The organism is Xanthomonas sp. DAR 34887 (assembly GCF_041245805.1).
Taxonomy (GTDB): domain Bacteria; phylum Pseudomonadota; class Gammaproteobacteria; order Xanthomonadales; family Xanthomonadaceae; genus Xanthomonas_A; species Xanthomonas_A tesorieronis.
Window position 1 is genome coordinate 1,398,425 of the sequence record NZ_CP162490.1, and the last position, 56,106, is coordinate 1,454,530.

The 56,106-nt window shown below is 67.1% G+C and carries 48 protein-coding genes, 1 tRNA gene and 2 pseudogenes (2 of these 51 only partly in view); 32 read left to right on the plus strand and 19 right to left on the minus strand.

The genetic code is table 11. The features are described 5' to 3' along the window. From AB3X08_RS05955 to ybaL, 3 genes are all read right to left on the minus strand, one after another. Positions 1–1,424, minus strand: partial view of a TonB-dependent receptor family protein gene (locus AB3X08_RS05955; RefSeq protein ID WP_369938449.1) — the 5' portion only. The gene continues 628 nt to the left of window position 1, outside the view; only the first 1,424 of its 2,052 coding nucleotides appear in the window; its start codon is at positions 1,422–1,424; its stop codon lies beyond the left edge, outside the window. A gap of 97 nt (positions 1,425–1,521) precedes the next feature. Then, positions 1,522–2,253, minus strand: coding sequence for an HpcH/HpaI aldolase family protein (locus AB3X08_RS05960; RefSeq protein WP_369936893.1), 732 nt, complete (start codon positions 2,251–2,253; stop codon positions 1,522–1,524). Positions 2,254–2,470: 217 nt separating this feature from the next. Further along, positions 2,471–4,165: a YbaL family putative K(+) efflux transporter gene (ybaL, locus tag AB3X08_RS05965; RefSeq protein WP_369936895.1), complete on the minus strand. Its 1,695-nt coding sequence runs from the start codon at positions 4,163–4,165 to the stop codon at positions 2,471–2,473. Positions 4,166–4,821: 656 nt separating this feature from the next. Here ybaL and AB3X08_RS05970 point away from each other — a divergent pair. After that, complete coding sequence (locus AB3X08_RS05970; RefSeq protein WP_369936896.1) at positions 4,822–6,339, plus strand: MASE1 domain-containing protein; 1,518 nt, start codon at positions 4,822–4,824, stop codon at positions 6,337–6,339. Here AB3X08_RS05970 and AB3X08_RS05975 read toward each other — a convergent pair. The 4 genes from AB3X08_RS05975 to AB3X08_RS05990 form a co-directional block, all read right to left on the minus strand. Then, positions 6,329–6,763, minus strand: coding sequence for a hypothetical protein (locus AB3X08_RS05975; RefSeq protein ID WP_369936898.1), 435 nt, complete (start codon positions 6,761–6,763; stop codon positions 6,329–6,331). The two genes, AB3X08_RS05970 and AB3X08_RS05975, sit on opposite strands and share 11 nt — an antisense overlap. A 329-nt stretch (positions 6,764–7,092) precedes the next feature. Further along, on the minus strand, positions 7,093–9,480 hold the full coding sequence (locus AB3X08_RS05980; protein ID WP_369936900.1) for a TonB-dependent receptor plug domain-containing protein: 2,388 nt from the start codon (positions 9,478–9,480) through the stop codon (positions 7,093–7,095). A 307-nt stretch (positions 9,481–9,787) separates the two neighbouring features. Next, positions 9,788–12,172 carry a TonB-dependent receptor plug domain-containing protein gene (locus tag AB3X08_RS05985; protein ID WP_369936901.1) on the minus strand — a complete coding sequence of 795 codons (2,385 nt, stop codon included), beginning with the start codon at positions 12,170–12,172 and terminating at the stop codon, positions 9,788–9,790. Between the two features lie 233 nt (positions 12,173–12,405). Next, positions 12,406–14,796 carry a TonB-dependent receptor plug domain-containing protein gene (locus tag AB3X08_RS05990; RefSeq protein ID WP_369936903.1) on the minus strand — a complete coding sequence of 797 codons (2,391 nt, stop codon included), beginning with the start codon at positions 14,794–14,796 and terminating at the stop codon, positions 12,406–12,408. A 276-nt stretch (positions 14,797–15,072) separates the two neighbouring features. Here AB3X08_RS05990 and AB3X08_RS05995 point away from each other — a divergent pair, with 276 nt between their 5' ends. Both AB3X08_RS05995 and AB3X08_RS06000 read left to right on the plus strand, forming a co-directional pair. Beyond that, positions 15,073–16,929 carry an ABC-F family ATP-binding cassette domain-containing protein gene (locus AB3X08_RS05995; protein ID WP_369936904.1) on the plus strand — a complete coding sequence of 619 codons (1,857 nt, stop codon included), beginning with the start codon at positions 15,073–15,075 and terminating at the stop codon, positions 16,927–16,929. An 80-nt stretch (positions 16,930–17,009) separates the two neighbouring features. After that, positions 17,010–17,513 (plus strand): YcxB family protein, encoded by a 504-nt coding sequence (locus AB3X08_RS06000; protein WP_369936905.1) that lies wholly within the window; start codon positions 17,010–17,012, stop codon positions 17,511–17,513. Positions 17,514–17,647: 134 nt separating this feature from the next. Here the strand turns inward: AB3X08_RS06000 and AB3X08_RS06005 are convergent, their stop codons facing one another. After that, positions 17,648–17,938, minus strand: a complete 291-nt coding sequence (locus AB3X08_RS06005; RefSeq protein WP_369936907.1) for a hypothetical protein — start codon at positions 17,936–17,938, stop codon at positions 17,648–17,650. Positions 17,939–18,240: 302 nt separating this feature from the next. Here AB3X08_RS06005 and AB3X08_RS06010 point away from each other — a divergent pair, with 302 nt between their 5' ends. Then, complete coding sequence (locus AB3X08_RS06010) at positions 18,241–19,485, plus strand: alpha/beta hydrolase (protein WP_369936908.1); 1,245 nt, start codon at positions 18,241–18,243, stop codon at positions 19,483–19,485. 81 nt (positions 19,486–19,566) lie between these two features. On the opposite strand, the gene ampR is transcribed toward AB3X08_RS06010, so the two are convergent. Further along, positions 19,567–20,442: a LysR family transcriptional regulator AmpR gene (gene ampR / locus AB3X08_RS06015; RefSeq protein WP_369936910.1), complete on the minus strand. Its 876-nt coding sequence runs from the start codon at positions 20,440–20,442 to the stop codon at positions 19,567–19,569. Between the two features lie 215 nt (positions 20,443–20,657). On the opposite strand from ampR, the pseudogene bla reads away from it, so the two are divergent. Then, positions 20,658–21,431 (plus strand): annotated as a pseudogene (gene bla, locus AB3X08_RS06020) (class A beta-lactamase); the annotation flags it as partial. A gap of 115 nt (positions 21,432–21,546) precedes the next feature. Here the strand turns inward: bla and AB3X08_RS06025 are convergent. Together AB3X08_RS06025 and AB3X08_RS06030 are read right to left on the minus strand one after the other, a co-directional pair. Beyond that, on the minus strand, positions 21,547–23,703 hold the full coding sequence (locus tag AB3X08_RS06025; protein ID WP_369936912.1) for a phosphocholine-specific phospholipase C: 2,157 nt from the start codon (positions 23,701–23,703) through the stop codon (positions 21,547–21,549). An 83-nt stretch (positions 23,704–23,786) separates the two neighbouring features. Beyond that, positions 23,787–26,072: pseudogene (locus AB3X08_RS06030) on the minus strand (TonB-dependent receptor domain-containing protein); the annotation flags it as partial. 413 nt (positions 26,073–26,485) lie between these two features. Between AB3X08_RS06030 and AB3X08_RS06035 the strand changes: the two are divergent. Together AB3X08_RS06035 and AB3X08_RS06040 are read left to right on the plus strand one after the other, a co-directional pair. Then, positions 26,486–27,736: a cation:proton antiporter gene (locus AB3X08_RS06035; protein WP_369936914.1), complete on the plus strand. Its 1,251-nt coding sequence runs from the start codon at positions 26,486–26,488 to the stop codon at positions 27,734–27,736. Positions 27,737–27,879: 143 nt separating this feature from the next. After that, complete coding sequence (locus AB3X08_RS06040; protein WP_369936915.1) at positions 27,880–28,209, plus strand: FmdB family zinc ribbon protein; 330 nt, start codon at positions 27,880–27,882, stop codon at positions 28,207–28,209. Positions 28,210–28,292: 83 nt separating this feature from the next. On the opposite strand, the gene AB3X08_RS06045 is transcribed toward AB3X08_RS06040, so the two are convergent. Then, complete coding sequence (locus AB3X08_RS06045; RefSeq protein ID WP_369936917.1) at positions 28,293–29,249, minus strand: DUF3011 domain-containing protein; 957 nt, start codon at positions 29,247–29,249, stop codon at positions 28,293–28,295. 158 nt (positions 29,250–29,407) lie between these two features. Here AB3X08_RS06045 and aspS point away from each other — a divergent pair, with 158 nt between their 5' ends. The 20 genes from aspS to AB3X08_RS06145 all read left to right on the plus strand — a co-directional run bounded on the left by aspS (position 29,408) and on the right by AB3X08_RS06145 (position 46,684). Then, complete coding sequence (gene aspS / locus AB3X08_RS06050; protein WP_369936919.1) at positions 29,408–31,165, plus strand: aspartate--tRNA ligase; 1,758 nt, start codon at positions 29,408–29,410, stop codon at positions 31,163–31,165. 3 nt (positions 31,166–31,168) lie between these two features. After that, positions 31,169–31,693, plus strand: coding sequence for a GNAT family N-acetyltransferase (locus AB3X08_RS06055; protein WP_369936920.1), 525 nt, complete (start codon positions 31,169–31,171; stop codon positions 31,691–31,693). Positions 31,694–31,787: 94 nt separating this feature from the next. Next, positions 31,788–32,099 (plus strand): I78 family peptidase inhibitor, encoded by a 312-nt coding sequence (locus tag AB3X08_RS06060; protein WP_369936921.1) that lies wholly within the window; start codon positions 31,788–31,790, stop codon positions 32,097–32,099. After that, positions 32,071–32,757 (plus strand): esterase/lipase family protein, encoded by a 687-nt coding sequence (locus tag AB3X08_RS06065; RefSeq protein WP_369936922.1) that lies wholly within the window; start codon positions 32,071–32,073, stop codon positions 32,755–32,757. The genes AB3X08_RS06060 and AB3X08_RS06065 overlap by 29 nt, the downstream gene beginning before the upstream one ends. A gap of 81 nt (positions 32,758–32,838) precedes the next feature. Further along, a complete protein-coding gene (locus AB3X08_RS06070; protein WP_369936925.1) occupies positions 32,839–33,570 on the plus strand; it encodes a YebC/PmpR family DNA-binding transcriptional regulator in 732 nt (243 codons plus the stop codon). Positions 33,571–33,751: 181 nt separating this feature from the next. Beyond that, positions 33,752–34,264 carry a crossover junction endodeoxyribonuclease RuvC gene (ruvC, locus tag AB3X08_RS06075; RefSeq protein WP_369938450.1) on the plus strand — a complete coding sequence of 171 codons (513 nt, stop codon included), beginning with the start codon at positions 33,752–33,754 and terminating at the stop codon, positions 34,262–34,264. A 124-nt stretch (positions 34,265–34,388) separates the two neighbouring features. Continuing rightward, the gene (gene ruvA / locus AB3X08_RS06080) at positions 34,389–34,973 is read left to right on the plus strand and encodes a Holliday junction branch migration protein RuvA (protein ID WP_369936927.1); all 585 of its coding nucleotides are present in this window, start codon (positions 34,389–34,391) and stop codon (positions 34,971–34,973) included. 52 nt (positions 34,974–35,025) lie between these two features. Next, positions 35,026–36,945 (plus strand): potassium transporter Kup, encoded by a 1,920-nt coding sequence (locus AB3X08_RS06085; protein ID WP_369936929.1) that lies wholly within the window; start codon positions 35,026–35,028, stop codon positions 36,943–36,945. Between the two features lie 131 nt (positions 36,946–37,076). Continuing rightward, the gene (gene ruvB, locus AB3X08_RS06090; RefSeq protein WP_369936931.1) at positions 37,077–38,111 is read left to right on the plus strand and encodes a Holliday junction branch migration DNA helicase RuvB; all 1,035 of its coding nucleotides are present in this window, start codon (positions 37,077–37,079) and stop codon (positions 38,109–38,111) included. Between the two features lie 23 nt (positions 38,112–38,134). After that, a complete protein-coding gene (gene ybgC, locus AB3X08_RS06095) occupies positions 38,135–38,608 on the plus strand; it encodes a tol-pal system-associated acyl-CoA thioesterase (RefSeq protein WP_369936932.1) in 474 nt (157 codons plus the stop codon). Then, a complete protein-coding gene (tolQ, locus tag AB3X08_RS06100; protein ID WP_184410839.1) occupies positions 38,605–39,381 on the plus strand; it encodes a protein TolQ in 777 nt (258 codons plus the stop codon). The genes ybgC and tolQ overlap by 4 nt, the downstream gene beginning before the upstream one ends. A gap of 40 nt (positions 39,382–39,421) precedes the next feature. Then, entirely contained in the window at positions 39,422–39,859 is a 438-nt protein-coding gene (gene tolR / locus AB3X08_RS06105) for a protein TolR (RefSeq protein ID WP_184410838.1), read from the plus strand. Then, positions 39,849–40,850: a cell envelope integrity protein TolA gene (gene tolA / locus AB3X08_RS06110; RefSeq protein WP_369936935.1), complete on the plus strand. Its 1,002-nt coding sequence runs from the start codon at positions 39,849–39,851 to the stop codon at positions 40,848–40,850. The genes tolR and tolA overlap by 11 nt, the downstream gene beginning before the upstream one ends. 260 nt (positions 40,851–41,110) lie before the next feature. Then, the gene (gene tolB / locus AB3X08_RS06115) at positions 41,111–42,430 is read left to right on the plus strand and encodes a Tol-Pal system beta propeller repeat protein TolB (RefSeq protein ID WP_369936936.1); all 1,320 of its coding nucleotides are present in this window, start codon (positions 41,111–41,113) and stop codon (positions 42,428–42,430) included. 70 nt (positions 42,431–42,500) lie between these two features. Beyond that, on the plus strand, positions 42,501–43,019 hold the full coding sequence (pal, locus tag AB3X08_RS06120; protein ID WP_145702226.1) for a peptidoglycan-associated lipoprotein Pal: 519 nt from the start codon (positions 42,501–42,503) through the stop codon (positions 43,017–43,019). A 3-nt stretch (positions 43,020–43,022) separates the two neighbouring features. After that, positions 43,023–43,835: a tol-pal system protein YbgF gene (ybgF, locus tag AB3X08_RS06125; RefSeq protein WP_369936938.1), complete on the plus strand. Its 813-nt coding sequence runs from the start codon at positions 43,023–43,025 to the stop codon at positions 43,833–43,835. 46 nt (positions 43,836–43,881) lie between these two features. Further along, entirely contained in the window at positions 43,882–44,559 is a 678-nt protein-coding gene (gene queE, locus AB3X08_RS06130) for a 7-carboxy-7-deazaguanine synthase QueE (RefSeq protein WP_369936939.1), read from the plus strand. A gap of 113 nt (positions 44,560–44,672) precedes the next feature. Continuing rightward, positions 44,673–45,338 carry a 7-cyano-7-deazaguanine synthase QueC gene (queC, locus tag AB3X08_RS06135; protein WP_369936940.1) on the plus strand — a complete coding sequence of 222 codons (666 nt, stop codon included), beginning with the start codon at positions 44,673–44,675 and terminating at the stop codon, positions 45,336–45,338. Positions 45,339–45,401: 63 nt separating this feature from the next. Continuing rightward, positions 45,402–45,477 (plus strand) — tRNA-Lys (locus tag AB3X08_RS06140). Positions 45,478–45,946: 469 nt separating this feature from the next. Then, positions 45,947–46,684 (plus strand): SDR family oxidoreductase, encoded by a 738-nt coding sequence (locus AB3X08_RS06145; RefSeq protein ID WP_369936942.1) that lies wholly within the window; start codon positions 45,947–45,949, stop codon positions 46,682–46,684. Positions 46,685–46,712: 28 nt separating this feature from the next. Here the strand turns inward: AB3X08_RS06145 and AB3X08_RS06150 are convergent, their stop codons facing one another. Then, positions 46,713–47,672, minus strand: coding sequence for a LysR family transcriptional regulator (locus tag AB3X08_RS06150; RefSeq protein WP_369936943.1), 960 nt, complete (start codon positions 47,670–47,672; stop codon positions 46,713–46,715). Positions 47,673–48,014: 342 nt separating this feature from the next. On the opposite strand from AB3X08_RS06150, the gene AB3X08_RS06155 reads away from it, so the two are divergent. The 3 genes from AB3X08_RS06155 to AB3X08_RS06165 all read left to right on the plus strand — a co-directional run bounded on the left by AB3X08_RS06155 (position 48,015) and on the right by AB3X08_RS06165 (position 50,303). Beyond that, entirely contained in the window at positions 48,015–48,947 is a 933-nt protein-coding gene (locus AB3X08_RS06155; protein ID WP_369936946.1) for an NAD(P)-dependent alcohol dehydrogenase, read from the plus strand. Positions 48,948–48,966: 19 nt separating this feature from the next. Further along, positions 48,967–49,644 (plus strand): helix-turn-helix transcriptional regulator, encoded by a 678-nt coding sequence (locus tag AB3X08_RS06160; protein ID WP_369936947.1) that lies wholly within the window; start codon positions 48,967–48,969, stop codon positions 49,642–49,644. A gap of 359 nt (positions 49,645–50,003) precedes the next feature. Then, positions 50,004–50,303: a superoxide dismutase gene (locus tag AB3X08_RS06165; protein WP_369936948.1), complete on the plus strand. Its 300-nt coding sequence runs from the start codon at positions 50,004–50,006 to the stop codon at positions 50,301–50,303. Positions 50,304–50,358: 55 nt separating this feature from the next. Here AB3X08_RS06165 and AB3X08_RS06170 read toward each other — a convergent pair whose 3' ends face one another. Further along, positions 50,359–50,760, minus strand: a complete 402-nt coding sequence (locus AB3X08_RS06170; protein WP_369936950.1) for a hypothetical protein — start codon at positions 50,758–50,760, stop codon at positions 50,359–50,361. On the opposite strand from AB3X08_RS06170, the gene AB3X08_RS06175 reads away from it, so the two are divergent. Together AB3X08_RS06175 and AB3X08_RS06180 are read left to right on the plus strand one after the other, a co-directional pair. Then, positions 50,759–51,454: a type 1 glutamine amidotransferase domain-containing protein gene (locus AB3X08_RS06175; protein ID WP_369936952.1), complete on the plus strand. Its 696-nt coding sequence runs from the start codon at positions 50,759–50,761 to the stop codon at positions 51,452–51,454. The two genes, AB3X08_RS06170 and AB3X08_RS06175, sit on opposite strands and share 2 nt — an antisense overlap. Positions 51,455–51,484: 30 nt before the next feature. Then, positions 51,485–52,516 (plus strand): amidohydrolase family protein, encoded by a 1,032-nt coding sequence (locus AB3X08_RS06180; RefSeq protein ID WP_369936953.1) that lies wholly within the window; start codon positions 51,485–51,487, stop codon positions 52,514–52,516. Positions 52,517–52,564: 48 nt separating this feature from the next. Here AB3X08_RS06180 and AB3X08_RS06185 read toward each other — a convergent pair whose 3' ends face one another. The 5 genes from AB3X08_RS06185 to AB3X08_RS06205 all read right to left on the minus strand — a co-directional run. Next, positions 52,565–53,581 carry a zinc-dependent alcohol dehydrogenase family protein gene (locus tag AB3X08_RS06185; protein ID WP_369936955.1) on the minus strand — a complete coding sequence of 339 codons (1,017 nt, stop codon included), beginning with the start codon at positions 53,579–53,581 and terminating at the stop codon, positions 52,565–52,567. 49 nt (positions 53,582–53,630) lie between these two features. Then, positions 53,631–54,035: a DUF1330 domain-containing protein gene (locus AB3X08_RS06190; protein WP_369936957.1), complete on the minus strand. Its 405-nt coding sequence runs from the start codon at positions 54,033–54,035 to the stop codon at positions 53,631–53,633. Next, the gene (locus AB3X08_RS06195; protein ID WP_369936958.1) at positions 54,032–54,463 is read right to left on the minus strand and encodes a DUF2255 family protein; all 432 of its coding nucleotides are present in this window, start codon (positions 54,461–54,463) and stop codon (positions 54,032–54,034) included. The genes AB3X08_RS06190 and AB3X08_RS06195 overlap by 4 nt, the downstream gene beginning before the upstream one ends. 99 nt (positions 54,464–54,562) lie before the next feature. Continuing rightward, positions 54,563–55,315, minus strand: a complete 753-nt coding sequence (locus tag AB3X08_RS06200) for a putative quinol monooxygenase (protein ID WP_369936960.1) — start codon at positions 55,313–55,315, stop codon at positions 54,563–54,565. A gap of 78 nt (positions 55,316–55,393) precedes the next feature. Then, positions 55,394–56,106 carry the 3' portion of a carboxymuconolactone decarboxylase family protein gene (locus tag AB3X08_RS06205; RefSeq protein WP_369936961.1) on the minus strand. The gene runs 28 nt beyond the window's last position, so the window shows 713 of its 741 coding nt (coding positions 29–741); its start codon lies off the right edge, out of view; the stop codon is at positions 55,394–55,396.

A 56,106-nucleotide genomic window follows, 5' to 3' on the forward strand; every position in this document is an offset into this window, starting at 1 on the left:
TCGCCGTAGATGATCTGGGTGACCTGCGGCGCGCGCAGCGAGCGTTGCCCGTCGGCGTACAGGTACCACTGCGGCGTGGCCTGGAAACCGATGGTCAGCCCGGGCAGGACGTCGCTGGTCTTGTTGCGCGTGCTGACGCCGCTGGCGAGGTTGTAATAGCGCGAATCCACCCGTTCGTAGCGCAGCCCGGGGGTGATGGTGATGCGGTCGTCGGCCAACCCGATCGCATCGCTGACGTAGGCGGCGGCGCCGCGGTCCTTGAAGCGCCAGTCGCGCACCAGGGTGTACAGCCCGTCGCTCAGCCGCGTGTTGCCGACCAGAAAATCGATGTCCTCGCTGATCGCGCGCGCGCCGACGGTCCACTGCTGGCTCACCGCGCCGGCGTCCATCTTCCAGCTCAGCCGCGGCTCGCTGCCATAGACCTTGAAATCGCGCGGCGCGCTCTGCCGCAATTGCGGCGGCAGATCCGCACGCCAGGTCTCGCTGGACGCCGAACGCATGCCGACGACGAAGTTGCGGCTGCTGCGCGCGCTGAAGTTGCTCCAGTCCAGGCGCAGGTCCTGGAACGGGCCCAGGTCGCCGAAGTCCTGCTGATAGACCAGCGAGGCGCGTGTGGTGCGGCCGGTGAATTCATCCAGCGGCCGTGTCGACTGGCGCGGATCGCGCAGATAGTCGGCGGTGGACAAGGCGCCGGCCATGTCCATGTCGGCCACGTAGCGCTGCACGCTGGCCTTGAGCAGCTTGTCCGGCGCCAGCCACCATTCGGCGCGCAGGCGCAGGTTCTTGATGTCGGTATCGCTGTGCTCGCGCCAGTACTCGCCCTTGGTCCAATTGGCATCCAGCTGCAGGCCGAACGTCTCGCTGGCGTAGCCGCCGGTGCTGATCGCGGTGTCGCTCAGGTAATGCCCGGCGCCGCCGGCGGTGACTTTCTGGCCGAGGGTGGTGGTCCAGGCCGTGGGAATGTCCGGACTGATCAGGTTGATCACGCCGCCGACGTTGTTGGGGCCGTACTGCACCGCCGCGCCGCCGCGCACGATGTCGATGCGGTCGACCTGGTTCAGGCCGACCGGAAACAGCGACAGGCTGGTCTGCCCGTATGGCGCCAGGGCCAGCGGAATGCCGTCCTCGAGCACCTGCACGCGGCCGCTGCGGCTTTCGTACAGGCCGCGCAGCATGATCTGCGGCAACGCGCCGGTGCCGGTTTCGTCGAACACCTTGATCCCCGGCACGCGCTGCAGCGCGTCGTCCAGCGAGCGGTTGGCGCCGTTGCGCAGCTGCGCGTTGTCGATCACCTGGCGGCTGCCGGCGTAGTGCTGCACGTCCTGCACGGTGGAGCGGCCGAGCAGGCTGCCCTGCACCTGCACGGTGTCCAGCTGGCGGATCCGCGCGGCCGCGTCCTGTGGATCCTGCGCCTCCTGGGCGATGGCCGCGGACGGGGCGAGCAGGGCGAGGCCAACGGCGGCGGCCAGCAACGAGGGGCAAAACGAAACGATCAAGGCGACGACTCCGGAGAACGAAAGATCAGGACGCGCGCAGTTCGGCGGCGTGCTGGCGCAGCGCGGACTGCAGCAACGCGCGGTCTTCGCCGGCGAACAGCCACTGCAGGTTCGCCTGCGCCAGCCAGTGCCGGCGTTGCGCCGCGTCGCGCGGGTTGGGGCAGAAGGGAATGCCGGCGTCGCGGCAGGCCGCGGCGATCGCCAGCAGCTGTGCCCACACCTGCGGATGGGTCGGCTGCGGGCCGACGCCCAGATCCAGCGCCAGGTCGAGCGCGCCTTCCATTACCAGCGACACCCCCGGCACCTGCAGGATCTGCGGCAGCGCGCGCACGCCGGCGGCGCTTTCGATCATCGGCACCACCCGCAGCGTGTGCCGGCTGCGTTCGATGTAGTCGGCCAGCGCGAGACTGCCGAAGCCGGTGACGCGGCCGCCGCAGATGCCGCGCCGGCCATGCGGCGGAAAGTGCGCGGCAGCGACCGCGCGCTCGGCCTGCTCGGCGCTGTCCAGCCCGGCCAGCACCACGCCGCGCGCGCCGGCATCGAGCACCCGGCCGATCAGTTTGGCGTCGACCTCGGGCACGCGCACCCAGGCCTCGCAGCCGCCCAGTTCGCAGGCGCGGATCGCGTGTTCCAGTTCCGCCGGCGAGCGCAGCACGTGCTCCAGGTCGAGCACCGCGAAGTCGTAGCCGAGGTGGCCGAACATCTCGCACAGCAACGGGCTGGGCACCGAATTGAGCAACCCGATCTTGCAAGCCATGGGGGGCGAGCGGGGCTGGGGAAGGGGCTGCAATCCTGGCCTAAACGATAATGATTATCAAGTAGGTTGAGGCCGCCGCCGCTGCATTCGTGTAGACGCTTTTTGTGCGCAGGTGCCGCTTCGCCGACAGCTCATCAGAATGAAATGTCGGCCGACTTCGCCGTCCTTCGAGCGTGGCCCATGCCCCGTTTCCGGATCCCGAGTCCCGGGTCACGGGTCACGGGTCACGCCCGTACGGCACCGCGCTGCGCAACTGCCGGTACGGCGGCGTCGCCATCACCATCTCGGCCAGCGAATAGGCCAACTCGCGCTCGGCCATCACCGTGCCGTCGGCGCCGTGCTCGAGCAGGTGCTTGACCTCGGCATCGCTGTGCGCGCGGGCCAGCAGGGTCAGTCCCGGATTCAGCGCACGCAGCTTGGCCAGGGCCTCGCCGGCCTCCAGCGGCTGCGGGATCGCCAGGATCGCGATCTTGGCCTTCTCCGGATGCGCCTCGGCCAAGACCCGGTCGGCGGCGGCGCTGCCGCGGATGCCGGGAATGCCGTCGGCATGCGCGCGTTCCACGTGCTCGCGGTTGTCGTCGATCACCAGCACCGGCACGCCGCGCTCGCGCAGCACCGCGGCCAGCGTGCTGCCGACCCGGCCGTAGCCGATCACGATGGCGTGGTCTGCCAAGTCCAGCGACGGGCCTGGCGGCAGTTCCGGCTCCACCGTCACCGGCGCCTCCACGGCTTGGCGCGCCTGCCAGCGGTCCAGCCAGGTGAACAGCAGCGGGTTGGCGATGATCGACAGCAGCGCGCCGGCCAGGATCAGGTCGCGCCCGGTTTCGGGCAGGATCGCCAGGCTGACCCCGAGCCCGGCCAGGATGAAGGAGAACTCGCCGATCTGCGCCAGGCTGGTGGAGATGGTCAGGGCGATGCCGGTGGGATGGCCGAACGCGCGCACGATGACGAACGCGGCCAGCGACTTGCCGACGGTGATGGTCAGGAACGTGGCCAGCACCTGCCACGGATGCTCGAGCAGGATGTGCGGGTCGAACAGCATGCCCACCGAGACGAAGAACAGCACCGCGAACGCATCGCGCAGCGGCAGCGAATCGTTGGCGGCCTTGTGGCTGAGTTCCGATTCCTTCAGCAGCATGCCGGCGAAGAACGCGCCGAGCGCGAACGACACCCCGAACAGGGTCGCCGAGCCGAATGCCACGCCCAGCGCGATCGCCAGCACCGACAGCGTGAACAGCTCGCGCGAGCCGGTCGCGGCGACCTTCTCCAACACCCACGGGATCGCGCGGCGGCCGACCACCAGCATCACCACCACGAACGCGGCCATCTTCAGCAGGGTGATGCCCAGCGCGCCGAGGATCGCGCCGGTGCCCGCGCCCTTGCCGCCGAGCGCGTCGGCCAGCGCCGGCAGCAGCACCAGCGCCAGCACCATCACCAGATCCTCGACGATCAGCCAGCCCACCGCGATGCGCCCGCGCAGGGTTTCCAGCAGGCGCCGTTCCTCCATCGCGCGCAGCAGCACCACGGTGCTGGCCACCGACAGCGCCAGGCCGAACACCAGCCCGTGCAGGGTCGGCCAGCCCATGCTCCAGGCCAGGCCCCAGCCGAGCAGGGTGGCGACCGCGATCTGCGCCAGTGCGCCGGGGATCGCGATCCATTTCACTTCCATCAGGTCTTCGAGCGAGAAATGCAGGCCGACGCCGAACATCAGCAGCATCACCCCCAGTTCCGACAACTGGTTGGCCAGCGCCTGGTCGGCGACGAAGCCGGGAGTGAACGGACCGACGCAGATGCCGGCCACCAGATAGCCGACCAGCGGCGAGAGCTTGATGCGGTGGGCGAGGGCGCCGAGCACGAAGGCGAGGGCGAGCCCGACCGCGATGATGTCGATGAGACTGGTGTCGTGATGCATGCAGATCCGCGGAACAAGATTGCTGGGAGTGTGGCCGATGCGGCTTTTATCGGCAAATCAGGGTGTTGGCCTCGCGCGGGGCATGCCGGTCGGGCGCTTCATGGCCCGATTACCGGATCCGCGCGCCGCGCCGTTTGCTTGCACACCCGGGGAGGGGCCGCGTCCGATCGCCTCGCGACGATGTCGCTGCTGGAGGCCGGTAGCCAGTACGATCTGCGCTGCACTCGGGCGATGCAGCGCGCGTCGGGGGCAGGTCGGGTCGGGCGCTTAGGCAGGACATGCGTCGCGTTCCCAGTTCCCTCGGCTCCGCCGCCTTTGCCGAGTGTCGGCGGCTCCGTCCGATTGTAGTCAAGCCGCGCCGCTCCGACAAAACACCGACATCGCCGCCGCCTTGCCGCTGCAAACGCTCGTGTGTCAGGCCGCAAGCCAATGCTGGCGGCACTCTCACGGATGCGTGATACGCGAAACCGGCAAAATTGCGCGCGTCTGGAACCACGCCGAATGAGATGCGGGTCCCAGCATCTCCGAAATCTCCTCAAACCCCCGCCGCGCAAGGCGTTGCCGCCGTATTGCGCTGCGCAAACTGTCTACTGTGCGCGCTTGCGCCGTACTGTATGTTTGCGCCAATCGGGCATCCTGCCAAGGATCAAGGTGGCATGGCTACACTGAAAAAATTCGCTGGCGGCATTCTCCTGAGCGCGGCCTATTGCGCGCTCTATGTGTTCGCCTGGCATTGGTCCATGGACCAATGGTTCTTGCCTGCCGGCGTGCGTGCGGCGGCATTGCTGTTCCTGCCTTACCGACTCTGGCCCTACGTCTTCCTGGGTGACGCTGCCGCATTGCTGACGATGCGTCTGCCGATGGCCGACCACGACGGCGTCAGCGAGTTGTGGGCATATCTGAGCCCATTCGTGGTCGTGCCGGTATTTGCACTGGCGCCGTGGGCGTTCCGCACCCGTTTCGGCGGTTCGTCGGCGGTGCAGCGCTGGCTGCCCTTGCTCGCCGTGGGTCTGGGGCTGTGGGGTTTGCTGGTCAACAAGGCAATCAATGCCATGTTGGATGGGCCCGCCGCCTTCATCACCCTGGAAACCAGCGTCAGGTATTGGATGGGTAGCTATCTGGGTATCCTGATGTTCTTCCTGCCGACGCTGCTTTGGCTGCACCGCAAGACCGACAAATCCCTGTCCAGGAAATTGTTGCGCGACTCGGCAATTGCAGTTCTCGCTGTGGCCGGCATCTTTGCTCTGGCGATGCGCACACCGGGCTTGCTGCACCAGTTCATCCTGCTGATGCTGTTGGTTCCAGGCGCCTGGCTCACGCTGACATATGGCTGGCGCGGCGCGGCGGTCGGCGTGGTACTGGCCAACCTGGCGGTCGCAATGTCGCTACCGCGCTCGAACCATGCGGGCGCTTTCGATCAGCAGACGTTCGATGTGCAGATGCTGGTGGCATTCGCCGCGACCTTGCTGTTCGTGCTTGGCGTGAAAATTTCCAGTGCCTTCCGCCAGGCGCGGCACTTCGGCTATGCCCAGCAGCAGGCGTTGCAGGTGGCGCAGGCCAGCTACATGTCGGCCGAGCGCACGCTGCGCAACCGGGTGATCGAGTACACCGATATCCATACCCATCTCAACAAGCTGCGCCGTGACATCGCCTCCTCGCTGAAGGAGCGTGGCCACTACGCTGCGGCCATGGAGATGAACCGCACCGGGGTGATCCAGGCGCAGCTGATGGACGACTACGTCGCCGCGCTGTACCCGCTGGACATTGAGACCCATGGACTCTATGGCGCACTGAGCTCCATCGCCTTCGCCAATGCCTGCGACACCGAGGTGGAGACGCGGCTGCGCGGCGAATCGCGGCAGTTGTCGATCGGTTTGCAACTGGCGGCGTACCGTTGCGTGCTCAATGCGATGGAAGTGCTGCCCAGCGGCAGCCGCCACCAGATCACCGCGCGGGTGTGGAAAGCGCGTGGCCGGCGTGGCCTGGTGGTGACGATCGCTGCCGATCCGGAGCTGCTGGTCGCCAGGAACGCAGCGGACAAGCGCGTGGACGAGATCGAGTGGGAGCTGGCGAGCCGACTGAAAGCCCATGACGGCACCTGCCGGCGCCGTCATGAGCTGAAGATCAGCTTCCTGGTCTCCGAGCCGTCGGAACGCCGCACCCTCACTTCTTGATGGTGACGGTCCAGGCGTCGCCGCTGTTGGTGCTGGCGCGCTGCACGGTGAAGTAGCGCGCATCGTAGACCACGGTGCCGCGGCTCTGGTCCAGCGTCTCGACGATGCTGACCCGGTCCACATCCTTGCCCATCGGCGTCACCCAGGCGGTGTTCTCGATGCGTCCGATCGCGCCCCGAACCTGTCCGTTCGCATCGTTGATCTGCAGGTAGGTCACCCCGCTGCGCTCGAACTGGTAGATGCTCACGGTCGCGTTGGCCGACAGATCGGTTGCGGCCGGTGCGCTTTCGCCCAGGCCCTGCCTGGCGATCTGGCTGCCGCCTCCGGTGGGGCAGCAGCTTTGCGCTTGAGCGGCGGTGGCAAACGCCGAGCACAGCAAGACGCCCGACGCCAGCGCCGCGATTTTCGCAATATTCCTTTCCATAGCAATTCCTTCCCCTGCTAAGGGTTTATCGCCTGCCGTTCAGGCGGTTCCACCTTACGCGAGTCGCAGAGGCCAGCTGTTGACAAATATGCGGTAGATATACGGCGTAGCGCGATATGCCGTTGATAATCTAAGGATTGCGGGATTGTCTACAGAAGTAACTTCCTGCAGTTCTTGATTTGTGCTAACCGCCAACGTTAATCGGTGGCCGTCGAGCGCCGATTAACTCGCGATCGCCGCCTGCGCGTGGCTTGCCTGTAAAAAAGCCCCGGCGAACCGGGGCTTTTCCTATTTGGCGGCTCGTGCCGCATCGATCTCGATCTGGCGCATTACCACTTGTAGTTGACGTTGGCGTAGGCGAGTGCGCCGTTGAACCCGAACGGCGAGGACGTGCTGTAAGGCAGGTAGGTACGGGTACCGGCACCGGCACGCGACTGGTCGGGATATTCGTTCAGCACGTTGTCGCCGCCGATGGTGAAGTCCCAGTTGCCCAGCTTGTAGCTGGCGGCCAGGTCCAGCGTCCACTTCGCCGCATAGGTCTGGTCGGCGGCCGCGGTGGTGCCGAAGTCGGTGAACTCGCCCCAGCGCGTGGCGGTGGCGGTGAACGACCAGTTGCCCGGCGCCCAGACGCTGCTCAGGAAGAACTTGTCGCGCGGCGCGCCCTTGGTGATGCGGCCGATCTCGGCGCGGCCGATACGCACCGCGGTCGGGTCGATCGCTTCCAGCACCGCCGGGTTCTCGGCGATCTTCTCGATCTCGGTCTTGTTGTAGTTGTAGCCGGCGGTGAGATCGAGGTTGCTGTTGGACAGCGCGATCTTGTAGGTGCCGACCGCGTCCACGCCCTGGGTCTTGGTGTCGATCGCATTGGTGAAGTAGCGTCCGCCGCCGATGCCGGCATAGCCGTTGGCCTGCAGGTAATTGCGCACCGCGGTGGAGGTCAGGTTTTCCGACAGCACGATGCGGTCGTCGATGTCGATGCGGTAGGCGTCGACGGTGACGTACAGCGCATCGACCGGCTGCAGCACCAGGCCCAGGCCGTAGTTCTTCGACTTCTCCGCCTTCAGCGGTTCGGCGCCGAGCGCGACGGCGGCCGGATTGTCGGTGCGGAAGGTGCCGATCTCGAACGGCGTGGCGGTGATGCTGCCGTCGGGCTGGGTGACGTTGATGAAGTTGGTGGCGATGGACTGGAAATACTGCTGTTGCAGCGACGGCGCGCGGAAGCCGGTGGAGGCGGTGGCGCGCAGCGCGACCTTGTCGGTGAACGCGTAGCGCAGCGACAGCTTGCCGGTGCCGGTGTCGCCAAAGTCGCTGTAGTTCTCGTAGCGCCCGGCCAGGCCGGCAGAGAACTTGTCGGTGATGTCGCCTTCCAGGTCCACGTAGGCCGAGTAACTGTTGCGGTCGTAGTGGCCCGAATCGCTGGGCTTGAAGCCGGCGAACACCTGCGCGCCCGGCAGCAGCGTGCCGTTGGCCGAGGGCACGCCGCCGTTGACGTAGGAGGCCACGTCGCCCGGCGATTCGTTGAATTTCTCGCCGCGCCACTCGCCGCCGAAGGCCAGCGTGACCGGGTAGGCCAGGCCGACGTCCAGCGACTTGGTGAAGTCGGCGTTGAGCAGGTTCTGGGTGACTTCCAGGGTGCCGGCATAGAAGTCGGTCGGGCTGCTCGTGCCCAGGCTGTTGTTGAGGCTGTTCTTGACCTCGAAGCTGAGGTTGTTGCGGCCGTAGTTGTAGCTGATGTCGATGCCCAGCCCGCCTTCGGTGCTGGCCTTGAAGCCGCCGACCCAGGACACGTCCTTGCTGACGTTGTAGATCTGCGGGAGGAAGCCGTTCGGATAGATCTCCGGGCGGTTGCGGTTGTCGCCGGACCAGCGGAAATAGCCGTTGGACAGCACTTCGCGGCGGCTGAGCATGCCGTAGGAATAGAAGGTCAGGTACTCGGCCGGGCTGTACTGGCCGTTGTAGGAGAACGCGCCCTGGTCGACGTCGGGGTCGCCGTAGCGCTGCTGCACTTCGCCCTGGTACGGCTTGGCGCGATCGGTCTGGTCCTGGTGGCCGGCCTGCGCGGCGAAATGCACGCTGCCGTTCTCGCCGAACTTGACCCCGGCGTCGCCGGACAGCTGGTACTGCTCGCCGTCGCCGGCGCTGTACTTGCCGTAGCGCGCAGCGATGCTGCCGCCTTCGCCGCTGCCCTTGAGCACGATGTTGATGACCCCGGCGATGGCATCGGAGCCGTACTGCGCCGAGGCGCCGTCGCGCAGCACTTCGATGCGTTCGACCGCGGCGATCGGAATGGTGTTGAGGTCGGCCGGCGACGAGCCGCGGCCCTGCGCGCCGTTGAGGTTGACCAGCGCGGTGGTGTGGTAGCGCTTGCCGTTGACCAGCACCAGCACCTGGTCGGGCGAGAGCCCGCGCAGCTGCGCCGGGCGTACCGCGTCGGAGCCGTCGGTGATCGCCGGGCGCGGGAAGTTCAGCGATGGCACCGCGCGCGACAGTGCGGTGGCCAGTTCGGTGGTGCCGGTGGACTGCAGCATTTCCGGCGAGATGATGTCGATCGGCGAAGCCGATTCGGCCACGGTGCGATCGGCCACGCGGGTGCCGGTGACGATCACCGTATCCAGTGTCTGCGCGCTGGAGGAGGAACTCTGCGCGAGCGCAGGCGTTGCGGAAGTGGTCAGGGCGAGGGCGACGGCAGTGGCGAGAGGACTGAACGTGCGGGTCATTGGCGGGACGGCTCCAAGATGGGGGAAGAGTCGGCGCCGCCGCATTCGCCATCACCCCCTCCCGGGTGTTGCGCCTATGGCGAATGTTGCGGCTGCGGCCATGGGTTACCGGCATATGTCGGATGTGTCAATGTTCTGTTAAACCCGTTTGCGTTGTTGCATTTGCAACGACCGCTGCGGCACTTGCGGCAGAATCGATGCCGCCCTTTGACGTGTTTGTAGACAAAATCGAAAGGCCCCGCAGTGCGGGGCCTTTCGGGTGTGGTGCAGTTCACGTATCGCGCCGCAGGGCGCGATGCGATGGCGATCACCAGCGGTAGTTGATCCGCCCATACACGTACGCGCCATTGAAGCCGTACGGCGAGTAGTTGCTGTAGGGCAGGATCCCGTAGGTGGAGTTGACCAGGTTGCTGGTCTTGTCCGGATACTGATCGAGCAGGTTGTCCGCGCCCAGGGTCAGCGTCCAATTATCGCTGGGCTTGAAGCTGGCCGAGGCGTCCACCACCCAGCTCGCGTCGTAGGTCTGGTCGCGGGCGGCGCTGGCCGAGTTGCGCACGGTGAAATCGCCGTAGCGCGTGGCGGCCAGGTTGAAGTCCCAGTGCTGCAGCTTCCAGGTACCGCTGAGGATGATCTTGTCCTTCGGGAAGCTGTCTTCCAGGCGGCCGATCTCGTCGCGACCCAGCGTGGTCTGGGTCGAGCCGATGTCCACCAGCGCCTGCGGCTGCTGCACCGCGTGGGTGATCTCGGTCTTGCTGTAGCCGTAGCTGGCGGTCAGGTCCAGCGCGCTGGACGCGAACGGGATGGTGTAGGTGCCGACCAGGTCGACGCCGCGGGTGCGGGTGTCGGCCGCGTTGCTGAAGTAACGCACGCTGGTGACGTTGGAATAGCCCAGGCTGCGCAGCTGCGCCAGCACCGCGGCGTCGTTGAGGTTGGAGGACAGCAGGATGCGGTCGTCGATCTTGATCTGGTACGCGTCCAGGGTCACGTACAGGCGCTCGACCGGCTGCAGCACCAGGCCCAGGCTGTAGGACAGCGAGGTCTCTGCCTTCAGCGGCGCGGCGCCCAGCGCCTGGGCCACGGCGCTGTCCACCGGGAAGGTGCCCGATTCGAAGAAGCTGCCGTTGATGTAGCTGCTGGTCACCGCCTGGTATTGCTGTTGCGCCAGCGACGGGGCACGGAAGCCGCTGGCCACGGTGCCGCGCAGCGCCACCTTGTCGGTGAACGCGTAGCGCGCCGACAGCTTGCCCGAGCTCTTGCTGCCGAAGTCCGAATAGTCCTCGTAGCGGCCGGTGAGGCCGGCGGAGAACTTGTCGGTGAAGTCGGCTTCCAGCCCCGCATACACGGCGTAGTTGTGGCGGTCCGAGTGCACCGCGTTGGCCGGCGAGAAGCCGGCGAAGCCCTGCGCGCCACCGGTGGTGCCGGTGTAGGAGGCCAGTTCGCCGGGCGACTGGTTCCACTTCTCCTGGCGGTACTCGGCGCCGAAGGACAGCGTCACCGGATACGCCAGGCCCCATTCCAGCGGCTGGGTGAAATCGGCATTGACGATGTTCTGGGTGTACTCCAGCGCGCCGTCGTAGAAGCTGCTCGGGCTGTCGGTGCCCAGGCTGTAGTTGATGCTGTTGCGGGTGTTGAAGTCGATCTTGTTGTAGCCGTAGTTGTAGCTCACGTCCCAGCCGAAGCCGCCTTCGGTGGTGCCCTTGAGCCCGGCCACCAGCGAGCGGTCCTTGGAGTACTGCTCGATCTGCGGCACGTAGCCCTCGGGATAGGTCTGCGCCAGCAGCGCGCTCTGGCCGTTGTGGTTGCGCGAGCGGTAGAACGCGAAGGAGGTGATGTCGCGGTTGCTGGCGATGGCCGTGGCGTAGCCGGTGACGTGGTCGCTGAAGCGGAACTCGCCGTTGGCCGAGACCGCGGTCGCGTCGACCTGCGGATCGCCGTAGACGAAGGTGGTCTCGCCGATGCCCGGGTAGTTGCCGGTGTTCGGCGCGGTGCCCTGGTACGGGCCGGCGCGGTTGGTCTCGTCCTGCTGGCTGATCTGCGCGGCCACATGCAGGCTGCCGCGGCCATCGCCGAAGCCGACGCCGGCGTCGCCGGAGAGCTGCGACTTGGCGCCGTCGCCGGCCGAATACTGGCCGTGGTCGATCGCCAGGCTGCCGCCTTCGCTGGAGCCCTTGAGCACGATGTTGATCACCCCGGCGATGGCGTCGGAGCCGTACTGCGCCGAGGCGCCGTCGCGCAGCACTTCCACGCGCTCGATCGCCGCGATCGGGATCGCGTTGATGTCCACCGCCGAGGCGCCGCGGCCGATGCTGCCGTTGACGTTGATCTGCGCGGAGGTATGGCGGCGCTTGCCGTTGACCAGCACCAGAACCTGATCCGGTGACAGCCCACGCAGCTGCGCCGGGCGGATGCCGCTGGTGCCGTCGGTCAGCGCCGGGCGCGGGAAGTTCAGCGAAGGCAGCACGCGCGACAGCGCGGTGGCCAGCTCCGAGGTGCCGGTGGACTGCAGCGCTTCGGTGCTGATGATGTCGATCGGCGACTGCGACTCGGCCACGGTGCGGTCGCTGACCCGGGTGCCGGTGACGATGACGGTGTCGAGCGTGCTCGGGGTATCGGGGGTGGCCTGGGCCAGGACCGGAGGGGCGGCGAGGGCGGCGAGCACGGCGCTCGCCAACAGGGACAACGGACGGTTCATGGAAACTCCAGCGGATGCCGAAACGGCAAAGGGGGCGGTCGCTGTGCGACGCGGGCCATGCGGGCCTGCCCCGGGAATCGTTATTATTGTTTAACAATCGCGCGGCAGTGCAGCATGCCTCAGCATGTTCTTATGCATTTCGGTTCTAAGCGGAGTGGTGGCACCGCCCCAATGGCACAGGCCGCTCGCTTCATCGGGGCGGGCGGCCTGTGCCAGGTCCGGCGGTTGCGAGGCTAGAAGCGGTAGCTCACGCGGCCGAACCAGTAGCGGCCGTTGAAGCCGAACGGGGATAGCGACGAGTACTGCAGGCCGCTGGGGCGATCCTCGTAGATGTTGTTCGGCGCCGAACGGGTCGGATACTGGTTGGTGAGGTTGTCCGCGCCCACGCTGAAGGTGAGGTCGCGCCAGGTGTAGCTGGTGGACAGGTTCAACAGCCAGCGTGCGGCGAAGGTCTGGTCCTGGCTGCCGTCGTCGTTGTCGCCGCGGCGGGTGACCGCGCCGTAGCGGGTGGCATCGCCGCGCACGCTCCAGCCGGCAAGGGTCCATTCGGCGCTGAGCACGTACTTGGTGCGCGGGGTGGCGTCGGTCAGCAGGCCCTGGCTGGCGCGCCGGAAGTTGGGATCGGAGACCTCCAGGATCTCGGTCTTGTTGTAGTTGGCGCTCAGGCTCAGGTTGAGCCTGCCGGCCTGCTCCAGATCGAGCAGATAGTTGTTCACCCAGTCGACGCCGCGGGTCCGGGTGGTCGCGCCGTTGACGAAGAACTGCACCGCGGTGACCTGCCCGATCGGCACGGCCAGCGACAGCTGGTCCGAATACAGGATCTGGTCCCAGATGCGGATCTGGTACAGGTCCACGGTGGAGCTGAAGTCGGTGCCGGCCTGCCACACCGCGCCGATGCTGTAGTTGCTGGATTTTTCCGGGGTCAGCGGTTTGGCGCCGAGCGCGATGGCCACCGGGTCGGAGGTGCGGTAGGTGCCGATCTGGGTCAGTTGCCCGTTCTGCAGCAGGGTCACCACCGAAGCGTAGTTCTGCTGCGCCAGCGACGGCGCGCGGAAGCCGTTGGAGATGGTGCCGCGCAGGGCGAAGGCGTCGCTGAGCTGGTAGCGCGCCGACAGCTTGCCGGAGCGGGTGGAGCCGGCATCGCTGTAGTCCTCGTAACGCGCGGCCAGGCCGCCGGAGAGTCTCTCGCTCAGGTCGGCCTCCAGATCGGCATAGACCGCCTTGCTGTGCCGCTCGAAGTCGCCGGCCACCGCCGGCGACAGGCCGGGGAACACCTGCGAGCCGCCGGGATAGGCGCTACCGGTGTCCGGATTGATCGTGGTCGGGTCGAAGAAGTAGGAGTCCGGCGAGCCGGCGCGGACCGCGTATTTGTCCTGCCGGTATTCGGCGCCGAAGGCCAGGTTGACCGGATAGGCCAGGCCCCAGTCCAAGGATTTGCTGAAGTCCGCATTGAGCACGCCCTGCCGATTGCGGAAGCCGCCGGCATTGAAGCGGGTGGGCGAGGCGCCGGTGGTCCAGTACAGATTGGTGTTGATGGTGTTGAGCAGGTTGAAGGTCACGTCGTTCTCGCCGTAGTCGGCGGAGACGTCCCAGCTCCAGTCGCTGTCGGTGCTGCCCTTCAGGCCGAGCACCGCGGCGCGGTCGTTGGACGGGTTGTAGATCTGCGGCAGGAAGCCGTTGGGATAGATCGCCTGCACGTTGCGGTCGCTGTTGTCCCAGGCGCGGTAGTAGCCGTTGGACACCACCTCGCGGCGGCTGAAATTGGCATAGCCGTACAGGTCGATGCGCGGGGTCAGCGCATAGCCGAAGCTGAGCAGGCCCTGGTAGGTCTTGACCGCGGGGTCGCCGTAGCGCTGGTAGGGGATGCCGCTGGGATTGTCGGCGCCGGGCAGGGTGGTGGCCTTGTCGGTGTTCTCGGCGCGGTTGGTGTTCATGGCGTTCTGGTAGTTCCAGGACAGCCGCACCCAGCCGGGCGCTTCGCCGTCGCTGGCGCCGCCGAAGGCCAGCCCGTACGAGCCGTCCACGCCGTTTTGCGCGCCGTCGCCCTTGTCCATGATGCCGCCGTTGACCGAGACGCTGTTGCTGCCGGGCTTGGCGCCGTGCTTGAGCACGATGTTGATCACCCCGGCGATCGCATCGGAGCCGTACTGCGCGGAGGCCCCGTCGCGCAGCACCTCGATGCGCGCGATCGCCGACATCGGGATCGAATTGAGATCGGCCGGCGCCGAGCCGCGGCCGACCGACGGGTTGTAGTTGACCAGCGAGGTGGTGTGGTAGCGCTTGCCGTCCACCAGCACCAGCACCGCATCGGGTGACAGGCCGCGCAGGGTCGCCGGGCGCAGTGCATCGTTGCCGTCGTTGATCGCCGGGCGCGGGAAGTTCAGCGACGGCAGCAGCTTGCCCAACGCACTGCCCAGGTCGCTGGCGCCGGTCGCCTGCAGCGATTCCGGGCCGATGATATCGATCGGCGATTGCGATTCGGCCACCGTGCGGTCGGCGATGCGGGTGCCGGTGACGATGATGTTGTCCAGGGTCTTGGGCGCGGGGTCCTGCTGGGCGACGCTGGTGCCGGAGGCGAGGGCGAGCAGGATGGCGCTGGCCAGGGGGAGCGGGCGATGCTTCATCGTACGGAGACTCCAGTGGCTGGGGGGGTGGCATGGGTCTGAGTGCCTAAGGCAGACGCGCATGCTGCGTTGCAGCAATGCGTCATCCCGATTGAAATGTTTTTTTCATCTGGCCGCGTATACAAAAACGGTATTGGGTCCAGTTCCCGGGTCCGGAGGGGCGGACCCGGGCCCTGCGCGGCAGAGGCGTTGGCCGGCCGCTGCCCGGGTCCGGGGTGGGCCATCCGTGGCGAAGCGGCTACACTGCCGCCTCGAACGTCGAGTGCCCCCCTTCCCGTGATTTCCCTCAGAAACTTCGCCATGCGCCGCGGCGAGCGGCTGCTGTTGTCCAACGTCGACCTCACCTTGCATGCCGGCTACCGCGTGGGCGTGGTGGGACGCAACGGCACCGGCAAGTCCAGCCTGTTCGCGGCGATCCGCGGCGAGCTGGAGGCGGACAAGGGCGATGTGGAGCTGCCCGGCAAGCTGCGTACCGCCAGCGTCGCCCAGGAAACGCCGTCGCTGCCGGATCCGGCCCTGGACTTCGTGCTCGGCGGCGACACCGAGGTGGCCGCGGCGCTGCAGGCCGAGGCCGCCGCGCTGGCCGCCGAGGACTGGGAGGCGGTGGCCGCAGCGCACGTACGCTTGGAGGAGGTCGGCGGCTACGACGGCACCGCGCGCGCTGGCAAGCTGCTGCACGGCCTGGGCTTCCCGGCGGCGACGCATTCGCGTCCGGTCAAGGATTTCTCCGGCGGCTGGCGGGTGCGGCTGAACCTGGCGCGGGCGCTGATGATGCCCTCCGACCTGCTGCTGCTCGATGAGCCGACCAACCACCTGGACATGGACGCGGTGCTGTGGCTGGAGCAGTGGCTGCTGAAGTACCCGGGCACCCTGCTGCTGATCAGCCACGACCGCGAATTCCTCGATAACGTCGCCACCCACACCCTGCATCTGCATGGCGGTGGCGCCAAGCTGTACGTCGGCGGCTACACCGATTTCGAGCGCCAGCGCACCGAGCAGCTGCGCCAGCAGCAGATCGCGCACGAGAAGGAACAGGCCGAGCGCGCCCACCTGCAGAGCTTCATCGACCGCTTCAAGGCGCAGGCCAGCAAGGCCAGCCAGGCGCAGAGCCGGATGAAGCGGCTGGCGAAGATGGCCGGCACCGAGGCGGTGCGCGCCGAGCGCGAGTTCCGCATCGAGTTCGCGCAGCCCAACCGCCTGCCGCATTCGCTGATCCGGCTCAACCATGCCGACTGCGGCTACGGCAGCGAGGTGATCCTGCGCCAGGCCGGGTTCGGCCTGGAAGCGGGCGATCGCATCGGCCTGCTCGGCCCTAACGGCGCCGGCAAGTCGACCCTGGTCAAGAGCCTGGTCGGCGAGATTCCGCTGCTCAGCGGCGAGCGCAGCGCGCACCCGGACCTGCGCATCGGCTACTTCGCCCAGCACACGGTGGAGTCGCTGCACGAAGGGCAGTCGCCGATCGACCATTTCCGCGAGATTTCCCCGGACGCGTCGATCCAGGCGTTCCGCGATTTCCTGGGCAAGTGGAACTTCCCCGGCGACCGCGCGTTCGAAGTGGTGGACGGCTTCTCCGGTGGCGAGCGCGCGCGCCTGGCGCTGTCGCTGATCGCCTGGCAGCAGCCGAACGTGCTGCTGCTGGACGAGCCGACCAACCATTTGGACCTGGAGATGCGCGAGGCGCTGGCCGAGGCGCTGAGCGACTTCGACGGCGCGATCGTGATGGTCTCGCACGACCGCCACCTGATCGGCTTGGTCTGCGACACCTTCTGGCGCGTGGCCGATGGCGTGGTCGAGCCGTTTGACGGCGACTTGGACGAATACGCGGCATGGCTGCGCAGCCGCCCCGCCGCGCAGGGCACCAAGCAGAAGATGGCCGAGGCCGCGCCGACCCCGCCGCCGCCGGTCAAGCCGCTGCCGGCGAAGAAGCCGCCGAACCCGCACAAGCTGGCCGCCGCCGAGAAGCGCGTCGGCGAACTGGAAGCGGCGCTGGCCGAGCTCGACCGCCAGCTCGCCGATCCCAGGCATTACGCCGACGCGGAAAAGATGGCGGTGCTGGGCCGCGACCGCGAAGCCACCGCGCAGCAGCTGGCGCAGGCCGAGCAGGGGTGGATGGAGTTGATCGAGGGCGCGTAGCGCGCCGTTCCGTGCGGCATCGCGTGTGCATGCCGTTCCGCTAAGCTGTGGCGTCAAGCCGGAGACGCTGGGAGGCAACCGTGATCAGCGGCATCATCAGTGTGGACGACTATCTGGCCGCGCAACGCCTGCACACCCGCCACCAGCTGCGGCGCGCCTTGGCGGTGCTGACGGTTGCCTTGCTGGTCGGGCTGGTGCTGGTGCTGTCGTTGCCGTCCAAGGCCACGGTGTTCGGCGCCATGCTGATCGGCGGAGGCGGCGGTGGGTTGATCGGCCTTGGCATCACGCGCGCGTGGATACTGCCGCGCAAGGTGCGGCGCCTGCATGCGCAGCAGGCCACGCTGCGGCATGTCATCACCTATGCCTGGGATGAGACCGAGATCGAGGTCTCGTGGGCGGGTGGACGGACGCGCCATCCCTGGACCGACTATGTCCGCTATCGCGAGAACGCGCAGCTGCTGTTGCTGTACCACAACGACCTGCTGTTCGAGCTGGTGCCCATGTCGTGGTTCACCGATGACGCCCAGCGGGAAGCGTTTCGGCGCCTGGCCACGCGGGTGGGAACCGCTGCCCGCGCCGCATAGCGCGCATATCGCAGTGCGCATGCCAGCGGCACACGAACCCGAATAGCACGCGGCCATGTGCCATGTGCGGGCGGCAGCGATGGCATCGTGCCGGGCCGATGCCCTTTGCGCGTGGCGCCGGCTGCCCGGGTGACTCAGGCGGCGGCGCTGGCCACGACCAGCAGGCCGCCGGCGATGGCGGCCCAGTCCAGCGGCGTGCGCGAGCGCAGGCCGCGCAGCGACGGACGTGCCGTTGGCGTCGGCCGCAAGCCGGCCTTGATCCCCATCAAGGCCAGGCCGGCCGCGCTCAGCGCCCAGTGCCACTCGCTCGCGCCGCTGCGCAGGAAATAGGCCAGGTGCAGCGCGCACAGACAGGCCAGCACGGCGGCCAGGACGATGTCGCGCGAAACCAGGGCCGGACGTGCGGCCATGACGATACGGTTCATTGCGTGTTCCCCCCAGGAACGTGATCGCCTTCCCCTGGCGCACATTACGACTGCGACCAGGATCATAGTTCTGGGTTCGAGCGCCGCCAAGCGGCACTGCACAAATTATTCACATGCCCTGTGCTGCGTGCCCGAGACCCCGTTTGCCGGCACACCGCTTGGCGGTTGCGCCGGCGATGGCCGGTTCCGGTCCCGGTCTGCGTTCAACCAGGGTGGTGCGGACTTAGCGCCAGTGTCTGCGGCGAATGCAGCGGGCGATGCGGACGTGCCGACGGCAATGGAGACCTCTCAAGGAGCGCGGCATGAACCGAATGGTGGCGACAACACTGGTATGCGCGTTTCTGGCCGGCTGCAGCAGCTACGGCCAGCAGCGCACGCAGCGGACGATTTGCCACGAGGCCTCGTCGCTGAGCGGCGAGTGCAAGGGGGCAGAGTTCATCGTGCTGGACGGCGACGGCACGGCACCGGCGCCGGCGCTGGCCTTCGTCGAGTTCGACCAGAACGGTACGCCCTACGATCCAGCGTCCATCGACGATGTCATCGGCAAGATCGCCACGGCCTCGGCGCAGCCGCCGCAGCGCCAGCTGCTGGTGGTGTTCATCCATGGCTGGAACCACAACGCGGCACAGAGCGACGGCAATGTCATCGCCTTCAAGGCCTTCCTGCGCCAGTTGCAGGCGCAAGAACAGGTGTTGGCGGTGGGCAAGCGGCGTGCGGTGGTCGGCGTGTACCTGGGGTGGCAGGCCAAGGCCTCGGACAACAGCCTGCTCGAACTGCTTTCGTACCGGGACAAAAAGGAGCTGGGGCTGACCACCGGCGTGCAGGGCGTGCGCGGCGTGCTGGAGCGCCTGGCCACACTGCGCCGCGCTGCGCCGGAAAGCCGCCTGGTGCTGATCGGGCACAGCTTCGGCGGTGGCGTGCTGTTCACCGCGGTCAAGGACCGCATCGTCGCCGCCATCGCCGATCCGCAGGCGCCCAGGCAGAAGGCGTATGGCGATCTGGTGATCCTGCTCAATCCGGCGATCGAGGCCGAGCAGTTCGTGGCGCTGCACCAGACGGTCGCGCAGACCACGTTCCCTGCCTGCGAGCCGCTGGCGATGGCCAGCTTCACCTCGGACGCCGACACCGCGCTGTCCAGGGAATTCCCGCGCGGCATGCGCCTGTTCTATCCGCAGCGGCTGGCGGTGGCGAGCGCGGACGAAGCGGAACGGATCACCACGCCGTACGGTCTGTATGCGCCATTTTCCCACTATCGGCTGCGTGTGTTGCCGGATGCGACGGCGCAAACCGCGCTGACCCCGGCGGCGTTCACCGCGGCGGCGCGCACCTGGGGTGGCTTCAGGGCCGGGACCGGCGCGTTCGCGCTGGGCGGAATCGCGTTGGCGCCCAACGCGGCGCCGGCGCCGCAGCCATGGGTGCCGCTGTTGAACGTGCGCGTGGACAAGGCGCTGATCCAGGAACACAACGCGATCTGGGATCCCAGGTTCGCCTATTTCATCCGCGGCCTGGTCGGCATGGAATTCGCCAAGGGCGACGCCTGCCGGTGACGCGACGGCACGCGCGGCATCGCGCTTGCGGGTCAGGGCGCGAGCGCATCGCGGTGCATGGCTCGCCGGCGCGCGCTGCGCTCAGCCCGCCGCGGCCTGCTCGGCCAGCAGCCATTCGCGCAGGCGCCGCCCGGCGTCGCTTTCCGCGCGCGAGCGCAGCCGGGTGAGCCAGTAGCGCCCGGCGTCGATGCGGACCGGGAACGGCGCCAGCAGGCGTCCGGCATCCAGGTCCTGGGCGAACATCCGCAGCGGCAGCAGGGCCACGCCCGCGCCGGCCGCGGCGGCGCTGGCCAGGGTCAGCGAGGAATCGCAGATCGGCCCGCCGGCGACCACTTCCGGCGCGCCGGCGGCCTGCAGCCAGCGCGGCCATTCGTCGAGCCGATAGGAGCGCAACAGCGGCACGCCGCCCAGGTCGGCCGGTACGCGCAACGCGCGCGCCAGCGCCGGCGCGCACACCGGCGCGAACGGCGCATCCAGGATCGGCGTGGCGCACTGGCCCTGCCAATCGCCGTCGCCGAAGCGGATCGCCAGGTCCAGGCCTTCGCCGGCCAGATCGACCCGGTTGTTGTGGGTGTGCACGCGCAGTTCGATGTCCGCATGCGCGGCGTGGAAGGCGTCCAGCCGCGGCAGCAGCCAGCCCACCGCGAAGGTGCCGACCACGCCGATGCTCAGCGTCTCGCGGTAGTGACCGCCGGAGAAGCGCTGCAGAGTGGCGGCGATGCGGTCGAAGGCCTCGGTCAGTACCGGATGCAGGCGCTGGCCTTCGTCGGTCAACGCCACGCCGCGCGGCAGGCGCTGGAACAGGACCACGCCCAGGCGCGCTTCCAGTTGCTTGATCTGGTGGCTGAGCGCGGCCTGGGTCACGCACAGCTCGGCGGCGGCGCGGGTCAGGTTCTGATGCCGCGCGGCGGCTTCGAAGGCGCGCAGGGCGTTCAACGGCAGCTGTGGGCGGATCATCGTGCGCCATTAGTTATTTTTATGATTGCGATTGAATAACCTCGCTGGTGGGGCGCGGTCAAGCTGCGCATGATCGGGTCTTCCGATGGAGGTGGACGATGCTGGCGAGACGACGATTCCTGCAGGGCATGGGGCTGGCGACGGCCGCGCTGGCGGTTGCGGCGGTGGATGCGAAAGCGCCGAAAAACCAGGCGCCGACGTTGGCGCAGCGGCTGGCCGCGATCGAGCGGCACACGGGCGGGCGGCTCGGTGTGACGCTGCTCGACGGCAGCGGCGCCGTGCTCGGCGGGCAGCGCCAGGACGAGCGCTTCCCGATGTGCAGCACCTTCAAATTTGTATTGGCGGCCGCGGTGCTGCAGCGGGTGGACCGCGGCGAACTGAGCTTGCGACAACCGGTGCGGATCCGCGCCGAGGACATGGTGTCGCACGCGCCGGTCACCGAGCGCCATGTCGGCGGCACCTTGAGCGTGGCCGAGTTGTGCCGGGCGACGATGATCTTCAGCGACAACCCGGCGGCCAACCTGCTGTTCCCGCTGGTCGGCGATCCGCCCGGGCTGACCCGTTTCCTGCGCGGCCTCGGCGATGCGCAGACCCGCAGCGATCGCCACGAGCCGGAGATGAACCGGTTCGCCGCCGGCGACCCGCGCGATACCACCACCCCGGCGGCGATGGCCGCGACCCTGCGCGCATTGCTGGTCGGCGGCGCGTTGCAGCCGGCGTCGCGCCAGCAGCTGACCGCATGGATGCTCGACAACCGCACCGGCGACGATTGCCTGCGCGCCGGTCTGCCGCCGGGCTGGAAGATCGGCGACAAGACCGGCAGCAACGGCACCGATACCCGCAACGACATCGCCATCGTGTGGCCGCCAGGCCGGCGCATGCCGTTGCTGCTGACCGCCTATCTCAATGGCGCCAAAGTCGATGATGCCGCCCGCGACGCGGCGCTGAAGGCGGTGGCGATCGCGGTGCGCGAAACCCTCGTGGGTTGAGCGTTGCCGCGCCGCCACGCCGCACGCGTTTGCGGCGTTGCCATCGCGCCACTCGGGCATCGCATGCCTCCATGCGCTCGCCGATCCCGAACTTCCAATCCCACCTCCGCCCGCCTCAAGCGGGCCCAGGTCCATCGAAGGTCGGCGTGTCGTCCTGATACAGCCGCGCCGGTCCGCCCATCGCCGGATCGCTGACGCCGGGTTTGCCGGTTTCCACGCGCCCAGCCAGACGCTGGCGCGCGCCGTCCTGGATCAGCCACAGGTCGTACCAGCCGCCGGTCGGTGACGCGCTCCAACTGCGCCGTTGCTCGGTACCCGGCGCCAGCAGCACGCTGTCGCGCGGTTGCGCGTGCGCATACGCGCCCGGCTGCAGTTCCACGCGCAGCGCGCTGCTGCCGGGATTGCGCAGCAGCAGGCACAGCGCCTGCGGATCGTGCGCGTCCTGGGCGATCTCGGCCTGCAGTGGCGCTGCGTCGAGGTCGCCGCGGTAGTGGCGATGGAAGCCGTTGGGGCCGAGCAGCCACAGGTCGTAGCGGCCGTCGTAAGTGGTCCAGGTGGCGTCCAGCGTGGCCCCGGGGCCGAGTGTGTAGCGCCGCGGAATCGTGGCCAGGTCGTAGCGGTCGTAGACGTGCAGCACCGCGGCCGCGCCGGCATTGCCCAGCCGCAGCAGCACTTCGCCGCGTGCATCCACGTGCTGTAACTGCACCGTGGGGCGATACGGCACCGCGCGCGACCGGCGCACGCCGAACGGCTGCTGCGGCGCCTGCACGGTGTCCGGCAGCCGCGGCAGCGCATGCTCGTGCAGGGCGGCCGCGCGCGCGGCCGCGGCGCCGACGTAGGGCAGCGCGGCGAAGAACGGGCGCGTATCGGCCTGGCGGAAATCGAAGGCATCCACCAGGTCGCCGCAGACCGCGCGGCGCCACGGCGTCAGCCCGCTGGCGGCGACGCCGAAGCGGCGTTCCAGCAGGCGCAGCACCGAGGTGTGGTCGTAGACCTGCGAGTCGACCCAGCCGCCGCGGCTCCATGGCGAGATCACGTACATCGGTACCCGCGGACCCAGCCCGTAGGGCCGGCCGCGCAGCTCGGGCAGGTCGGCCTTTTCGTCGCCCGGTGCCGGATGCAGGTGGTATTCGCCGTCGGTGCTCACCGTGGATGCGCCGGCCCAGCCGCCGGCCGCCATCGGATCGGGCGAGGGTGGTGCCGGCGGCGGCACGTGGTCGAAGAAGCCGTCGTTCTCGTCGAACATCAGCAACAGCGCGGTGCGCGACCAGACCTTCGGGTCGGCGGTCAACGCATCCAGCACGCGCGCGGTGTAGGCCGCGCCCTGCGCGGGACTGGACGGATCGGGGTGCTCGCTGCCGGCGGCATCGGCGATGATGAAGCTCACCGCCGGCAGGCGCGCGCCGAGCACGTCCTCGCGCAGCTGCGCCAGCGTGCGCGTGCCGACCCCGCGTTCGCGTAGGTGCGGATCGTGCCCCGGCGCGGTGCGCCACGCGGCGCGGAACGGGGCGAAGCCGGCCAGCGGGTTGTCGGTGAAGTTGTCGGCCATGTCCTGGTAGATCTGCCAGGACACGCCGGCCTGCTGCAGCGCTTCCACGTAGCTGGGCCAGCGGTAGTCGTCCGCGTATCCGCCCAGTTCGGGAAAGTTGTCGTGCGAGTTGGCGATCACCGGCCCGCCGGCGCGCGCCTGCGGATCGTTCTGGCCGGTCCACAGGAACACGCGGTTGGGATTGGTGCCGGCCTGGATCGCGCAGTGGTAGGCGTCGCACAGGGTGAAGGCCTCGGCCAGCGCGAACTGGAACGGCAGGTCGTCGCGTTCGAAGTGGGCCAGCGCATGGTCGTGCTTGGCCGCGGCCCAATGGCCCATGCGGCCATGGTCCCAGGCCTGCTGCGCATTGGGCCAGGTGTGCGGGGTGCCCTGCACGCGCATGCTGCGGAAGTCGCGCGCGGTGTGCAGCGGGAACGGCGTCAGCAGCCGGCTGCCGTCTTCGCTGGGTTGCAGCCAGACGGTGCGCGCGGCGATGCCGGGCAACGGCGGCGCCGGGATCGGGAAGCGGTCGCCGAAGCCGCGCGCGCCGGCGAAGCTGCCGAAGTAGTGGTCGAAGGCGCGGTTCTCCTGCATCAGGATCACCACGTGTTGCAGGTCCTGCAGGGTGCCGCTGCGTACGTCGGGGGCGATCGCCGCGGCGCGGGCGATGCTGGGCGGCAACAGCGCGGCGGCGGCGCCGGCGACGCCAGCCTGGAGCAGGCGGCGGCGGGGAAGATCGGTCATGGCGGGCACCGGCAGGACGGGACGAAAAAGGCTCGCCGGCGGCGCCAGGCCGCCGGCGAGGACGCAGCATGCGGGCTGCGCGATTACAGATCCAGCGTCAGGGTCAGGCCGACGGTGCGCGGTGCGGCGATGAACGCGCTGTCGCTGCCGTCCACGCCTTCCAGATAGCGCTTGTCGGTGAGGTTGCTGACGTTGAGGTCCAGCTTCATGCCCTGCAACTGCGCCGACAGCTGCGACAGGCTCAGGCCCAGGTGCGCGTCGAAGGTGGTGACGCCGTCCAGGCTGTTGCTGTTGGACGCATCCAGGTAGCGCTTGCCGAGGTAGCGCCCGGAGATGCCGAACGCCCACGCCTGGCCCTGCCAGTCGGCCGAGGCCACCAGGGTGTTGCGCGGCTGCCCGATCACCTGCGAGCCGGGGGTGATCTCCAGTGCCGTGTCGCGCGCGGCGTCGCCGCTGCCCAGGTAGGTCGCTTTGTTGAAGGTGTAGGCGCCGTTGACCCGCCAGCCGTTGTCCCAGCCGTAGCCCAGTGCCGCTTCCACGCCGCGCGCATGCACGCCGCCGAAGTTCTCGTAGACGCCGTCGGTCTCGCCGAGATAGTCGATGCCGCTGACGAAGTTGGCCGGCACGTAGACGATGCGGTTGTCGAAGCGGATGTCGTACATGGTGACGCTGCCGGTCAGCGGCCAGCGGCTCATGCGCAGGCCCAGCTCGATGTTGTCGGCGGTCTCCGGCTTGACCCGGCTCAGCGCCACCGCGTCGGTCTCGCCGAGCACGCCGGAAGGAATCGCGGCGAAGTTCTGCGAGTAGCCGGCGAAGGCTTCCAGGCCCTTCACCGGGGTGGTCCAGGTCAGGCCGGCGGAGAACAGCGGATCGGAGTGCGAGTCCGACTCGACGTGTTCGCTGTCGCCGATGCGGCGGTCGCGGGTCTGGTCGACGAAGAACTGCTTGACCCCCACGCGCCAGGCGAAGTTGCCGTAACGCATCATGTCTTCGACGTAGTACATGCGCTCGTCGGTGTCGTAGTCGTCCTTGAACTGCACCCAGTACGGCACGTGGTCGAAGGCGATATTGGTGCCGACGTCGAGCAGCCGATGCCAGTCGCGGGTGACGCTGCGCCGGTAGGTTTCCAGCCACACGCCGCTGCGCACGGTGTTGTCGATCGCGCCCAGGTCGGTGCGCCATTCGGCATCGGCGGTGACGCCGGCGCGGTGGTTGTCGTAATGGCTGTGGCGGTAGGACTGCACCGCCTGCGAGCCGGCCGGATAGCAGGCCGGATCGGATTCGGCCGGCAGCGTCGCGCTGCCGCTGCAGCCGGCCAGCATCGTCGCCGCCGCGCCGCTGGGGGTGACGAAGTAGATCTTGCCCAGGTCGCTGCCGCCGTACACGGTGTGCCCGCCGGTGTATTCGGACTCGGGCTTGCCGCTGCCGTCGTCGGTCACGTCCACCAGGTACGGCGGGATCCAGTCGCCGCGGCCTTGCATGCGATGCGCGTAGCCGGCGAGCGTGGCCTTGAAGCCGTTGCCGCCGTCGAACGCGCCGCGCAGGTAGCCGAAGGTGTTCTTGCGCAGCGCGCGCGAGCCGGAACGGTAGTTCTGGTCCAGATACGGAATGCCGGCGAGGGTGCCGGTCAGCAGGTCGTGTTCGGGATCGCGCGCGAACTGCTCGGGGGTGACGCTGCTGTACTCGGATTCGTCGGCGTCGTCGTAGGACAGGTAACCGCTGAGCTTCCACGCACCCAGGTCGCTGTCGAACTTGCCTGCGAGATGATCGCGGGTGGTGTGGCCGCTGCCGTCGATCCAGTCGGTGTTGCTGCTGTGCGAGGCGCTGAGCCAGGCCTTGCTGCTGCCGATCAGGCCGGTGTCGTAGCGCGCGTAGTACTTGCGCGCATCGTTGTCGCCGATGCCCACTGCCATGCGCACGCGCTGCGCGTCGAGCGGTTCGCTGGTCAGGTAGTTGAGCGTGCCGCCCAGCGCTTCGTTGGAGCGCGAGGCGATGTCGGCGGTGCCCTGGCTGACTTCGACCGTTTCCAGGTCGAGCGTGTCGATGAAGCGGTTGGCCTTGGAGCCGCCGCCATAGGCCGAGCCGCCGTTGGGCAGGCCGTCGATGGTGGTGCCGATCTGCTGCGTATCGCGGTTGCTGACGAAGCCGCGCATGCTGATCTGCGTGCCCCAGTCGGAGGAGCCGAACGCATCGGCTTCGGTCACGATCACGCCGGGCAGTTCGTTGAGCACGTCGTTGACGCTGCCCATCGCGAACTGGCGGTCCAGCATCTCCTTGCTGACGCTGGTCTTGGCGTAGGTGGTGGCCTGGCCGACGACCTGCACCTGGTCCAGGGTGGAGACTTGCGCATCGGCGTCGGCGGCGGGAGCGCCGGCCTCGCTGGCGGCCTGGGCGTGGGCGACCATCGCCGACAGCAGCAGGGCGAGGGCCGTGCGCCGCGGGGCACGGAAACGTTTCGGAAAATTCATCAAGGGGGAACGTGTGTGGGGGTGTGTGATGGTGTCGACACATGGTTGCGTGGTTGTGACTGCCTGTTTGCGCCAGACGCCACGGCGTGCGCGTATGCGAAAGACGGCTGGCGCAGCGTGTGTACTCGCGGCGAAGCGTGCGATCCGCATCGTCGTTGCCGACGCAGCCGGCATCAGGCGCGTCGTGCGGTGCAGTGCGGGTCGAGCAGGTAGCCGGTGTTCGCGCCGGTGCGATGTGACGACACGCGCGCACGCCACGCGGCATCATTGGCGCCGCTGCCGCCGGCGGCCCCCCTCGATGGATGTACTGCCCGATGCCCCACGAACTGATCTACCTGCTGCTGATCTTCGCCCTGCTGGTGATTCCGCGCGCGCTGCAGCGCTTCAAGCTGCCGGCACCGCTGACCTGCCTGCTGTTCGGCATCGTCGCGATGCTGGCCATGGGCGAGCGTGCGCACGATGCGGTGATCGCGCTGCTGGCCACGCTCGGCATCTCTTCGCTGTTCCTGTTCGCCGGCCTGGAGGTGGACCCGAAGGCGCTGCGCCGCGGGTTGTGGCCGCTGCTGCTGCATCTGCTGGTGCGCGGCGGCACCTTGTTCGGGGTCGGCTGGCTGGCCTGGCGCTACGCCGCACTGCCGTGGCAGGCGGCCGGATTGCTGGCGCTGGCCCTGCTGACCCCGTCCACCGGCTTCATCATCGATTCGCTGGGCCGGCTAGGACTCAGCGAGGAGGAGCGCTTCTGGGTCACCAGCAAGGCCATCGCTGGCGAATTGCTGGCGCTGGCGGCCTTGTTCGTGATCCTGCAGGCCGGCGATCCCTGGCGCATGGGCCTGTCCAGCCTGGCCTTGCTGGCGATGCTGGTCGGCCTGCCGCTGCTGTTCGTGGCGTTGGGACGCTGGGTGGCGCCGCAGGCGCCCGGATCGGAGTTCTCGCTGCTGGTGATGGTCGGGCTGATCGCCGCCTACATCACCTATTCGCTGGGCGTTTACTACCTGGTCGGCGCGTTCATCGCGGGGCTGGTCGCGCGCCTGCTGCGGCAGCGCATGCCGCTGCTGGCCTCCGACGAGAACCTGCACGCGGTGCGATTGTTCGCGTCGTTCTTCGTGCCGTTCTACTTCTTCAATGCCGGCACCAAGGTGCCGAGCGGGGCGCTGAGCCTGCAGGCGCTGGGGCTGGGCCTGGCGCTGACCGCATGCGTGTTGCCGCTGCGCATCGGCATCGTCTGGCTGCAGCGGCGGCTGCTGTTCGGCGAGGGTGCGCGCAGCAGCCTGCGGGTGTCGCTGGCGCTGGCGCCGACCCTGATCTTCACCCTGGTGCTGGCCGGGATCCTGCGCGAGCGCTTCGCCATCGCCGATGCGCTGTTCGGCGCGCTGCTGCTGTACGCGGCGCTGAGCACGCTGCTCCCGTCGCTGCTGTTCCGCATGCCGTTCGACGTGGACCCGGTCGAGGCCGCGCCGTTGCCGGCGGCGCCGGCCCAGGGCCTGCTCGAGGCGCCGGCGGCGCCAGATCCGGCAGTGCCGCCGGTCGATCCGCCGGGGCCGGCGCTGCCGCAGGCGGCTGTTTGAACGGCCGACAGTTCTCGAACTCGCGCCGTTACGCTGCCGCCCGCTGGAAGATGCAGGACAGGGCGCCACGCGCCGGTATCGCTTGAAAGCCGGCGCCCGGGCCCCATACTGGCTGCCTCCGTTCCTTTCGCGTTTTTGCCGCCATGCCGATCTATGCCTTCCAATGCGCCGAGTGCGGTCACAGCTTCGACCGCCTGCAGAAACTGTCCGATCCCGATCCCGATGCCTGTCCGTCGTGCGGCGCGCCGGCGGTCAAGCGCCAGCTGACCGCGCCGTCGTTCCGCCTGTCCGGCAGCGGCTGGTACGAGACCGACTTCAAGAAGGATGGCGACAAGAAACGCAACCTGGCCGAATCCGGCAGCGGCAGCGCTGGCGATTCCAAGCCGGCAGCCGCTTCCAGCGACAGCGCGGCCAAGCCTGCCGCAGCGCCCGCGGCCACGCCGGCGCCGGCGGCCAAGCCCGCTGCGACCTGAGTGCGGCGCCCCGCAGCGGGCGCCCGAAAATGCGAACGGCCCGGAGGCGACTCCGGGCCGTTCGCGTTCCTGCCGTGGAAGATTCAGCGGGCGCCGAAGCGTGCCCGGCAGCCTTCCTTGACCCACACCGCATTGCCCTCGTAGCCCCAGTTGCGGCCTTCGATGCAGGTGGTGCCGGACAGCTGCTGGATCACCACCGGGCGGCCCTGGCGGCGGTCCCAGGCGCAACTGCGCAGGCGCTTGTCGTCGCTGCTGCAGGTCACCGAGTAATCGCCGCCGGACGGCGGGCGGCCCGGACCCCAGCCGCCACCGCCGCCGCCCCGGCCTTCGGCGAACTCGCCGCGGCAGCCATCGTCCACCCACACCGCGCCGCCGCGCTGGCCCCAGGTGCGGCCTTCGATGCAGCGGGTGTCCGACAGCTGCCGGACCAGCACCGCACTGCGCCAGCCGGTGTTGCAGACGCGCTGGCGCTGGTCCTGGCTCTCGCAGCGGATGGTGCCGCCCGGGCCGGGACCCGGCCCGGGGCCGCCGCTGTCGCCCCAGCCGCCGCGGCCTTCGGCGAAGCGGCCGCGGCAGCCGCCGTCCACCCACACCACGCCGGGGCCGGACCCCCAGGTCTGGCCCTCGATGCACGGCGAATCCGACAACGTACCGACCAACCGCGCGCGGCCGCGGAACGGCGTCGCGCACTGGCGGCGCCTGCGGTCGTTGCTGGAGCAAGCGATGGTCTGCGCATCGAAGCCGGGCTGCGGCCGCCACTGGCCGCTGCTGCCGCGCAGGGAGGTGGAAATGTCCTGCTGGATGCGGCCGAAGCCCCAGCCGCGGTCGATCTGGTCCAGGTAGAACTCCAACTGGTCGTCGGGGATCTGCCGGCCGCGGGTCTGGTCGGCGTATTCGCGTTCGATCACCCGCACCCGGCTCGGCACCGACAGCTGCCGCAGGTCCTCCGGCGCATAGGCGCGCGCGCTTTGCGCGGCCACCGGCCCGCTGGCCAGGGCCAGACCGGCCACCAACAACCAACCGCTCAGCTGCTTCAACATGGGTCCCCTCCGATGCCCGTGACTGGTGGCGGACTATAGCCTCACGGAAACTTAAGGCCAGGTGAGTTGCGGCCGGATTTGCCCGGGCCGGCGCCGCGCCGCAGAATATCCGGCTTGCCGCCGCGTTCTGCGCCGGCGGCCCCACCTTGGAGTTTGCGATGCGTACCCACTTCTGCGGCCTGGTCGACGAGACCCTGATCGGCCAAACCGTCACCCTGGCTGGCTGGACCGATGTCGCCCGCAATCTCGGCGGGGTCTGCTTCATCGACCTGCGCGACCACGAGGGCATCGTGCAGGTGACGGTGGAGCCGGAGAGCGCAGAGGTGTTCGCGGTCGCCGCCTCGCTGGGTTACGAGGACGTGTTGCAGGTGGAAGGCGTGGTGCGCGCGCGGCATGCGGTCAACGACAAGCTGCGCAGCGGCAAGGTCGAGGTGATCGCCACCCGCATCGCCATCCTCAACAAGGCCGCACCGCTGCCGTTCCATGCGCACGAGAACCCGGGCGAGGAAACCCGCCTGAAGTACCGCTACCTGGATCTGCGCCGTCCGGAGATGCAGCGCATGCAGCGCACCCGCATCAAGCTGGTGCAGGCGCTGCGCCGCTACCTGGACGAGCGCGGCTTCCAGGACATCGAGACCCCGATCCTGACCAAGGCCACCCCGGAAGGCGCGCGCGACTTCCTGGTGCCGGCGCGCATGCATCCGGGCGAGTTCTACGCCTTGCCGCAGAGCCCGCAGCTGTTCAAGCAGATCCTGATGGTGGCCGGCTTCGACCGCTACTACCAGATCGCGCGCTGCTTCCGCGACGAGGCGCTGCGCGCCGACCGCCAGCTCGAGTTCACCCAGCTCGACATGGAGTTCGCGTTCGTGCGCGAGCGCGACGTGCAGGATGCGGTGGAACAGATGATCCGCCACATCTTCAAGGAAGTGGTCGACGTGGAACTGGCCGCCGAATTCCCGCGCATGACCTGGGCCGAGGCGATGCGCCGCTTCGGCTCGGACAAGCCGGACCTGCGCATCGGCCTGGAACTGGTCGACGTGGCCGAACTGGTCAAGGGCAGCGAGTTCAAGGTGTTCGCCGATGCCGCCGCTGATGCCGATGGCCGCGTCGCCGCGCTGCGCATTCCCGGCGGCGCCACGCTGTCGCGCAAGCAGATCGACGAGTACGCCGCGCACGCGGCCAAGTACGGCGCCAAGGGCCTGGCCTACATCAAGTTGTCGGAGACCGGCGAAATCAACTCGCCGATCGCCAAGTTCTTCTCCGAAGAGGCCTTCGCCGCGCTGGTCAAGCACGTCGGCGCCGGCAACGGCGACATCGTGTTCTTCGGCGCCGGCGGCTACAACAAGGTCTCCGACTTCATGGGCGCGCTGCGGCTGAAGGCCGGCAAGGACTTCGGCCTGGTCGCCGAGGGCTGGGCGCCGCTGTGGGTCACCGATTTCCCGATGTTCGAATGGGACGAGGAAGCGCAGCGCTACGTCGCGTTGCATCACCCCTTCACCGCGCCGGCGGTGGACGACATCGCCGAGCTGCGCACGCACGCCAAGACCGCGGTGTCGCGCGGCTACGACATGGTGCTCAACGGCAACGAGATCGGCGGCGGCTCGATCCGTATCCACCGCCCGGAGATGCAGAGCGCGGTGTTCGAACTGCTCGGCATCGGCGCCGAGGAAGCGCGCGCCAAGTTCGGCTTCCTGCTCGACGCGCTGAACTACGGCGCGCCGCCGCACGGCGGCATCGCCTTCGGCATCGACCGCATCGCCGCGCTGATGGCCGGCACCGAATCGATCCGCGACGTGATCCCGTTCCCCAAGACCACCGGCGCGCAGGACCTGATGACCGACGCGCCGTCGCCGATCGCCGACGCGCAACTGGCCGAAGTGCACGTGCAGGTACGCGCCAAGCCGGTGCAGGGCTGAGCGATGGCCTTGGCGATCCGCCAGGCCACCCCGGACGACGCCGCCATGCTGGCGGCGCTGGCCGCGGCCACCTTCACCGAGACCTTCGGTCACTTGTATTCGCCGGAGGACCTGCACGGGTTTCTCGATGAGACCTACACCGCGGCGCGGCAGCGCACGATCCTGCAGCATCCGGACTACGCGATCTGGCTGCTGGAGGACAACGGCGTGGCGGTGGGCCATGCCGCGGCCGGCCCCTGCGGCCTGCCGCACGCCGAGGTGCGGCCCGGCGACGGCGAGCTGAAGCGGTTGTACCTGCTGCGCTCGCACCAGAACAGCGGCTGGGGCAGCCGCCTGTTCGAAACCGCGCTGGCCTGGCTGGAACGCGAAGGCCCGCGCACGCTGTGGATCGGCGTGTGGTCGGAGAACTTCGGCGCGCAGCGCTTCTACGCGCGCTACGGCTTCGAGCAGGTCGGCACCTACGAATTCCCGGTGGGGCAGACCCGCGATCTGGAATTCATTCTGCGCCGCGTGCCGCAGGCGGCTTAGCCGACGCCGCGTGCCCAGCAACGGCCGCGCGGGGCAGGCCTGGTGACGTGAAGCAGTAAACTGGCCACTCCTCCGTCCCTGACAGGAGATCGCCATGTCGCGACCAATGAGATGCGTCGCCGCCCTGTTGCCGCTGCTGGCCGCATGCGCGCCCTCGGCTTCGCTGCAACCGGCCGCTGGCGGGCCGGCGGTGCAGGACGATGGCCACTGCCAGGCCGAGCCGGTGGCGTGGGCGGTCGGCCAGGTCGCGACCGAGGCAACCCTGGCGCGGGTTCGCCAGGAGAGCGGCGCCGGTCAGCTACGGCCGATCGCCCCCGGCCAGGCGACGACCCGCGACCTGCGTCCGGACCGGCTCAACGTGTTCGTGGATGCATCCAATGCCATCGTCCGCATCACCTGCGGCTGAGGCTGCGCCTACGCTTGCCGAGGACGCCGCGGTCGACCCCTTGCCGCAGGTCCTGTTGCTGCACGGCATCTGGAACGCCCGTGCCTGGCTCGGCCCGCTGGCCTGGCGGCTGCGCCGCGAGGGCTTCCGCGTCGCCACGTTCGGCTATTCGACCGCGTTCGGCGGCGCCGAGGCGGCGCTGCCGCGTCTGCAGCAGCGGATCGAGCGGCTGGCGGAGCGCGGGCCGGTGGCACTGGTCGGGCACAGCCTGGGCGGGCTGATCGCACTGCATGCCTTGCGCCAGGCGCCGCATCTGCCGGTGACCCGGGTGGTCTGCCTGGGCAGCCCGCTGGCCGGCAGCGCGGTGGCGCAGGCGCTGCTGCGACGCGGCCTCGGCGTCGCCCTGGGGCGCAGTGCGGCCCTGCTGCAACAAGGCCTTGAACATTGGGACGGTCGCGCTGCGGTCGGCATGGTGGCGGGCAGCGTGGCCTTGGGGCTGGGCAACCGCATCGCCGCGCTGGGACCGGAATCGGACGGCACCGTCGCCCTGGCCGAGACCCGCGTGCCGGGCCTGCACGACCATTGCCTGGTGCGCGCCAGCCATAGCGGCCTGCTGTTTTCGCCGCTGGCCGCGCGCCAGACCGCGGCGTTCCTGCGCCACGGCCGCTTCGCCGCCTGAGCGGCTGCGTCGCCGATGCGGGCGCGGCGGCGCAATCGAGTAAAATCCGCCGCTTGTCCTTACTGATGTCCGGAACGCCCCATGGGTAGAGGCCCCTCGATCGAGGCCCGCAAGAACGCATCCGATGCGAAGCGCGGCAAGATTTTCACCAAGATCATCCGCGAGATCGGCGTCGCCGCGCGCGCCGGCGGCGGCGACCCGTCCAACAACCCGCGCCTGCGCGTGGCGATGGACAAGGGCCTGGCGTCGAACATGTCCAAGGACGTGATCGAACGTGCGATCAAGAAAGCCACCGGCGAGCTGGAAGGGGTGGAGTACGAGGAGATCCGCTACGAGGGCTATGCGCCGGGCGGGGTCGCGGTGATCGTCGATTGCCTGACCGACAACCGCGTGCGCACCGTGGCCGACGTGCGCCACGCCTTCAGCAAGTGCGGCGGCAACCTGGGCACCGAAGGCTCGGTGGCATTCATGTTCAAGCGCCTGGGCGTGCTCAGCTTCGCCGCCGGTGCCGACGAGGAGAAGATCACCGAAGCGGCGATCGAAGCCGGCGCCGACGACATCGTGGTGTATCCGGAAGATGGCGCGATCGACGTGCTGACCTCGGCGGACGCATTCCAGCAGGTCAAGGACGCGATGCAGGCCGCCGGCCTGGCCGCCGACCACGCCGAGATCAGTTTCCGTGCCGACAACGACATCGCGGTGGAAGGCGATACCGCGCTGCAGGTGCGCAAGCTGCTGGACATGCTGGAAGATCTGGACGATGTGCAGGCGGTCTATTCCAATGCCGATCAGTCCGCGCTGAGTGGCGGCTGAGGTGGCGATGGCCGGGGCTCGGGGCACGGCCGGGACTCGGGACGTGGGACTCGGGACTCGGAACAGCGCATCGACTGGGCCCGATGGAGCGCCGTCGCCCCGGGCCGTACCCGTGCAAGCCGGCCGTGTCGCCAGTGCTTCGGGTCCTCAGTCCCGCGTCCCGCGTCCTGGCAACGTCCGCATCCTCGGCATCGATCCGGGCTCGCAGCGCACCGGGGTGGGCATCATCGACGTCGACGGCAGCGGCCGCACCACCCATGTGCACCATGCGCCGCTGCTGCTGCTCGGCGAGGGCGACTTCTCGCAGCGGCTGAAGCGGTTGCTGCACGGGCTGGGCGCGCTGATCGAGGAGTACCAGCCGCAGGAAGTGGCGATCGAACGGGTGTTCATGGGCAAGAGCGCCGACGCGGCGCTGAAGCTCGGCCACGCGCGCGGCGCGGCGATCTGCGCGGTGGTGCTGCGCGACCTGCCGGTGCACGAGTACGCGGCCAAGGAGATCAAGCTAGCCATCGTCGGCAAAGGTGCGGCGGAGAAGCAGCAGGTGCAACATATGGTCGGTCTGATGCTGAATCTGACCGGAAAACTGCAGGCCGACGCCGCCGACGCGCTGGCCGTGGCCATCACCCATGCCCACGTGCGCGCCACCGCGCAGCGCCTGGGCGTCAGTACGCAACAGGCTTGGAGCAGAAAATGAGTGGAGCCGGGATTCGGGATTCGGGATTGGGGATTGGAAACAGCCGCGCGCAAGCGCGGATGCCGCGCTGTTACGAATCCCCAATCCCGAATCCCCAATCCCGGCACCTCGCACGAGGCGCCCAATGATCGGCCGTCTGCGCGGGATCCTCGCCTACAAGCAGCCGCCGTGGCTGGTGATCGACGTGGGCGGGGTCGGCTACGAGCTGGAGGCGCCGATGAGCACCTTCTACGACCTGCCCGACGTCGGCCGCGACGTGATCCTGTTCACCCACTACGCGCAGAAGGAAGACAGCGTCTCGCTGTACGGCTTTCTGCGCGAGGGCGAGCGGCGCCTGTTCCGCGACGTGCAGCGGGTCACCGGGATCGGCGCCAAGATCGCGCTGGCGGTGCTGTCGGCGGTCAGCGTGGACGAATTCGCGCGCATGGTCACCGCCGCCGACGTCACCGCGCTGACCCGCATCCCCGGCATCGGCAAGAAGACCGCCGAGCGCATGGTGGTGGAGTTGCGCGACCGCGCCGCCGACTTCAGCGGCGGCGCGCCGATCACCGGCCAGCTCGGCAACGATGCGGTGTCCGAGGCCACCGTGGCGCTGCAGCAGCTCGGCTACAAGCCGGCCGAGGCGGCGAAGATGGCGCGCGATGCCGCTGCCGACGGCGACGAGGTCGCCACCGTCATCCGCAAGGCCCTGCAGGCCGCGTTGCGCTGACCGCGCGCCGTACCTCCTTCTTCACGCCTCGCGGCGCTAACCTGATCCCCACATGTCCACCACTCCCGCTCCGTCCTCCGGCTCCGGCCATTCGGCCGACGCCTCGCATGGCAAGGCCGGCTTTGCGCTGATCATCGGCGCCATCGGCGTGGTGTTCGGCGACATCGGCACCAGCCCGCTGTACACGCTGAAGGAGGCCTTCTCGCCGCACTACGGCCTGAGCAGCGACCACGACACCGTGCTCGGCGTGCTGTCGCTGGCGTTCTGGTCGCTGATGATCGTGGTCACGCTGAAGTACGTCACCATCATCATGCGCGCCGACAACGAGGGCGAGGGCGGCATCATGGCGCTGATGGCGTTGACCCAACGCACCATGCGCAAGGGGTCGCGCTCGGCTTACGTGGTCGGCATCCTCGGCATCTTCGGCGCCTCGCTGTTCTTCGGCGACGGCGTGATCACCCCGGCGATCTCGGTACTGGGCGCGGTCGAAGGCCTGGAGGTGGCCGCGCCGGGCCTGCACGCCTTCATCGTGCCGATCACCGTGCTGGTGCTGGTGATCCTGTTCCTGGGCCAGCGCTTCGGCACCGAGAAGGTCGGCAAGGTGTTCGGCCCGATCACCTGTCTGTGGTTCCTGTCGCTGGCCGCGATCGGCATCTGGAACATCGTCGACGCGCCGGAGGTGCTCAAGGCGTTCAGCCCGTGGTGGGCGATCCGCTTCTTCCTCGACCACGGCTGGCACGGGGTGTGGATCCTCGGCGCGGTGGTGCTGGCGGTGACCGGCGGCGAGGCGCTGTACGCGGACATGGGCCACTTCGGTGCGCGCCCGATCCGCCACGCCTGGTACTTCTTCGTGCTGCCGTGCCTGGTGCTGAACTACCTGGGGCAGGGCGCGCTGGTGCTCAAGCATCCGGCGGCACTGAAGAATCCGTTCTTCGAGGCGGTGCCCGGCTGGGCGCTGTACCCGATGATCGTGCTGGCCACGCTGGCGGCGGTGATCGCCTCGCAGGCGGTGATCACCGGCGCGTTCTCGATTGCGCGCCAGGCGATGCAGCTGGGCTACATCCCGCGCATGCTGATCAAGCACACCTCGCACGACACCATCGGCCAGATCTACATCCCCGGCATCAACTGGCTGCTGATGGTGATGGTGATCGCGCTGGTGCTGATCTTCCGCAGCTCCACCAACCTGGCGGTGGCCTACGGCATCTCGGTGTCGGCGACGATGCTGATCGACACCCTGCTGCTGGCGCTGGTGGCGCGCGCGCTGTGGCCGCACTGGCGCAACTGGGTGCTGCCGCTGTGCGTGCTGTTCTTCGTCATCGACGCCGCGTTCCTGATCGCCAACGGCGCCAAGCTGCTGCAGGGCGCCTGGTTCCCGGTGGCGCTGGGCATCGTGATGTTCACCATGATGCGCACCTGGCGCCGCGGCCGCGAGCTGCTGCGCGAGGAGATCCGCAAGGACGGCATCCAGATCGACAGCTTCCTGCCCGGGCTGATGCTGGCGCCGCCGGTGCGCGTGCCCGGCACCGCGGTGTTCCTGACCGCCGACTCCACCGTGGTGCCGCACGCGCTGATGCACAACCTCAAGCACAACAAGGTGCTGCACGAGCGCAACGTGTTCCTGACCGTGGAAACCCTGCCGGTGCCGTACGCCTCGGCCAAGCAGCGGTTGAAGATGGATGCCATCGGCGACGAGTTCTACCGGGTGATCGTGCGCTTCGGCTTCATGGAAACCCCCGACGTGCCGCTGGCGCTGATGCGCTCCTGCGACCAGGGCGGCATCTATTTCGATCCGATGGACACCACCTATTTCGCCAGCCGCGAGACCATCGTCGCCAGCGCCAACCGCGGCATGCCGATCTGGCGCGACAAGCTGTTCGCGGTCATGCACCGCAATGCCGCCCCGGCCACCGGCTTCTTCCGCATCCCCGGCAACCGGCTGGTGGAGCTGGGGGCGCAGGTGGAGATCTGAGGCCGCCTGCGGCGGCCGGGATTGGGGAGTCGGGATTCGGGATTAGTCAAGGCCATGGCGCCGAAGCCGTCCCGCAGTCGATACTATTGAGCTACCAATCCCGAATCCCGACCCTCCAATCCCGGCTTTAAATGGACCGCATCATCGCCAGCAGCGCCACCCGCGAGGACGACGCGGTCGAGGCCAGCATCCGACCCAAGCGGCTGGCCGACTACCTCGGCCAGCAGCCGGTGCGCGAGCAGCTGTCGATCTACATCGAAGCGGCCAAGGCGCGCGGCGAGGCGATGGACCATGTGCTGATCTTCGGGCCGCCGGGCCTGGGCAAGACCACGCTCAGCCATGTCATCGCCAACGAACTGGGGGTCAACCTGCGGGTGACCTCCGGGCCGGTGATCGAGAAGGCCGGCGACCTGGCCGCGCTGCTGACCAACCTGCAGGCGCACGACGTGCTGTTCGTGGACGAGATCCACCGCCTGTCGCCAGTGGTCGAGGAAGTGCTGTATCCGGCGATGGAAGACTTCCAGATCGACATCATGATCGGCGAGGGCCCGGCCGCGCGCTCGATCAAGATCGACCTGCCGCCGTTCACCCTGATCGGCGCCACCACCCGCGCCGGCCTGTTGACCGCGCCGCTGCGCGACCGCTTCGGCATCGTGCAGCGCCTGGCGTTCTACACCCCCGAAGAGCTGGGCAGGATCGTGCGCCGTTCCGCCGCCATCCTCGGCATCGCCTGCGACGCCGACGGCTGCGCGGAGATCGCGCGGCGCGCGCGCGGCACCCCGCGCATCGCCAACCGGCTGCTGCGGCGGGTCCGCGATTTCGCCCAGGTCCGCGCCGGCGGGCTGATCGACCTGGAGGTCGCGCAGGCGGCGATGCAGATGCTCGGGGTCGACCCGGAAGGCTTCGACGATCTGGATCGGCGCCTGCTGCACACCATCATCGACTACTTCGACGGCGGCCCGGTCGGGGTCGAGTCGCTGGCCGCCTCGCTGTCGGAGGAGCGCGGCACCCTGGAAGACGTGATCGAGCCCTACCTGATCCAGCAGGGCTACCTAATCCGCACCGCGCGCGGGCGCATGGCGACCAACAAGGCCTATCTGCACTTGGGCCTGCAGCCCAAGCGGGATTCGGGATTGGGGATGCGGGATTCGGGAGAGCTGTTTTGACCACGAGCCGCCAGGATCCGCCTTTGCTCAGCGAATCCCCAATCCCGAATCCCCAATCCCGGCAGCTATTCAGTTGGCCGACACGCATCTACTGGGAAGATACCGACGCCGGTGGCGTGGTCTACCATGCACGCTACGTCGCCTTTCTGGAGCGGGCGCGCACGGAATGGCTGCGCGCGCTGGGCTACGGACAGGAGCGCCTGCGCCTGCAGCACGATCTGGTGTTCGCGGTGCGCGCGATGCAGCTCGACTTCCTGCGCCCGGCGCACCTGGACGATACGCTGCAGGTCGGCGTCGCGCTGACCCAGTGCAAGCGCGCCAGCCTGCTGTTTGCGCAGTCGATCCATCGCGACGGCGAACTGCTGTTGCGCGCGCAGGTGAAGGTGGCGGCGCTGGGCGCCGGCAGTTTCCGCCCGCGCGGCATGGACGACGCGTTGTACGACATTTTGAAAGCTCTCGAAATCACTGAAGCAGCATTACTGAGGAACGACGGATGATCGCATTGCTCCTGGCCCTGCAGGACACGGTGGCGGAGGCGCTACCGCAGGACGTGACCCAGACCGCCGCGCAGGCCGTCGCCAGCACCGCCGCCCACGGCGGCATCAATTACCTGGATCTGCTGATCAAGGCCAGCCTGCCGGTCAAGGTGATCGTGCTGTTCCTGCTGCTGGGCTCGCTGATCAGCTGGGTGATCATTTTCCGCAAGGCGCGGGTGTTCAAGCAGGCCAATCGCGAGGCGGACGACTTCGAGAACCGCTTCTGGTCCGGCACCGACCTGACCAAGCTCTACGCCGGCGCGGCCGACCGCAACCGCGTGGTCGGCGGGCTGGAGGCGATCTTCGAGGCGGGTTTCCGCGAATTCACCCGCCTGCGCGACAAGCGCAAGCTCGACGCGCGCGTGCAGCTGGAAGGCGCGCAGCGGGCGATGCGCGCGACCTATGCGCGCGAAGTGGACCGCCTGGAGCGCAACCTGGAGCTGCTCGCCAACATCGGTTCCACCGCGCCGTACGTCGGCCTGGTCGGCACCGTGTTCGGCATCATGGTGACGATGCACGACATGCTCAACAGCGGCCAGCAGGCGGGCATCGCCGCGGTCGCGCCGGGCATTTCCGAGGCGTTGTTCGCCACCGCCATCGGCCTGTTCGTGGCGATCCCGGCGGTGTGGGCCTACAACCGCTTCACCACCCGGGTCGAGCGGATGGCGGTGCGCTTCGAGACCTTCTCCGAAGAGTTCAGCTCCATCCTGCAGCGCCAGGCCAGCGGCGACTGAGCGCTGCCGCGCGCTCCGCCCAAGACCCCAGGATTCCCGCATGACTGCCGCCATTTCCCGCCGCAAGCGCCGCAAGCTCAAGTCCGAGATCAACGTCGTGCCGTACATCGACGTGATGCTGGTGCTGCTGATCATCTTCATGGTCACCGCGCCGCTGCTCAGCCTGAGCGTGGACGTGGACCTGCCCGATTCCACCGCGCGTTCGGTGGAAAGCAAGAAGGACCCGGTGATCGTCAGCGTCGATGCCGAGGGCCGCTACACGCTGACCCTGCAGGACGGCAAGCCGGAGAAGATCGGCGCGCCGGAACTGAAGGCGAAGATGCAGGCCTTCGTCAGCCAGAACAAGGACGTGCCGGTATTCGTCGCCGCGCCAGGCAGTTCCAACTATCAGCTGGTCATGGACACCATGGTCATGCTGCAGCAGGCCGGCGTTCCCAAGGTGGGCCTGATGAGCCAGCCCGGTACCAATGCACGCTGAAGCCGACTACCGACCGCCGCTGACCCGGGGCGACAACGACAGCCTGCTGTACGGCATCGCCCTGGCGGTGGGCGTGCACGTGCTGATCGCGCTGCTGTTCTTCCTTGCCTGGTGGTGGTCGCCGGTGCGCCAGGTTGAGCCGGCGGCGGGTTCGCCGATGGTCGAGGCCTCGCTGGTCGTGTCGGCCGCCGACGTGCGTTCGGCGCAGAAGGCGGTGCAGGACGCGCCCAAGCCCTTGCCCGAGCCGCTGCCCGAGCCGGTCAAGGAGGTCGCCGAGGACGACACGGTGCCGCCGCCGCAGCCGATACCCGTGCCCAAGCCGCAGGACGCGCCGACCGAGCAGCAAAAGAAGGCCCAAGACTTCATTCCGGTGCCGGACAAGGTCGACCAGGACCGCGCCAGCCGCACCGCGATCTCGCAGGAAAAGGAGAAGCAGGAGCAGGAAGCCAAGCGTCGCCAGGAGCAGATCGACCTGACCGAGCAGAAGCGCCAGCAGGAGGCCGAGCAGAAGCAGCGCCTGGCCGCGCAGCAGGAAGAGGAGCGGCAGAAGAAGATCGCCGAGATCCGCAAGCAGCGCGAGCAGGCCGACCGCGAAGCCAAGCTGGCCGAGCAGAAGCTGCGCCAGCTGGCCGATGTGCGCGCCAAGCAGGCCTCGGCCACCGCCGCGACCACGCCGCAGGCCGCGCCCGGGCAGAACGGCACCAACACCGACCTGTCGGCCAAGTACGCCGCGGCGATCCAGCAGGCGGTGCTGAGCCAGTGGGTGCGCCCGGACTCGGTGCCGCTGGGGCAGAAATGCAAGATCTCGATCAAGCAGATTCCTCCCGGCCAGGTGATCGAGGCCAAGGTCAGCCCCGACTGTCCCTACGACGAGGCGGGGCGGCGCTCGATCGAGGCAGCGGTGCTGCGCGCCCAGCCCTTGCCCTACCGCGGCTTCGAGCAGGTGTTCGCGCGTGAGCTGAACTTCAATTTCACCGCGCAGGATCGCTGAGCGGCCGGGATTGGGGATGGACAGCTTGCGGCTGTCGAAGAGCGCGCGGGAGTGGGGATGCGAAGTTTTCGCCCCCGTTCCAGGATCCGAAAGCCCACCGCAGGCCTGCTGGGGCCGCGGGACCTCCCCGGGCGGCGCTGCGATAGGCGATAATCCGCGCGTCCTGCCATCGGCTTCACATCTCGATGGTTCATGATTGCGAATACGTTCACCCGCGCATTGCTATCTCTTGCGCCTTCCCGAGTACCGCTGAGCGACCCATGAAGAAACTGCCGCGCTGGCTTGCCGTCCTGACTGCCCTGTTGCTCCCCTTGGCCGCGTCCGCGCAGGACAGGGGTCTGGAAATCGACATCGTCGGCGGCAACGCGTCGGCGACCCCGATCACCGTCGTGCCGATGCCCTACCAGGGTTCGGCCGCCGCCCCGTCCACCGACGTGGCCGCAGTGGTCCGCGCCGACCTGGACCGTTCCGGCCAGTTCCGCAACCTGCCGGAGGCGCAGATCGTCGAGCGCCCGACCCGTGGCAGCGAAGTGCAGTACGCCACCTGGCGCGCGCTGAAGCAGGACTACCTGGTCGCTGGTCGGGTGATGGATGCCGGCGAAGGCGCCTACCGCGTCGAGTACGAACTGTTCGACGTGGCCAAGGGCGAGCGCATGCTCGGCCTGGCGATGACCGCGCGTGCCAGCGCGATGCGCGACGTGGCGCACCAGATGGCCGATGCGATCTACGAAAAGATCACCGGCGTGCGCGGCGCGTTCTGGACCCGCATCGCCTACGTCACCGCCAGCGGCAAGGGCGGGGCGATGCGCTATGCGCTGATGGTCGCCGACTCCGACGGCTTCAACCCGCAGACCATCGTGCGTTCGGCCGAGCCGCTGCTGTCGCCGAACTGGAGCCCGGACGGCAAGAAACTGGCCTATGTGAGCTTCGAGCGCGGTAACTCCTCGATCTACATCCAGGACATCGCCACCGGCGCGCGCCAGCTGGTCTCCAGCTTCCGCGGCATCAACGGCGCCCCGGCGTTCTCGCCGGACGGCAAGAAGCTGGCCCTGGCGCTGTCGCGCAGCGGCAACCCGGAAATCTACGTGATGGACCTGGGCAGCAAGCAGCTGACCCAGCTGACCAACCACTTCGGCATCGACACCGAGCCGACCTGGGCGCCGGACGGCAACAGCATCTACTTCACCTCCGATCGCGGCGGCCGGCCGCAGATCTACCAGGTGGCGGCGACCGGCGGCAGCGCCAACCGGGTGACCTTCCAGGGCAACTACAACGCCACCGCCAGCGTGTCCTTCGACGGCAACAAGATCGCCGTCGCCCAGGGCAGCGGCAACACCTACAAGATCGCGATGATGGATCGCAGCCTGGGTTCGCCGCGCTGGAGCACGTTGTCTACGGGTTCGCTGGACGAGTCGCCGAGCTTCGCCCCCAACGCCAGCATGGTCCTGTATGCCGCCCGCGAAGGCGGACGTGGCGTGCTTTACGCGGTTTCGGCCGATGCCCGCGTGCGCCAGCGCCTGGTCCTGGCTGATGGCGACGTGCGCGAGCCGTCGTGGTCGCCGTATCGGACCGCGCGTTGACATGTAAGTTTGATGTTAATATTTCGCTGCGTTGAACCCCTCTAGGCTCAGGAGCCACAAAGGTATCCCCATGAACAAGACCACCCGCGTTCTGCTTGTTTCGCTGTTGTCCGTCGCAGCTCTGGCCGGCTGCTCCAAGAAGGTCAAGGAAGTTCCCCCGACCGACACCACCGGCACCACCGGCACCACCACTCCGACCGGCCCGTCGACCTCCGGCCTGTACGGCCCGGGCGATCTGGATACCGATGCCTGCCTGCGCCAGCGCGTGGTCTACTTCGATCTGGACCAGGACTCGCTGAAGCCGGAGTTCCAGGCCATCATGGCCTGCCACGCCAAGTACCTGCGTGACCGTCCGTCCTCGCGCATCACCCTGCAGGGCAATGCCGACGAGCGCGGTTCGCGCGAGTACAACATGGGCCTGGGCGAGCGTCGTGGCAACGCCGTTTCCTCGGCGCTGCAGGCTGCCGGCGGTTCGGCTGCGCAGCTGACCGTGGTCAGCTACGGTGAAGAGCGTCCGGTCTGCACCGAGTCGAACGAGTCCTGCTGGTCGCAGAACCGTCGCGTCGAGATCGTCTACACGGCGCAGTAATAGATGCGTATCGGTGTCCTTACATCGATGATCGTCGCGGCGGCCTTGGTGGCCGCCGCGCCGGCTCATGCGCAGCGCGCGAGTCTCGCCGACCGCGTGTCCGCGCTCGAGCAGCAGGCCATGAACACCCAGGGCAACACCGACATGCTGAACCAGCTCAACCAGCTGCGGACGCAGGTGCAGTCGCTGGAGGCCACGATCGAGCAGTTGCAGCACGACAACGAACAACTCAAGCAGCGCGCCAAGGACCAGTACCTGGACCTGGACGGCCGCCTGAACCGGATCGAGGGTGGCGCGACGCCGCCGTTGCCGCCGGCTGGGGCTGCCGCACCCGCCGCTTCCGCACCCGCTGCCAAGCCGGCTGCCGCCGTTTCCGAACGGCCGCCGTCGGTGCATGGCGACGCCGGCACGCTCGCCGCCACCGGCGACGAGCGCACCAGCTACAACGTCGCCTTCGATGCGCTGAAGGCCGGCAAGTACGCCGACTCGGCGAATCTGTTCCAGAGCTTTCTCGAGCTGTACCCGAACGGCGTCTATGCCCCCAATGCCCTGTATTGGCTGGGCGAGAGCTATTACGCCACCAAGAATTTTCCGCTGGCCGAGGCGCAGTTCCGCGACCTGATCGGCCGCTACCCGACCCACGACAAGGCCTCCGGCGCGCTGCTCAAGCTGGGCCTGTCCCAGTACGGCGAAGGCCGCACCCAGGATGCCGAGCAGACCCTGCAGCAGGTGATCAGCCAGTATCCGGGATCGGATGCCGCGCGTACCGCGCAGGACCGCCTGCAGTCGATCCGCATCGGCCAGCAGCTGCGCTGAGCCCCCGACCGCTGCCGCCATCGTCGCGGGGGCATACTTTCCCGCCATGGCCGCCGTTCCCAGCGATATCGTCCAAAGCCCGCTGCCGCGCCTGAAGCTGACGGAGATCTTCCTGTCGCTGCAGGGCGAGGCGGAGAGCGCCGGCTGGCCGACGGTGTTCGTGCGCCTGACCGGCTGCCCGCTGCGCTGCAGTTACTGCGACACCGCCTATGCCTTCCATGGCGGGCAGTGGTGGGACATCGACGCGATCCTGGCCGAAGTGGCGCGGCATGGCGTGCGCCATGTCTGCGTGACCGGCGGCGAGCCGCTGGCACAGAAGCGCTGCCTGCGCCTGCTCGAGCAACTGTGCGACGCCGGCTACGACGTCTCGCTGGAAACCTCCGGCGCGCTGGACATCGCCGAGGTGGACCCGCGCGTGTCGCGGGTGCTCGACATCAAGACCCCGGCTTCGCTGGAGGTATCGCGCAACCGCTGGGAAAACCTGCCGCTGCTGACCGGGCGCGACCAGATCAAGTTCGTGCTGTGCGGCCGCGCCGACTACGACTGGGCGCGCGCGATCGTCGCCGAACACCGCCTGCACGAGCGCTGCACCGTCTGGTTCTCGCCGAGCAAGAGCGAACTGGCACCGCGCGATCTGGCCGACTGGATCGTCGCCGACCGCCTGCCGGTACGCTTCCAGATGCAGCTGCACAAGCTGCTGTGGAACGACGAGCCGGGACGATGAGAGGCCGGGATTGGATATTCGGGATTGGGGATTGGTGGAACGCCCCTTCGATGTCCGATCGCGTGCTGTAGCTTTTGCAAATCCCCAATCCCTAATCCCCAATCCCGGCCCCAATGAAAAACGCCGTCGTCCTACTCTCAGGTGGCATGGATTCCGCCGTCGTCGTCGCCATCGCCCGCGAGCAGGGCTATGCCGTGCATGCGCTGAGCGTCAGCTATGGACAGCGGCATACCTCCGAACTGGACGCGGCCAAGCGCGTGGCCGACGCGCTCGGCGCGGTGGCGCACAAGACCGTCAATGTCGACCTGCGCAGCATCGGCGGCTCCGCGTTGACCGACGATATCGAGGTGCCGGACGCGGGCGGCGAGGGCATTCCGGTGACCTACGTGCCGGCGCGCAACACCATCATGCTGTCGGTGGCGCTGGGCTGGGCCGAAGTGCTGGGCGCGGCGGATATCTTCTGCGGCGTCAACGCGGTGGACTATTCCGGTTACCCCGACTGCCGCCCCGAGTTCATCGACGCGTTCCAGGCCCTGGCCAACCTGGCGACCAAGGCAGGCGTGGAAGGCGCCGGCCTGCGCGTGCACGCGCCGCTGCAGCGCATGAGCAAGGCCGACATCGTGCGCGAGGGCGAGCGCCTGGGTGTGGATTTCGGCCTCACCGTGTCCTGCTATCGCGCCGATGCCGACGGCCGCGCCTGTGGCCACTGCGACGCCTGCCGCCTGCGCGCCGCCGGCTTCGCCGATGCCGGCGTGGCCGACCCGACCCGCTACGCCTGATTTCGCGTTGACGCGGCGCTGGGGTAGACTACGCACCCCGGCGCAAGGCCGGGGCATTGTTTTGGGCCGTTAGCTCAGTCGGTAGAGCAGAAGACTTTTAATCTTTTGGTCGATGGTTCGAATCCATCACGGCCCACCATCTAGTCGGACACCCGGTTTTCTCTCCCGCGTTCCGTCTCGCGAAAAGTAAGCGCGACGGCGTTGCGACAAGCGGGTCGGTGCAGCCAAGTTGTCAGGTGACGCAAAGCTTCAGGGCGGGATTTCTCGGGCGTCTCGATTTCGAGACCAAAATGCTGCCGCTTTGACGGAACAGCGGAAGAATGCAATGCCGCCCGCTAGCGGACTCCCATTTTGTTGAAATGACGCCACTAGGTGCCTGGCTGCAGCTAACACTCGTTGCCGCACACCAGAATATGCGCTACAAATATCGGGTCGAAAGAGCGCAGCCCGGATGGTAGCCCGGGCACCGTCCTAAACCGGGCGGCAGTTCTCCCGCAGGGTATCCGCGACACCTGCGCCGGCTATGCCGGCGGTCTAGGTGTGCCTGCCGGAACTCTAAGGTCTTCGTCGGCGCACCTTCTCATCTCCGATTAAGAAGGAAAGTCGACATGAACCTGACAGCAAACACTATTCTCATCACAGGCGGAGCCGCTGGCATCGGCTTAGCGCTAGCGCGGCAACTTTCCGAGCGCGGCAATCGCGTCATCATCTGCGGACGAAAGGCGGATGCGCTGCTCAAGGCGCAGGCAGAAGTACCGGCCTTGATCACCCATGTCTGTGACATCACCGACGCCGCGAGTCGGCAAGCGATGGTGACTTGGCTGGCCGCCACATATCCCAAGCTCAACATCGTTGTCAACAACGCGGGCGTTCAATATCGCCGGACATTCAACGAAGACCGCGCGCTCGAGAACCTGGAACAGGAGGTGGCAACCAATTTCACCGCGCCTGTCCAGCTGATTGGCGAACTCTTACCCATGCTGAGGCGACAGTCGCATGCCGTGATTGTCAACGTCAGTTCGGCACTGGCCTTCTCGCCGCTGGCGGGAGTTCCCGTCTACTGCGCGACCAAGGCCGCCATGCATTCCTTCACGCTCAGCTTGCGCCACCAGCTCAAGGCAGAGGGAATTCGGGTCGTGGAGATCGCACCGCCCATCGTCGACACCGGGCTAGGCGGCGAGGGTCGCATCGCAGGCACGAGCACGCAAGCCATGATGTCACCGGACGACTTTGTCGCCGAAGCGCTCACCCAGTTGGAGGATGGCCAGGACGAAGTAATGGTCGGTCTGGCTGCTGGCGCCCGAAAGATGGGTGAGGCGTTGTTCGAGCGAATGAACGGATCCTGATTTCATCTGGTAGTGGGCGCGTCAGACGCTACGCGTCCATTGCCTTCGGTAGGTATTCCACCAGTGCGTCCACCGCCAGTCGCAGTCGCAAGGGCATGTGTGGCGCACTCGGCCATAGAGCATGGATCTCCATGACAGCACCCGGGTGATCGTCCAGCACGGCGACGATCGCTCCCGTGCTCAGGCGATCCCGTACCAGCCATTCGGGCAACCACGCCAGGCCCAAGTCTGCAGCGGCCGCATCCGCAATGGCCTCCAGATCATCGAACTGTAAGCGCGAGCTGAGCGGCATCTCCGCGATGCGGCCTGTGGCGTCCGGCAGTTGCCAGACGTTGATCCGATCAGCGCGCCGGTAAAGCAGGATGCTGTGCGCAACCAGTTCGGCCGTGTCCCGCGGCCGTCCGTGCGCGGCTAAGTAAGCCGGCGAGGCGCATACCCGCTTGCGTTGTACCCCCAGCTTGCGCGCGCGCAATCCTTCGCTCTCGGTCCCGAGCGCGCCGCATCGGATGGCGAGATCGAAGCCCTCAGCCAGCACGTCCACAGGCCGGTCGCTGAAACTCAGGTGCAACTCCAGCGCCGGATGCTGCCGAGCCAGGTCCACCAGGATGGGCGCCACACAATGGCGGCCGAACAGCACGGGCATGGAGACGCGCAACCGCCCTCCCATTTCGCGCCGACCAGACGTCATTTGCGCCTCGGCGGATTGCAGTTCCGCCAGCGCACGCAGGCAATGCTCGTAATAGATCTGACCATCGTCAGTAAGGCTTTGAACACGCGTGGTTCGATGAAACAAGCGCGTGGCCAGCCGCGCCTCCAGCCGCGCCATCGCCTTGCCCACGGCCGAACGTGTCAGGCCCAGGTGTTCGGCCGCGCGAGTGAAGCCCCCCAGACGCACGACATCTACGAACACGCAGACCCCGTCGAGCCTCTCTTGGCGCTCCGGAAGAGCCTTTACCAAGTGGATTGGTGAATTCAGATCCTTTGGCATGAGAATGCACCTCTACATTGAATAGTTTTTTCTACCTAGTATGCCTGCCAAGCTTCGGTAGGAATGCCGGGTTACAAGAACTAGTTTGAAGAGACGCGGCTCTCCCTAAGCCGACGGGAAGCCGTTTTTGCGAGATTCGGAGTTTCAGTCATGCGCTGTGTCGCACCTCAGACAGGCAGCACGAAAACACTGGTGCCAATATCTGGCACCAACGTTGTCTAGACTGAAGTCTCTAAGCAATACCTAAGGAAATGTCGTGACTCAAGCTAGTAGCACCGCATTGGGAAATGCGAGCGTGGTGACCCGGAGCTTTGCTGAATCGTCCGCCAGGAGCAGCCTGCCATGAAACGTATTCAGTACGGCATGTACGGTGGTCCGGAGGTGATGCGGCTCGACGAGTTCGAATTGGCTTCGCCAGGCAAGGGGCAAGTGGCTGTGAAGGTCAAGTTTGCAGCCGTCAATCCCATCGATTGGAAGCTGCGCAACGGCCAGATGAAGATCGTCACGGGCAACACTTTTCCCCGCGCAATGGGGTTCGATTTCTCCGGCACGATCATCTCCGCCGGTCCTGGAGTGACACGCTTCAGCCCTGGCGACGCCGTCTTCGGGCTTGCGCGCTTCAAGGAAAGCGGCGCGCTGGGAGAAGCCGTGATCGCGAACGAAACTGCTTTGGCAAAGAAGCCCGCCAACACTTCTTTCGAGGATGCGGCTTGTCTTGGCACTCCCGGCGTCACGGCGTGGAACGGGCTGATCGACAAGGCGAAGCTAACCGCGGGCCAGCATGTCTTCATCAACGGCTGCACCGGGGCGGTCGGCGAAGCGGCAGTTCAGATTGCGCGAATGCACGGGGCCGTTGTCTCCGGCAGTTGCAGCGGGGAAGCCATGGAACGGGCGCGGATTCTCGGTCTCCAGAACGTCTTCGACTATCGGACCACGGATCTGTCCAAGCTGCGCGAGCGTTTCGACGTCGTCTACGACACGGCCGCCACGATGACGACCGCCCTTGGCTTGAGCCTGTTGTGCGAGGACGGCGTGTTCCTGGACCTCGATCCAATGCCAGGCAAGTTCATTCGTTCGATCTTCAGCCGACGACTGAAACCGATCGTCTGCACGCCCCGGCCCGACATTCTCGACAGCTTGGCTCGTGCTGCAGAGGGCGGCAAGTTTCGAATGCCAGTCGCCGAGATCGTCCCCCTGGAACAAGCAATAGGCCTCATCACCGCTCTCGAAGCGGGCCGCAAGCTTGGCGGCAAGGGCCTTGTGGCAATGGCCTGACATGTCCCGAAGCCATCGCTTGTTCGATCTCATGCAGGTGCTTCGTCGGCATCGCGGAACGGTGTCCGGCGAAGTGCTGGCCCGCGAGACGGGCGTATCGCTTCGGACCATCCGCCGCGACATCGCGACGCTGCAATCCATCGGGGCGCACATCGAGGGCGAGGCCGGCGTCGGCTACATCCTCAGGCCGGACTTTCTGCTGCCGCCGCTGTCTTTCACGGAGGAAGAGATCCAGGCGCTCGTGGTCGGTGCGCAGTGGGTCAGCCGCCACGCCGACGAAGCCCTGGCGCTTGCCGTCCAGAACGCTCTTGCAAAAATCAATGGCGTTCTTCCGCCAGAGATGAGAACGGAGTTGGACGACAGCGCGCTCTACATCTTTCGCAAAAGGAAAGAAACATCGGTCTTCGATCTGGCGCAGGTACGGCGGGCAATGCGTGAGCAGCGAAAGATGCGCATCGGGTACGCGGATGACGGCGGGGCCATTTCGCAGCGGACCATCTGGCCGATCATGCTCGGCTTCGTCGAATCGCAACGGTTGATTGCTGCGTGGTGCGAGTCGAGCGGCGACTTTTGCCGTATTCGCACAGACCGCATCGTGACCGTCGAATTTCTGGACGAACGCTACCCACGTGCTCGTCGGCAGCTTGTCAAGGAATGGCGGGACGGGCTTCCCTGCAACCAGCCGGATGGCGCTTAGCGCGATCCAGTTTGCAACACATCCATGCACTTCCAAAGTGCATGGCACCAAGCCGCCGCCACGAATGCGGTGACGTCATCGAGCTGCGCCCGGTGCTGCGGCCGCGTTCGACGAGTCCATTGGCGAATTCGACCCTTGTCTCAAGGGAATGCTTTTCTACATTGGATATTATTTTTCTACTTTATTATCAAATTAGCGCGATGAAATGGAATTCAGGGCGACAAAGTGAGATCTCTGGTCGGTCCCGCCCCTTCACGCCACGGCATTGACTGGAAAGCGCCGCTTAGTTGGGCGACGCGTTGTCGGTCCCGTTCGCCAACTTGAATCCGCTTGATACTTTTTAGCCATGGAGCCTCCTCATGAAATTTCTTTGCCTCGACATCCCCGCGGCCGGCGCCACCCCGGAAAAGTACCAGCCGCATATGCAAGATGAAGCCCGCCACGCCTGGCAGCTCTACAAGCGCGGCATCGTGCGCGACATCTACTTCCGTCAGGATCGCCCCGGCGTTGCCATCATTGCCGAGTGCGAATCGGCCGATGCCGCCTTGAAAGCGTTGCGCGAATTTCCGCTGGCCAAAGCCAGCCTCCTCGATTGGGAGGTCATCCCGCTCGGCCCCTTCTTGAACTGGGAAACGCTCTTCGCGCCCGGCAACGCTTGATATTCCCGGGCGACAAGCCGATCAACAGATGAGAAATCGTGATGGCCAATGACGTTCATTTATCCACAAAGCGGTAGAGATTGCGCGCATCTTCACCTGCCTGACGACTTCGTGAAGACAAGAAGTACCCCGCCCTCGTCGGGTTCGCAAAACCGAGCGCCGCTTCAGGGCCGTGGCCGGCTTCTAAACGTTCCCTCTGATCCCCGGTTTGCTGATCAAACCATTGCTTCTGATCGCCGGCAGCAAGGTCGACACCAAGGTGTATGGCGACCAGGCCTACGCGCTTTCCAAAGGGCCGTAAGAGCGGTTCGTCATCGAGGATGCCACCCATGTCGCGATGTACGGCGTGCCTGAGTACGTGGATCAAGCGGTTGCCAAGCTCGTCCCGTTCCTTCGGCAATCTCCAGCCCCTACCGCAACCTTCGCTCTTCTCTCCGAATTCGAAAGCCACGACCATGACCAAGCAAGCCTCTGAACTCAAGCCTGTTCTCTTCGTCGTCACCAGCAACGCGCTGAAGGGCGCGACAGGCATCCCCACCGGCTACAATCTGGCCGAAGTCACTCATCCGCTGGAAAAGCTGCATGCAGCGGGCATCCGCGTGGAGTTCGCCTCGCCGCAAGGTGGCGACGCACCGCTAGATGGGCTGGAGGACATGAAAGACCCGGTTATTGCCCGCTATTGGGCCGATGCCGATTTCCGCCACGCAATCGCCCACACGCTGTGCTTGGACGACGTGAATCCTTCGCGCTACTCGGCCATCTTCTTTGCGGGCGGCCACGGCACGATGTGGGACTTCCCCGACAGCGTCGCTGCGCAGAAGGCCATTCGCGAGATCGATGCGGCCGGCGGCATCATCGCGGCGGTGTGTCACGGTCCAGCGGCCCTGGTCAACGCGCGCCGTGCCGATGACGGCCTGCTGGTCGCGGGAAAGCGGTTGGCCGCCTTTACCAATGGCGAGGAAGAGGAAGTGCAGTCCACCCAGGTGGTGCCTTTCCTGCTGGCGTCCACGCTGATTGAGCGCGGAGCGCAGCACCAGACCGCAGCAAATTGGGCCGACAACGTAGTCGTCGATGGCCGGCTCGTCACCGGCCAGAACCCGCAGTCCGCCGCGAGCCTGGGCGTAGCGCTGCGCGACGCCTTGTTGGCATGACCAGCCCGCTGTTGCATGCAAGGGGATAGCATGAAACTGATTTGTGTTGAAGAGCATGTGCTCGATCCCGCCATCGGCAGGGCCACGCAGGGTTTCGTGCGCGCCGAGGGCCCCTATCTTTCCGATTGGGGCAGCCGGGTGGTGGATGGTCAGAACGTGACCGATCTGAGCCGCCCGCATGTCATTGCACCCAACGAGTCCGCTCGCAAAGGACTGGAGATGGGCGCTGCGCGCCTGGCCGACATGGATGCGGCCGGCATCGACATGCAGGTGCTCTCCTATGGAGGGTTCCCACAGCTGCTGCCCGCTACGCAGGCCATCGACCTGAACCGCGCCGCCAACGACAAGCTGGCCGAAACGGCGCAGGCGCATCCGGCGCGCTTCGCCGGTTTTGCAACCTTGCCTTGGCAAGCACCTGAGGCAGCAGCGCGCGAATTAGAACGGGCGGTAAAAGAACTGGGACTCAAGGGTGCGCTGATCAATGGCCGACCAGGAGACAGCTTCCTGGATGACGCGCGCTATGCGCCCATCCTTGCCGCTTTCGACGAACTGAACGTGCCGTTGTACGTCCACCCCGGTTTGCCACTGTCCGCCGTGCAAGTGCCGTACTACGGTGGCTTCGATCGCGAACTCAGCGCGCGGCTCGCCATGTTCGCCTGGGGTTGGCACAACGAAGCCGGCATCCACGTCGTGCGCATGCTGCTAGCAGGCGCGTTCGACCGTTACCCCAGCCTGCAAGTCATCAGCGGCCACTGGGGCGAGATGGTGCCCTTCTTCCTGCAAAGGCTGGAGGACTCCATTCCGCAGGAAGCCTCCGGCCTCCGGCGCCCCGTCATGCAGACCTACCGCGAGCACGTGTACGTCTCGCCCAGCGGCATGCTCACGCTGCCACACTTCCAGTTCATACACGCGCTGATGGGGGCCGAGCGGATTCTTTACTCCATCGACTATCCCTACCAAAGCCTGGACGGTGCGCGAACCTTCATCGAGCGCCTGCTCATCAGCGACACTGACAGGGCTCTCATTGCCCACGGCAATGCCGAGCGCCTCCTGGGCTTGTGATTCAATTTCCGGAGGGGAGCATTGCGCGCGAGGAACTGTCATGGCGACTCACGGCTGCAGCAGCGCCTTGATCGCTCGACGTTCGTCCATGGCCTTGTAGCCTTCGGCCACCTGTTCCAGCGGGAGCACGAGGTCGAACACGGGCGAAGGATCGATCTTCTGGTCGAGCACCAGGTCGATGAGGTCGGGTAGATAACGGCGTACCGGGGCGGGACCGCCTTCCAGGTGGATGTGAGAAAAGAAGAGCGACTGGCCTTCGATCTGCACCCCATGCGGTACGCCGACGAACGACATGTGTCCGCCCTTGCGCGTGACCTGCATCGCCTGCTGCATCGATTCGCCGGTGCCAACGCATTCGAGCACGCTGTCGGCGCCCATGCCGCGGGTCATCTCGAGGATCTTCGTTACGCCTTCCTCGCCGCGCTCGGCGACGATGTCGGTGGCTCCGAAATCGCGCGCCAGCTTCTGGCGCGCCGGGTTGCGGCTCATTACGATGATGCGTTCGGCGCCCATCTGTTTCGCCGAGAGCGTGGCCAGCAGCCCGACCGCGCCATCGCCGATAACCACGGCGGTGGAGCCCGGTTTGACCTTCGCCGCATCAGCTGCGTACCAGCCAGTGCCGAGTACGTCCGAGGAGGCGAGCAGGCTTGGCACCATCGCTGCGTCCGGCGCTTCGCGCGTGGTCACCAGCGTGCCGTCCGCATGTGGCACCCGTAGATAGGGCGACTGCGCCTGGCTGATGAATTCGCGCTGCACGCAGGAGGACTGGTAGCCGATGCCGCAGGTTGGGCAGGTGTTGTCGGACGTGGCGAAGGAGCCCACCACGAAGTGTCCTTTCCTGAGCGAAGTGACCGCGCTGCCGATTTCCTCGACGTAGCCGCAGTACTCGTGCCCCATTCGGGTCGGGCCGGCACCTGGTTGGATGCCTCGGTAGGGCCACAGGTCCGAGCCGCACACACAGGTGGCGACAATGCGGATGATCGCATCCGTTGGTTTTTCGATCGCAGGGTCCGGGACTTCCTCGAAACGGATATCGCCTGGACCGTGCAGTACGGTGCCCTTCATTCTTGGTCTCCTTCGGATGTTCTGACGTGCATCTGACGCGCGCGCGGAATCATGGCTCCGGCATTCCTTCGACGATGTAAGTCCTCGAATTGCCTGAGCGGTGTCGGATTGGGATGATGGCCTGATAGGCCGGGGAGTCGTACCAGGCCTGGGCTTGAGCCAGGCTGTCGAACTTGATGACGACGAGGCGGCCTTGTGCTCCGAAACCTTCCTTTACGCCTGGCACCGCACCGCGAACGATGAAGCGGCCGCCGTAGGGTTTGAAGGTGCCCGCGACGCGGGCGCTGTAGGGTTTGATGCCCTCGACATCGGTCGCCTCGAACTCGGCGACATAATACGCGGGCGACGGCTTGGCGTCGGCTGCCGGAGATTGCGCTTGCGCAGCACGGATTCCGAAACTGCTGGATACGAGAACGGCCAGAAACGCCAGCCAGAGGCGAATGGGTGCTTTCATGATGAATTCCTTCGTATGGGAAGTGGCACCGAAAGTGCGGACGGCGCCGCTACGCTTTTGCTCTGGGGACGGACGCGTACTGTCGCAGCGCGCGCCCCAGAGGAAATCATCGGAGTCAAATAGGGGCTCTTGGCATACTTTTGCCGATATGCCTCATCGATTCGATCATTGATCTCGCCATCGACCGACGCGAAGGCAACATCCTGAGTTTGTCCAGCGGCCACGATCAGGCCTGCTCGTTGCTTCAACGCAGCCTGGTACCAACGTGAGCGGGTGCCGTTGTAGCCGCGAACGTACAGTTCGCCATCCACCTCCACGCACCAGATCCAGGTGGGAGTACCTGGCGTTTGTCCGTCATCGCGGAATGGGGCGATGTGGAGGTCATCGGCTTCGACGATGCGTTTTAGGGTATTGCCTTGCCATTGCATGGTCGTGTTCCAGGAAGTCAATGGATGTCGTTCCACTGAAGGTGCTTGCGCGTATGTCGCTTTCGGGCTTGGCCAACCCGCAGTCCGCCCGACGCAGGTTTAGGTCGGATCGTCAGTGGCTTGCTGCGTCGGCGACGCATCGAACAGCAATCCACCCCTGCTTTGCAGCGCGATGTTCTCGACCCCGATATGGCCCTTGTCCACCAGCATGCCGCCGGTCAGGCGTAGATAGTCCTTGAAATGCGGTGTCTCGCGATGCGAGGCGTAGGCTGCGGAGTCGGCGTAGATCTCAAAGAAAATCCACTGTTCCGGTCGCTCCTTTCGCGTCACTGCGTACATGGCCAGGACTCCGGGTTCGACCTTTATGGACTCACGCATTTCCGCCATGACGATGCGACGAAACTCGGCGAGGTCTTCGCGCTTCACGGTGACCTCGACGATGCGGACCTCGGGCGTCCTGCCGCGCTGCATGACCGACAGCGGTGCAGGCTTCTCCGCCAGGAAGACGGGATCGGCCTGGATCAGCCGCTTGCCAGTGGTCAATGCGTGCGTTTCGTCGAGGAAGCGCTTGAAGTGGCTTGTTTCGACGTGGGCGCGGTACGCGGCTTCGTCGGCATAGATCTCGATTACGTGGACCATGCCGGGCTTGTCCTGGTTGGCGGCGGCATGCATCGCCAGCACGCCGGGCTCCTCGCGGTTGGAAGCCTGCATGTTGTGCCGGCCTGCGACGTCGAATGCCTGGGCCCGCGTAGGGTCGGTCTGCAGTTCGAACATGCGTACCAGGGGCTGCGCGCTTGCCATGTGTGCCATCAGCAGTGTCGCCGTTGCCAATAGTGTTCTCCAGGATTTCATCGGGCTACCTTCGTGCAAATGCAGATCAAACCGCGACGCGTTTCAAAGCTTCATGCGCTTGGGAGCCGCGGACCAAGGCTACGGGACGACGGTGCTGCGACGCGCGGTTTCCGCACGATCAGCGGCCTCGGTGCCCACGCGTTCGCGGAGCACGGCTACCAGTTGCTGCAACTGCGCCTCGCTCAGGCCCACGTTGCGGCTGATCCGCATATGCGCTTGCACCTGTGAATCCGCGCCATGCAATGCGGCTAGTGCGCCGACGGTGGCCAGTTCGCGATCCTGCCAACTCAGGTTGTCGCGCGCGAAGATCGCGCCAAACAGATGTTCCTTCAGATAGCGATCTATCTGCGGCGAGAATTCAAAGAGTGGACCGGTGACCGGCTGGCCGGACAGTTTGGTCTGGTTCGCGGTCCCGACCTCCAGCATGCGCTCGGGCGCGGGCAGCGGACTGGGGGCCGCGCCCAAGGGATCGTTGATGCCCTGTGCCTTGCGATCTTCGATCACCCTCATGAACTCGCTCAGCGCGTTCAGACTCCTGGGGAAGCCGACGTAGGCATACATCTGACCCAGTATTTCCTTGATCTCGTTCACCGTGAGGCGGGCATCCAGGCCTTGGCGTAGCGCGGCATTGAGCCGTTCCATATTTCCGGATGCGGTGAACGCGGTAATCGGCGGAATCGCTTGCTGTTTCTCGGAGAGCTGTTCTTGGTTCATCGAAGTGCCCTTGATGGAGTCCATCTGGTCGTGGGATTGGGCATGCAGCGGCGACATGCTCAATGCGGTGCACGCGA

What these genes read in the sequence shown, in the direction of transcription:
- pal (WP_145702226.1), top strand. Translation starts at nt 42,501, where the DNA reads ATGAACAAGACCACCCGCGTTCTGCTTGTTTCGCTGTTGTCCGTCGCA.
- AB3X08_RS06180 (WP_369936953.1), top strand. Translation starts at nt 51,485, where the DNA reads ATGAAACTGATTTGTGTTGAAGAGCATGTGCTCGATCCCGCCATCGGC.
- AB3X08_RS06025 (WP_369936912.1), bottom strand. Translation starts at nt 23,703, where the DNA reads ATGACCGATCTTCCCCGCCGCCGCCTGCTCCAGGCTGGCGTCGCCGGC.
- AB3X08_RS06010 (WP_369936908.1), top strand. Translation starts at nt 18,241, where the DNA reads ATGAACCGAATGGTGGCGACAACACTGGTATGCGCGTTTCTGGCCGGC.
- queC (WP_369936940.1), top strand. Translation starts at nt 44,673, where the DNA reads ATGAAAAACGCCGTCGTCCTACTCTCAGGTGGCATGGATTCCGCCGTC.
- AB3X08_RS06005 (WP_369936907.1), bottom strand. Translation starts at nt 17,938, where the DNA reads ATGAACCGTATCGTCATGGCCGCACGTCCGGCCCTGGTTTCGCGCGAC.
- AB3X08_RS05960 (WP_369936893.1), bottom strand. Translation starts at nt 2,253, where the DNA reads ATGGCTTGCAAGATCGGGTTGCTCAATTCGGTGCCCAGCCCGTTGCTG.
- AB3X08_RS06035 (WP_369936914.1), top strand. Translation starts at nt 26,486, where the DNA reads ATGCCCCACGAACTGATCTACCTGCTGCTGATCTTCGCCCTGCTGGTG.
- AB3X08_RS06060 (WP_369936921.1), top strand. Translation starts at nt 31,788, where the DNA reads ATGTCGCGACCAATGAGATGCGTCGCCGCCCTGTTGCCGCTGCTGGCC.
- tolA (WP_369936935.1), top strand. Translation starts at nt 39,849, where the DNA reads ATGCACGCTGAAGCCGACTACCGACCGCCGCTGACCCGGGGCGACAAC.
- ampR (WP_369936910.1), bottom strand. Translation starts at nt 20,442, where the DNA reads ATGATCCGCCCACAGCTGCCGTTGAACGCCCTGCGCGCCTTCGAAGCC.
- ruvB (WP_369936931.1), top strand. Translation starts at nt 37,077, where the DNA reads ATGGACCGCATCATCGCCAGCAGCGCCACCCGCGAGGACGACGCGGTC.
- AB3X08_RS05975 (WP_369936898.1), bottom strand. Translation starts at nt 6,763, where the DNA reads ATGGAAAGGAATATTGCGAAAATCGCGGCGCTGGCGTCGGGCGTCTTG.
- ybaL (WP_369936895.1), bottom strand. Translation starts at nt 4,165, where the DNA reads ATGCATCACGACACCAGTCTCATCGACATCATCGCGGTCGGGCTCGCC.
- AB3X08_RS05990 (WP_369936903.1), bottom strand. Translation starts at nt 14,796, where the DNA reads ATGAAGCATCGCCCGCTCCCCCTGGCCAGCGCCATCCTGCTCGCCCTC.
- aspS (WP_369936919.1), top strand. Translation starts at nt 29,408, where the DNA reads ATGCGTACCCACTTCTGCGGCCTGGTCGACGAGACCCTGATCGGCCAA.
- AB3X08_RS05970 (WP_369936896.1), top strand. Translation starts at nt 4,822, where the DNA reads ATGGCTACACTGAAAAAATTCGCTGGCGGCATTCTCCTGAGCGCGGCC.
- AB3X08_RS06085 (WP_369936929.1), top strand. Translation starts at nt 35,026, where the DNA reads ATGTCCACCACTCCCGCTCCGTCCTCCGGCTCCGGCCATTCGGCCGAC.
- AB3X08_RS06040 (WP_369936915.1), top strand. Translation starts at nt 27,880, where the DNA reads ATGCCGATCTATGCCTTCCAATGCGCCGAGTGCGGTCACAGCTTCGAC.
- AB3X08_RS06045 (WP_369936917.1), bottom strand. Translation starts at nt 29,249, where the DNA reads ATGTTGAAGCAGCTGAGCGGTTGGTTGTTGGTGGCCGGTCTGGCCCTG.
- AB3X08_RS06195 (WP_369936958.1), bottom strand. Translation starts at nt 54,463, where the DNA reads ATGCAATGGCAAGGCAATACCCTAAAACGCATCGTCGAAGCCGATGAC.
- AB3X08_RS06070 (WP_369936925.1), top strand. Translation starts at nt 32,839, where the DNA reads ATGGGTAGAGGCCCCTCGATCGAGGCCCGCAAGAACGCATCCGATGCG.
- tolR (WP_184410838.1), top strand. Translation starts at nt 39,422, where the DNA reads ATGACTGCCGCCATTTCCCGCCGCAAGCGCCGCAAGCTCAAGTCCGAG.
- AB3X08_RS06190 (WP_369936957.1), bottom strand. Translation starts at nt 54,035, where the DNA reads ATGAAAGCACCCATTCGCCTCTGGCTGGCGTTTCTGGCCGTTCTCGTA.
- AB3X08_RS05980 (WP_369936900.1), bottom strand. Translation starts at nt 9,480, where the DNA reads ATGACCCGCACGTTCAGTCCTCTCGCCACTGCCGTCGCCCTCGCCCTG.
- tolB (WP_369936936.1), top strand. Translation starts at nt 41,111, where the DNA reads ATGAAGAAACTGCCGCGCTGGCTTGCCGTCCTGACTGCCCTGTTGCTC.
- AB3X08_RS06155 (WP_369936946.1), top strand. Translation starts at nt 48,015, where the DNA reads ATGAAACGTATTCAGTACGGCATGTACGGTGGTCCGGAGGTGATGCGG.
- AB3X08_RS06170 (WP_369936950.1), bottom strand. Translation starts at nt 50,760, where the DNA reads ATGGTCGTGGCTTTCGAATTCGGAGAGAAGAGCGAAGGTTGCGGTAGG.
- tolQ (WP_184410839.1), top strand. Translation starts at nt 38,605, where the DNA reads ATGATCGCATTGCTCCTGGCCCTGCAGGACACGGTGGCGGAGGCGCTA.
- AB3X08_RS06065 (WP_369936922.1), top strand. Translation starts at nt 32,071, where the DNA reads ATGCCATCGTCCGCATCACCTGCGGCTGAGGCTGCGCCTACGCTTGCC.
- AB3X08_RS06200 (WP_369936960.1), bottom strand. Translation starts at nt 55,315, where the DNA reads ATGAAATCCTGGAGAACACTATTGGCAACGGCGACACTGCTGATGGCA.
- AB3X08_RS06055 (WP_369936920.1), top strand. Translation starts at nt 31,169, where the DNA reads ATGGCCTTGGCGATCCGCCAGGCCACCCCGGACGACGCCGCCATGCTG.
- ruvA (WP_369936927.1), top strand. Translation starts at nt 34,389, where the DNA reads ATGATCGGCCGTCTGCGCGGGATCCTCGCCTACAAGCAGCCGCCGTGG.
- queE (WP_369936939.1), top strand. Translation starts at nt 43,882, where the DNA reads ATGGCCGCCGTTCCCAGCGATATCGTCCAAAGCCCGCTGCCGCGCCTG.
- AB3X08_RS06150 (WP_369936943.1), bottom strand. Translation starts at nt 47,672, where the DNA reads ATGCCAAAGGATCTGAATTCACCAATCCACTTGGTAAAGGCTCTTCCG.
- AB3X08_RS06175 (WP_369936952.1), top strand. Translation starts at nt 50,759, where the DNA reads ATGACCAAGCAAGCCTCTGAACTCAAGCCTGTTCTCTTCGTCGTCACC.
- ybgF (WP_369936938.1), top strand. Translation starts at nt 43,023, where the DNA reads ATGCGTATCGGTGTCCTTACATCGATGATCGTCGCGGCGGCCTTGGTG.
- AB3X08_RS06165 (WP_369936948.1), top strand. Translation starts at nt 50,004, where the DNA reads ATGAAATTTCTTTGCCTCGACATCCCCGCGGCCGGCGCCACCCCGGAA.
- AB3X08_RS06185 (WP_369936955.1), bottom strand. Translation starts at nt 53,581, where the DNA reads ATGAAGGGCACCGTACTGCACGGTCCAGGCGATATCCGTTTCGAGGAA.
- AB3X08_RS06145 (WP_369936942.1), top strand. Translation starts at nt 45,947, where the DNA reads ATGAACCTGACAGCAAACACTATTCTCATCACAGGCGGAGCCGCTGGC.
- AB3X08_RS05985 (WP_369936901.1), bottom strand. Translation starts at nt 12,172, where the DNA reads ATGAACCGTCCGTTGTCCCTGTTGGCGAGCGCCGTGCTCGCCGCCCTC.